Consider the following 50,049-nt stretch of genomic DNA (forward strand, 5'->3'; position numbering starts at 1 on the left):
CACAAAGTAAAGGCACGAATCCCTGTCCATTGCTCCGCCTGTGGATTCTTTTCTTGAACATATAGCATTTCCTTATACGTCTTTCCCTCTTTATTGGTTTGATTGTTAGAAAAAATAACTAAAACAGAATTGGGTTCTTTGTACCCTGTAAGGTAATAAAAGTCGGGATCTTGGTGGTATACATAATCCACATCATTAGCGCGGTTACGAACAGGATTCGCAAAAAAAACAGCCACGCTATTGTTGGGCATTTTGTTACGCAGCGCCTCCCTTCTTTCCTTATGAAATTGGGAAGACAAATAATCGGTTGGTGTACCATTTTGAGCCATCGAAAAATAGGCGGAAAAAATTGTAATAATTATTGACAGTTTTAAAGACATGTATTTGTTTTTAGATTGAGAACAAAAAGATGCTACCCAAATTTCTACTTATTGGTTTTCAGTTCGTTTTCTTATATTCTAGTCCGGGACCATCGCAGTTTTTCCAACTGCTGGATAAAACAGAATTAGGAAGAATAGTAAGCTCTTCTTTATTGTTACCATAGCAACTTCCTATAAGCTCACTGTTTGTTTTATAAGTTAATTCAAGAAAAGACTCTTCTTGTATTTTTGTGATGATATAGGTTCCAGATATTTCCGTTTTAGTTCCATTCCTAGTTCTGGATTTGGTAAAACTTCCATCGGTATTGAAAAAATAATATTCTTGCCATTCCATTGCTGCTCCAGTGGTTTCACCGTTAGGAATATTACCTGACATTTGGTACAATTCCCATTTTCCTTGATAATCTGTTGTAACTGCTTTTATATTATCATTAGAACAGGAACAAAAAAGGACTAGCAAAGCACAAAAAATAATTGATTTTTTCATTTTTTTTAGAATTTAGATATACTAATAGATTCTTTTTTATGCTAAAGGTTGCTTCCCTTTAGCATTTTTAAATGTATTTATCGCTTCTCATACATTTTTTACAAATCTTAGCCCGTATTTAGTTCCGATTGATGTCTAAATTGATTAAGCATAAGTTCTTCAAAAATTAATGGTATTATCTTTTTAATGTAAAATGTCCTGTAAAAGTCCTGTTTTGACCCTTAAAATTTACGCTAAACCAATAGTCATCTGCTTTCATTTTTGCACTGTTATAAGTACCATTCCAGCCACTATCCATAGTTGAAAACTGATTTAATAATTTACCATACCTGTCAAAAATAGAGATTTGGGCATTTGGATATTTACTTATCCCTTTAATTTGCCAAAAATCATTTAGACCATCATCATTTGGTGTGAAAAATTTGGGATAATCCAATACTGTTACTTCTGACAAATCTTGACCACAACCATCCTTATCTCTTACATAGACAATATAAGATCCTCCTGAAATATTTTTAAACAAATTATTGTCTTGAAAATTTATCCCATCAATTGAATATTCAAAATTACCATCTCCAGAAGCAATAATTTCAATAAAATTATTACCCAATTCATCATAATTAACATTAACGATACTTGGTAGTACTGATCTCTTTAAATTAAATGAAAACGAATTGAAACAAACTAAACCATTAGTGCTATTACTAACCTTAATTGTATAGTTTCCTTCATCTGTAAGCTGCACTTCATTTGCAATTGAGATAATCCTGTCATCTTGAAATTTCCATTCATATGACTCATAATTACTATTAATTGCTAAAGGCAAATACGATTCTAAGTTACATATAGAGTAATTTTTTTTCAAATTAATTTCAGGCAATTGATTTACTCCCAAATCAAAACTAGTCTCAGAAAAACACAGGGGATTTATGCTGTTTTCCACTCTGACAGATAGAGTTTGAAAATTAGAAATCGTATTTTTAAAAGATATCGGTAACGGACTTTGTAATACTTGACCGTCCTTATCCATATACAAAATTTTCAAGCCTGATTGATTTCCTATTAGCTGAGATTCAATATTAGATGTGTCAAAATAGCCGAAGCCATTACCTTCATCACAGGCATATAAATTACTTGGCTTGTTTATTTTTGGTTTACTTGAGGTTTCTAAAACTAAGTTTGCTTCTGTATAACAGCTTGTAATTTGATTCGTAAGTCGTACTACTATAGTTTGATTGTATGGAGTTGAGTTTGTAAATGGATTAGGTAAAGGACTTGATAAATTATTTCCCATAATATCATAATAAGAAACAGTAACTCCTGTTTGATTACCTATTGCATTACTTTCAATTGTAGAAGTGTCAAAATATTCTGATATACCATCATTATCATCGTCACAACCTACCAAAACATTTAAGCTATTAACTACTGGCAAATGATTAACAATTAAATTGATGTCTTTTTCTACCAGACAACCATTCTGTGAATTGATTATTTTTGCTCTGATGTAATCTTTATTTGCAATTATATTACTATAATTTGAAGACAAAGGAATGGTTAATTGGTTATCGCTGCTGTCAAAATATGTAATCTGGATATTAGATTGATTTTTAATGAGAATTGCATCAATTGTACTTAGATCAAAAAAAGCAAAACCATCAGTATTATCATCACAAACATTAATGTCTTCAATTCCATTCCAAACAGGTGAATTCAATACTATTATACTAAAATCGGTCACTGCATAACATTTTGATTTTAATTTATTTTGAACTCTTACAAAAATACTTTGATTAAGATTTTCCACTTCGAACGAATTTGGTAAAGCTGCATTATTCCTGTCGGCATCATTAAATGATAAATGGTAACTAATTTCATAATCAGATTGAGCCAAACCGTCTAACACCTCTGTATCTTTTAATGCATGGAAATTAAAATTATTATCCGCTTCACAAATTTCAATAGTAGCTGGTTTTTTAATAATCGGAGGTATAACAATATCAACTGTTTTGACAATTGTATTAGTTGTAATTCCTTTTGTATATGTCGCACTTATAGTAAAAGTACCTGTATGCGAAAATAAATGTGTTGGTCGGACTTGATTGGATTCATTTAAAGTTGCTGCTGTCACATCGCCAAAATTCCAAATTACTGAATCCACCGAATTATTTAAAGAAAATGAACTTTCCATACTACAACCACAGCCGTTATCAAAAATGATTTCAGAAGGTAAATCAATATTTACTGTTTTATTCTCATATATATAGGTGATTTCATCGTCTCTTGGGTTCTCCGTCCTACCATAATAAAGAATATCTAAATCGTTGTCATTGTCAAAATCTCCAAAATCAACACCTCCACTGTAACAAATCGGAAACCCTTTATACACCTCTGAAAAAGTATCGTTTTTGTTGTTCAAATAAAATTTTGTAACTCTATAAGACAGCCCCGAACCAAAATTGACCAAATCTAAAAAGCCATCATTATTAAAATCACCTAATTTCAATTGTGATAAGAAGCCTCCTGAATTCTCTAGCACTAATGAATTACTAAAATTCATATTTCCTTTATTAAGATAAAAAAAAAGTTTACTGTTGCTATCTCCACTCATTAAATTAAATTCTGTGCTTCCTGTAAACACTAAATCAGGAAGTCCATCCTTATTAATGTCTCCTACATCCATACTAACATAACTCAATTGTGGAAGAGAAAAACTTGTTTTTTGAAATTTAAAATTCCCTAAATTTTTATAGATTGCAAATTCGCGTTCTGTTTTTGTTGAGGAAGCAATAATTACGTCTTTCAAACCATCCCCATCAAAATCTGCCCAATTCCCTCTATTGAATTGCATATTTGCTCTTTCACCAGTAATTGAATATAAATTTATGTTTTCAACTTTGGTAAAAGTTTCATTTCCATTATTTTTAAAAATTCCCAAATCAAATATATCATTGGCATTTATTCCTTGATAAAACACATCTAATAAACCATCATTATCAATATCAACCCACTGAACTGAACCGTCTTTTATTTTTGGAATTGAGTTAGAAATTTCTACAAATTCGCAACCATTATCAATATTCTTATAGATTTTTGTAATATTATTTTCTGCAAATCCACTTACAGTTCCATTATATAATAAATCCAAAGTTCCATCATTATTAAAATCTCCCCAGGAAAGATCCCCATAAATTGCTCTAGGAATGTTTTTTATAGCGCTTTCAGTAAATGTTTTATCACCATTGTTTTTGTATAATATTGCATTTCTGAAATCGCCATTAACACCAAAATCAACTCCCGTGACAAAAATATCCAGTAAACCATCTTTATTATAATCTACAAAAGAGGCAAATCCATTATACCCTCCTTTTAAGTTATCTGAAGCACTAACTTTTTCAAAATTTTGAGAGCTTACAAAAATTGAGTAAAAAAGAAATAGATAAATAAAAATAGTTTTCTGCATATTTTTAAATTTAATACTACTGTTAACTGGTTTATTATTTAGCAATTCGCTCTTCATACATTTTTAGCAACTGCGTCACCGTATTCCAATTCCTGATGCTTGCAGTAAGATTTAGTTTTTTCTCAATGTATTTTTGATCCAATCTTGTTTTTCCAGCGCCAACGGCATACTTAATAAAAACCCTGTTCCCGTCTATTTGAGCTTCATCTGGTTTAAACTGACTAATTTTTAAATCATTGATGTTTTCTGACCGTAATTCTTTCGAAACAAAAGCCACATATATCTTTTTGATGTCCAAATCTTTCTCTTTCAAAAAAGGATTATTCGAAAAACACTTTTGTAAATCTTCAATTCCAATTACAATTGTTGGAACGTCATGACCAAAGGCTTTAAAAATCTCTTGTTTGATGATAAAACCAACTTTGGCGGCATTCTCCTCCTCAGTATCTACAAAAACATTACCGGACTGGATATAGGTTTCTACATTGGCGAAACCAATTTTCTCCAAAGTCGTTTTCAATAAATCCATTTTCATCATATTATGTCCAGAAACATTAATACCACGAAGAAGTGCAAGATGCGTTGTCATTTTTTAGTTTTTTGTAATTGTTCCAAAGATATTGTGTTTAATGTAGAATTCACAATTTTATTAAAACAGAAAATACTCCTTTACTTTTCAGTAAATAAAAATCCGAAAGCAATAACACTCCCGGATTCCTAAACTGGTATTTTATCTAGTAGTTAAATCTGAACTTTAACCACTACTTTTTTAACTCTCGAACTTTCCCCGGCCTGAACGCAAGGCCTGTGTAAATCATCTGGGAAAAATACCGTAAACATTCCTGTTTCTAGTCTTAAATATGCCGTTTCACCCTCATAAAAAGTATAGTCTTTGTCTAAATCACTAGTTAACACTTTTTGATCTTTTTTGGTGGTCACTCCCATCAATTCGGTTCCTTCAATCACATATTGAATGTCGATATACTTGGTATGGCCTTCAAGTATACAATCCTTAATTTCCTTTGTATCGTAATCCTGAACAATGGCGAATACCGCTTTATTATCAATTTCATAAGTCCCCGGTTCTATTTGAAACAAATCTGTATTTTTTATAAATTCAAATCCTTTGGCTAATCTTTCGGTCAGATTTGCATAAAGACTGTAATTTTCAATTTTATCAATTATCATCGTTTGTTATTAATTGTTTAAATCTGTTATTTTTGTTTTTGCAAAAATGTAAAAAATTAGAATATTGTTTGAAAAATAAGCTCTTTAAATTTTGTGCGATATTAGAACTTTTGTTATTTATTTTCCTCTAATAATTGAAGTGTGTGATTTAAAACCTCAGTATTAGACCAGTCATGATGGCCCGTAATAATACATTTTGGTTTTTTGAATTTTTCTTGGACTCTTTTTATCGTCTTTGGCCATTCCTGAAGGTTGGCTTCTCCAACATATTCTAAATCTTTAGCATCAATACTTTTTACTAAACAACCACCATATAGAATTTTTTGTTTGTCAAACCAAACCACAATATTATCTTTTGTATGCCCTTCACCGCCATAAAAGGTTTCAAACTTAAAACCACCTATATTGAAAACAGTATCTTTATCCATCAGGAATTCGGCTCTTGGTCGTTCATTTTTTATCGAAATTGCATCTGTCAACTTAGTTGTATAAGTTTTAATTCCGTGTTGCTTGTAAAAATCAAGTCCTGATGTTCTGTCTTCATGAGAATGAGTTGCCAGTGCTAGAACAACTTTTTTATGATGTTTTAACTCAATACTATCCAATAACAATTGATACGGGAAATCATCCCAAGGGGAATCAAAAAGAATGACGCCAGCTTGAGTAACCACATACATTCCGTTAGCGTCTTGCTTTTTTGTACCAAACATTTTATAACTAGTGTACACATAAAAATTGTTCGATATTGGACTTATTTTTAGTTCGTTTACAACCGTTTGCCCGAAAGAAAATGTAGTATTAATTATTACCAAACAGCTTATTAGCAAGATGTACTTTCTCATTTTAAAGTATTGTTTTTTCTTGTTTTTTTATTTCAAATATACTCTTTTTTCTTACATCACTTTCAATCGATCCCGTTTCCAAATTCCCAAACAAAAAACTATCTTCGCTTTTTAAATAGTAAATCCGTTTTAATCTGCGTTTTTACTTTTGCAAATCCTAATCATCCGCGTCCAAAAAAGCAAAATGAACAACCTCCTACTTACTCCCATTGAATACTTAAAAGGCGTTGGTCCCAGTCGGGGCGAATTGCTACGCAAGGAATTGGGGATTCATAAGTACAAGGATTTAATCAATTTTTACCCCAACCGATACATTGACCGAACTCGTTATTACAAAATCAACGAGCTGCAAAACAATGTTGCCGAGGTACAGATAATTGGAAAAATTATCAATGTCAAAACGGTAGAATTTGGTAAAGGACGAAAACGCCTTGTAGCTACCTTTGTAGATGATACGGGACAAATGGAACTAGTTTGGTTTCAAGGACACAAATGGGTTCGGGAATCTTTAAAAATAAATGAAGTGAGCGTGATTTTTGGAAAATGCACTTCCTTTAACGGCATTTACAATATGTCGCATCCTGAAATCGAGCTGCTGAGCGAACACGAACAAAGTTTGCGCTCTGCCATGCAACCTGTGTATCCTTCGACAGAGACCTTGACTAATCGCGGAATTTCAAATCGTACGATTAACAAAATAATGCAACAGCTTTTTCTGGAAACGCATACTTTGTTTACCGAAACGCTACCTGATTATCTAATTACAGAGCTGAAACTAATCTCTAAAAAAGATGCTTTAATCAACATTCACTTTCCTAAAAGTACAGAAGCTTTGGCGAAAGCCAAATTCCGGTTGGTCTTTGAGGAGTTGTTCTTTATTCAGCTACAACTTATTACCAAAAATCTAGTTCAGAAACACAAAATAAAAGGACATCCGTTTACAAAGGTGGGTGAAAATTTCAATGATTTTTACCAAAACCATTTGCCTTTTCAACTCACAGGAGCACAAAAAAGGGTAATAAAAGAAATACGCACAGACATGGGTACCAATGCCCAAATGAATCGTTTGTTGCAGGGGGATGTAGGTTCTGGGAAAACAATCGTGGCTTTTATGAGCATGTTGCTGGCACTAGATAATGGCTTTCAGGCCTGCTTGATGGCACCTACTGAAATCCTAGCAAACCAGCATTTTATTGGGTTATCAGAACTAGCTAATGAGCTAAATATAAACATAAAAATACTTACAGGCTCAAGTAAAACTGCAGCTAGACGAATCATACACGAAGAACTCGAAAATGGAACTTTACAAATCCTTATTGGGACACATGCCTTGTTAGAAGACAAGGTGAAATTCCAGAATTTAGGACTGGCAGTTATTGACGAGCAACACCGTTTTGGTGTAGAGCAACGTTCTAAGTTATGGAAGAAAAATGAGATTCCTCCTCACGTTTTGGTAATGACGGCAACGCCTATTCCTAGAACTTTGGCGATGAGTTTGTACGGCGACCTTGATATTTCCGTGATTGACGAATTACCTCCAGGACGAAAACCCATTCAAACGGTACATCGTTTTGATTCCAACCGACTCAAAGTTTGGAAATTCATACGCGATGAGATTGCCCTTGGGCGCCAAATTTACATTGTATATCCGTTGATCCAAGAATCGGCGAAAATGGATTTCAAAGATCTAATGGACGGTCACGAGAGCATTTCCCGTGATTTCCCGCTACCGCAGTATTCCATTTCCATCCTGCACGGAAAGATGAAACCCGCAGATAAGGATGCGGAAATGAAACGCTTTAGCGAAGGAAAAACTAATATCATGGTGGCAACAACTGTAATTGAAGTTGGTGTAAATGTTCCTAATGCTTCGGTAATGATTATTGAAAGTGCCGAACGTTTTGGACTCTCGCAGCTCCACCAATTGCGCGGTCGTGTGGGTCGTGGTGCTGATCAGAGTTATTGTATCCTGATGACGAGCCACAAATTAAGTTCGGACAGTAAAACCCGAATGGAAACGATGGTAAGTACTAATGATGGTTTTGAAATTGCTGAAGTCGACCTCAAACTTCGAGGCCCTGGAAACCTTATGGGAACCCAGCAAAGCGGCGTTCTGAATCTTCAGATTGCAGATATTGTGCGTGACAGAGAAATTTTGGCCCTAGCCAGAAACCATGCCTCAAAAATACTTAAAGAGGATGCACCATTGCAAAAACCGGAACATGCTAGCCTAAGAGCAGTATATATCGAGTTGACCAAAAAGAAAAATATTTGGAATTATATTAGTTAGTTTTTCACCACTTCTCATTAAAAATCATTATTTACGAGCTTTCGTAACAGTTATCCGCTATTGCATAAAAAAATAGTAAATTGCCCATAGCACATATTCGCTTACTTAATTTTAAGCTTGAGATCTCTCTCTGTTGTAATTCTCTACAGCTACAAGTCTCTATCAAATCAGAAATAAATTAAGGTTCCATTAAATAGTTTTAATTGAGTTCAATTAAAGTTTCACCACACAATACCCAATTAACATACCTCCATAAACTATAACTATTTAACAATTTAAATAGTAATAAAACACTGAAAAGCGCACTAAACACAGTAATCATTAAAAAATAAACTAATAATGATTTCGTCACAAAAGTGAATATTTCATTTTTTGCGAAAATACTTTTTTAAATAAAAAACAATATTTAACGAACGTTCGCTTGTTTTATTAAAATAATTGTTATAGAATTGTACTATAAATCTATAAGCAACATGGAAGACACATTTTTAAGACAATCGAAAATTAACTTTTCAAAAGAAGTTAATAATTACTATCCAGAAATTCTAACTGATGAGGCACTAGCATTTATCACTGCACTACATGAAAAATTCAATACCGAAAGACTGGAACTGCTAGCAAGCAGAATTATAAAGCAATCCATTTTTGACAGCGGAAAGTTTCCGGAATTTCCAAAAGAAACTGAAGACCTACGAAATGGCAATTGGACAGCAGCTCCAATCCCTCAAGATTTGCAAGACAGACGTGTAGAGATCACCGGACCAGTAGATCGTAAAATGATCATCAATGCATTAAATTCAGGTGCTAAAACATTCATGGCTGACTTAGAAGACAGCACTGCTCCTTCTTGGAAAAATACCATAACAGGACAACAAAATTTAATTGACGCCAATAAAAAGACCATTTCGTTAATTGATGCACAGCGTAGTAAATCATACACACTAAACAAAGAGACGGCTGTTTTATTAGTAAGACCAAGAGGTTTGCATCTAGACGAAAGACACCTTTTAATAAACAATGAAGAAACCTCAGGAAGTTTAGTTGACTTTGGTTTGTATGTTTTTCATAATACGCAAACATTGATACAAAACGGAACTGCACCTTATTTTTACTTACCAAAATTAGAGCATTATTTAGAAGCTCGCTGGTGGAATAAAGTATTTGAATTTGCAGAAGACTATTTAGAAGTACCAAAAGGAACTTTTAAAGCAACTGTTTTAATTGAAACAATAACCGCAAGTTTTCAGCTAGATGAAATAATTTTTGAACTGAAAGATCATATTGTTGGTTTGAATTGTGGTCGTTGGGATTATATATTTTCTTACATCAAAAAATTTAGAAATCATCCCAATTTTGTAGTTCCAAATCGCGATCAAGTAACCATGACTTCACCATTCATGGATGCTTATTCCAAGTTGGTTATTCAACGTTGCCACAAAAGAGGCATTCTTGCAATAGGCGGAATGGCAGCACAAGTTCCGATAAAAAATAATGAAGAAGCGAATGCTGCAGCTTTAGAAAAAGTTAGGAAAGATAAGGAACGTGAAGTTTTAAACGGACACGATGGCACATGGGTTGCTCATCCTGCATTAGTAGCAGTTGCAATGGCTGAGTTTGATAAACACATGCCAACAGCAAACCAATTACATATAACTCGTGACGATGTAATCATAACAGAAAAAGATTTGGTAGAAATGCCTAAAGGAACTGTGACAGAAGCAGGAATTAGAAAAAATATAAATGTGGGTATTTTGTATATCGAATCTTGGTTAAGAGGGCATGGTGCTGTTGCTCTTTATAATTTAATGGAAGATGCCGCAACTGCCGAAATTTCAAGAACACAAGTTTGGCAATGGTTAAAAAACGAAGTGAAACTTGAAGACGGACGAAAATTTAAAATGGAATTATATAAGGAATTACTAAATGATGAAGTAGCGAAAATCACTGCTGAAATTGGAGAAGAAAACATAGAGAAAAGCAAGTTTAAATTAGCTATTTCGCTTTTTGACGAACTGGTTATCTCTGAAGAATTTGAAGAATTTTTAACACTACCCGCTTACAAATACATATAAAAAAACAATCCTGCGATTGCGGTCACAATCAACAGGATCTAATTATTAACAAAAAATAACCTAACACAAAATTATGAAAAATTTAGCACAAAGTAATTATAGTTCTGCTTTGCAGACTGTAAAAGATTTAAAAGCGAAGTACGGAACTACTTGGAATGCCATTAATCCTGAAAGTGCAGCAAGAATGGTCACTCAAAATCGTTTTAAAACGGGCTTGGATATCGCTAAATATACAGCAGCGATCATGAGAAAAGACATGGACGAATATGACGAAAATGCTTCTAATTATACACAGTCGCTAGGTTCTTGGCATGGCTTTGTTGCGCAACAAAATATCATCGCTATAAAAAAGCATCATAAAACAACAAACAAAAGATACATATACTTATCAGGTTGGATGGTTGCTGCATTACGTTCAGAATTTGGTCCATTACCAGATCAATCAATGCATGAAAAAACTGCTGTTCCAGCATTAATTAAAGAAATTTATGATTTCTTACGTCAAGCAGATGCTATTGAGTTAAATGATTTATTTAGAAGACTTGAAAAAGGAGAAGATGTTCAAGACCAAATCGATAATTTCGAAACTCATATCGTTCCTATTATTGCTGATATTGATGCAGGTTTTGGGAATGAAGAGGCTACCTACTTGCTAACTAAAAAAATGATTGAAGCTGGAGCTTGTGCTATTCAAATTGAAAATCAAGTTTCGGATGCAAAGCAATGTGGACATCAAGATGGAAAAGTAACAGTCCCTCATGAAGATTTTATTGCTAAATTGAATGCTATTCGCTATGCGTTTTTAGAATTAGGAGTTGATGACGGAATTATTGTTGCAAGAACGGATTCAGAAGGCGCAAGTCTTACGCAAAAATTACCCGTAAGTACAGAACCAGGAGATTTAGCTTCTCAATATTTAGCTTTTGTAGAAGCCGAAGAAATAGCTATAAGTGATGCTAAAGAGGATGATGTGCTTCTTAAAAGAGACGGTAAATTAGTGCGTCCAGTAAGATTGTCAAACGGTTTATATAAATTTAAAGATGGTTCTAATATCGACAGAGTAGTATTAGATTGTATTACTAGTTTACAAAACGGAGCAGATTTGTTATGGATTGAAACGGATACGCCAAATGTTAAGCAAATTGCTCAAATGGTAAATAGAGTTAAAGCAGTTGTGCCTAATGCTAAATTGGTTTATAATAACTCTCCATCTTTCAACTGGACATTAAACTTCCGTAATCAAGTGTATGAAGAAATGCTTGCAGAAGGAGATAATATGACAGGTTATGATAGAAATAATTTAATGGATGCGCAATATGATGATTCTGAATTATGTCATCGTGCAGATGATAAAATCAGGACTTTCCAGGCAGATGGATCAAGAGAAGCTGGGATTTTCCATCACTTAATTACCTTACCTACATATCATACTACAGCACTTCATATGAATGATTTAACCGAAGGTTATTTTGGAGAAGAAGGAATGTTGGCTTATGTTAAAGGGGTTCAAAGACAAGAAATTCGCAAAGGTGTTGCATGTGTAAAACATCAAAGAATGGCAGGATCAAATCTTGGTGATGACCATAAAACATTCTTTGCTGGAGACAAAGCTTTAAAAGCTGATGGAGCAAAAAATACAAGTAGTCAGTTTGAAAGTAAAAAAAATACTACAGAACGAGAACTAGTATTAGAAAAATAATATTTATTCTATTTAAATGTAAAGGCAACATGTACGCATGTTGCCTTTTTAAATTTAGTTAATTAAACAATTCTTAAATCACTACTTGCAGATATGTTTACAACAGCAGACCTTTGGGATGAGCACGAAACACTTCTTAGTTGTGTGGATCCTATTTTTAATCATTTTGGTAACAAAAAGATGTTTTCAGGAAAAATTACGACCATAAAGTTATTTGAAGACAACTCATTAGTTCGAAAGCAATTAGAATCTGACGGAAAAGATAAAGTGCTTGTAATTGATGGCGGTGCCTCTTTGCGTTGCGCATTAATAGGCGATCAATTAGCTGCTTTGGCAATACAGAATAATTGGGAAGGAATTATTGTGAATGGTTGTATTCGCGATAGTTATGTCATTAACCCAATGAATATTGGTATCAAAGCGTTGAACACTTCTCCTGTCAAAAGTGTGAAGCGTAATTTAGGAGAGATCAATATTCCAGTTAAATTTGGAGGGATTACTTTTATTCCAGAGGATTACATCTATGCAGATGGCGACGGAATATTGGTAAGCAAAAATAATTTATTAAAATAAAAATCAAATGAAAGCTAGAAAATTACTGATGATTCCTGGTCCTATAGAATTTGAACCAGAAGTTTTGCAAGCAATGGGAATACCTACAACGAGTCATGTAGCTCCAGATTTTATTGAAATTTTCGGAAAGAGCCTTGAGTTAATGAGAGAAGTATGGAAGTCTCCAAAAGGCCAACCATTTATCGTTGCCGGAACGGGTACTCTAGCTATGGATATGGCTGCCGCTAATCTCATCGAGCAAGGCGATAATGTATTGGTAATTTCTTCAGGTTATTTTGGTAAACGCTTTAAAGACATTTTAGACCGTTATGGCGCAAATACGACACTATTGGAAGCTCCTTTAGGTGAAACTGTACCTCTTGAAATCATAGAAAATGAACTAAAACATAAGCAATATAAAGCTCTGACTATTACCCATGTAGATACTTCTACGGGAATAATAGTAGATCCGAAACCTATAGCCCAATTAGCTAAAAAATATAATACTTTAAGTATTTTAGATGGTGTATGCTCGGTTGCGGGTGAAGAGCTAAATCAGGACGAATGGGAGCTCGATATTGTTTTAACAGCATCTCAAAAAGCAATTGGTGTACCTCCAGGACTTGCGCTATTGATGGTCTCAGAAAAAGCGATGCAAGTTTGGGAGAACAGAAAAACGCTAGTGTCTAATTATTACGCAGATTGGAGCAATTGGTTACCTATAATGCGAGCTTATGAAGAAAGAAGACCTTCGTATTTCGGGACACCAGCAGTTAATTTAATTGTAGCTTTAGAAACTAGCTTGAAAATTATATGTAAAGAAGGTATCGAAAAAAGGGTGAAGAGACATCAAAGTTTAGCAAAAGCATTTAGAGCCGCAATAGCTTCCTTGAACCTAACTATATTACCTAAAACAACTGAAATAGCTGCCAATACCTTAACAGCAGTTTACTATCCTGAAGGGATAGACGGAGCCGCATTAAGTTCTAAAATGGTGGATAGTAATGTAATTATAGCAGGAGGATTACTGCCAGAAATAAAAACGACTTATTTTAGAATAGGCCATATGGGTTCGGTTTCTCCTAATGATCTTTTGGCTGTATTAGGAGCTTTGGAACGTGCTTTATCAGAATTAGGACAGCCATTAGAAGTTGGAAAAAGTTTGCAGACTTTTCAAAATGAACTCTTAAAAGCTCATTAATAAGCTATGCGCACCTAAATTAGTAATAGGCTATTTTTAAAAATAATCAACCGCATGAATCTCTTTTCGTGCGATTTTCGTTCGTGATAATTTTTTTATTTAGAAAATAATATACAGTTACAAAAATGATGCGTTAGAACATGGCTCTCCGGAAGTGACTCATTAAAGGATCCGTTCGGTAGCAGCGTAAAGTCTGTGTATTATGTAATTTCGATTTATGGTAGTTGTAATGCCGTTCTTAGTGGGATTTCAACTTATAACAATCTCAATAATCCTTGAAATATTATGATAAATGATCTAAATATTGATAAATAGGAATATTTAGATCATTTTATTTATTGTAAACGCTCATTTATATTTTTTTTAATTTTTTTTTAACTTTCCCATTAAACCTTTATCAATTTTTGAGGTCTAATATGTGTGTTGTTTATTCATGATGTTCGCCAATGTTTAGCCTGTAAACTATTTTTAATATTCAGAAAACATGCTACTAATGCGTCACAATAGTAATAAAAATAACTTTAAGCCCTATATTCTAAAAATACTTGTACGTACAAACGTTAAATAAAAACTAAGGTGTACTATATTCCGATAGTAAATCTTAAATTTGTTTTTTAACATAAAATTATAACGAACTAATCCTACTTTACCCAATAGCTATGAAAATAAAATACTTCCTATACACTTTATTAATTATTGGCTTCGGTGCATTTATTACCTACAGGATTATAGAAAACACCACCGGCAATTCTAAAGATAAAGACCAAAAAAAGGCGGCCATGGTTGTAAGCGGAATTGTGGTTCAACCGCAAACTTTTGATAATAATCTTTCCCTTTCAGGATCTATTGAGGCCAATGAGCAAGTAGAAATACGTTCTGAAGTATCTGGAATTGTAGAAAGTATTAATTTTCAAGAAGGAAGTAATGTTGGTAAAGGACAATTACTTTTTAAAGTTAACGATACCGAATTAAGAGCGCAGTTGAGTCAAGCGAATACCAAAGAAAGCTTAGCATCAGAAAACGAAAGAAGAGCCAAACTTTTACTACAAAAGGAAGCTATCAGTCAAGAAGAATATGATGTGGCTCGAGCCGAACATGCCTCGACACGAGCACAAAGCCAATTGATAAAAGCACAAATTGCAAAAACGGCGGTACGAGCACCATTTTCGGGAAGAATAGGTTTGCGATCCATTTCAGTGGGAACTTATATTACACCTACCATTTCTGTAGCTAACTTGGTGAACATTGGTAAGCTAAAAATCACTTTTTCGATTCCAGAGAAATATGCTACTCAAGTAACAAACAATACAACGATACGCTTTACAGTAGGGGGATCTACTAAGACTTATACTGCGAAAATATATGCCATTGAACCTACCGTCGAAATTGCTACCCGAACTTTGCAAGTGCGTGCCATTGCTCTAAATAAAGACGGAAAACTTTTGCCAGGAACTTTTGCAAATGTGGAGTTGCCACTAGATGTTATTAAAGATGCTATCGTTGTCCCTAGCCAAGCGGTAATTCCGGTTCAAAACGGGAAAAAAGTATTCATTTCTGATATGGGAAAAGCGAAAGAAGTGATGGTTGAAAGCGCCACAAGAACTGACGCCTCATTATTAATTTTGTCTGGATTAAAAGCTGGTGACACCGTAATTACAAGTGGTATAATGTCCTTAAAAAATGATGCTTCAGTAAAAGTAACTGTCGCTAAAAAATAATAGTTGAGAGTATATACTCTTAAAATTCAATCCCGTTGCTTCTAGGGAGTAAAAAACAAATTAAAATAATGAGTTTATCAACTTTAAGTATAAAGAGACCCGTATTTACTATCGTAATGAACCTCTCCATCGTGCTATTTGGAATAATTGGTTATAGTTTTCTGGGAGTTAGGGAATTCCCTTCTATTGACCCAGCTCAAATTTCAATTCGAACCAGTTATGCCGGAGCAAATGCAGATATTATTGAGTCGCAAATCACCGAGCCTATAGAAAAAGCGATCAATTCGATTGAAGGAATTCGAAATATTACCTCTACAAGTACCCAAGGAAGCAGCAGTATCACCGTTGAATTTAATTTAGATAAAGATCTTGAAACTGCAGCCAATGACGTTCGGGATAAAGTATCTCAGGCAGTAAGAAATTTACCAGAAGATATTGATTCCCCTCCAGTTGTTTCTAAAGCGGATGCTGACAGTCGTGCCATTATTTCGATGACGGTGCAAAGCGATTCCAGAAACCCATTAGAATTAAGCGACTATGCCGAAAATGTTATCGCCCAAAGATTAGAAACAATCCCTGGTGTCAGCGGAGTTCAAATTTGGGGACAACAAAGATATGCCATGCGCTTGTGGATTGATCCTATCAAATTAGCCTCTTACGGATGTTCCGTTGCCGAAGTTAGGGATGCCCTAGACCAACAAAACGTAGAATTACCTTCTGGAAAAATAACGGGAGACAATACCGAATTAACGGTAAAAACAGTTGGAAATCTAGCTAAAGCTGAAGAATTTAATAACATTATCATTCGTTCCGAAGGGGGAAAAACAGTACTATTTAGCGATATCGGTACGGCAGTTTTAGGGCCTGAAAATTTGGAAACAAAGATGACGCAATCGGGCTTGCCTCTAGTAGGTGTGGCAATTGTTCCTCTTCCTGGTGCTAACTATTTGGATATTTCCAAAGAATTCTACAAAGAATATGATAAATTAAAAAAGGATTTACCCGCAGACATCAAATTGAATATTGTTATAGACAGCACTATTTTTGTAAAAAAATCAGTTATTGAAGTAGCCGAAACTTTACTGATTTCAATAATTTTAGTAATACTGATCATTTACTTATTCTTTAGAGATTGGGCCATTGCCATGAGACCCTTAATTGATATTCCAGTTTCGCTGATCGCAACTTTCTTTATCATGTATCTTTTTGGTTTCTCCATAAATGTCTTGACTTTATTAGCAATTGTTCTCGCAACAGGTTTAGTCGTCGATGATGGAATTGTCGTCACGGAAAATATTTTCAAAAAAGTGGAAGAAGGTATGTCACCAATTGAAGCAGCCATAAAAGGTTCAAATGAAATCTTTTTTGCTGTAATCTCGATTTCCATTACTTTGGCTGCCGTATTTTTACCGGTGATTTTCCTCGAAGGATTTGTAGGGCGGCTATTTCGGGAATTTGGAGTCGTCATAGGGGCCGCAGTTTTAATTTCGGCTTTTGTCTCGCTGACTTTAACGCCTATGTTGAATGCTTATTTGATGAAAGGCGGAGAACAAAAAAAATCAAAGTTTTATATTTATTCCGAACCCTTTTACCAAAGATTGAATAGCGGTTATGCCAATGCATTGAGTACTTTCATGAAACGAAAATGGATCAGTTTCCCAATTCTTATTGCTTGTTTTGGATTAATTTATGTGTTTTTTAATCTGTTACAAAAAGAAACCGCACCATACGATGACCGTAGTGCGATTGTAATGAGAATGACTACTCCTGAAGGATCAACTTACGAATATACGGATCGTTTTATGCAGGAATTATCACAATTAGTAGATGATTCGATTCCAGAAAAAAAGGTAGCTTTAGTAATTACATCTCCTGGTTGGGGCTCCTCATCCGTAAATAGTGGAATGATTCGAATGGCACTCACGGAAACAGGAGAAAGAGAAAAATCTCAAAAAGAAATCGCTGAGAAATTAAACAGATTAACAAAAAAATACCCGGAAATTAAAACTTCTGTTATCGAAGAACCTACCATTGCAGTAAACAGACGTGGAGGGTTGCCAATTGAATACATCATTCAGGCTCCAAATTTCGAACAATTGCAAGAAAAAATCCCACAGTTTATGGATGAGGCTGCCAAAAATCCCACATTTTCAGTAACTGACGTAAATCTAAAATTTAACAAGCCTGAAATCAATGTTAGTATTGATCGTGAAAAAGCTAAAAGTTTAGGAATATCGGTTATGGATATTGCACAAACCCTGCAACTTTCGTTAAGTGGGCAACGTTTTGGTTATTTTATGCGTAATGGAAAACAATATCAAGTTATTGGCCAATTTGAACAAGAAGATCGCTCTAAACCTTTGGACTTAACTTCTATGTATGTCAAAAATAATATTGGGAATTTAATTCAAATGGATAATGTAGTTAACATTGAAGAACAAAGCAATCCGCCCCAATTATATCATAATAACCGATACATGTCAGCCACTGTAACTGCTGGACTAGCTCCTGGTAAAAGTATCAGTGATGGGATTGATGCCATGAATGAAATCAAAGCGAAAGTGCTTAACGATACTTTTACGACCGATTTAGGTGGAGAATCTAGAGATTTTGTGGAGAGCAGTTCGAATACTTCGTTCGCTTTTGGGTTAGCTATACTATTAATATTTTTGATTCTGGCGGCACAATTTGAAAGTTTTATCGATCCGTTAATCATTATTTTAACAGTACCGATGGCAGTTGCAGGAGCTTTATTTTCGCTTTGGTTATTTGACCAAACCTGGAATATTTTCAGCCAAATCGGAACAGTAATGCTGATTGGATTAGTGACGAAGAATGGAATTTTGATAGTCGAGTTTGCCAATAAATTACGAGAACAAGGAAAGCCAAAATTAGAGGCCATTTTAGAAGCTTCTGAATCCAGACTTCGACCTATTTTAATGACGAGTTTAGCTATTTCATTAGGGGCTTTACCGATTGCCTTGTCTTTAGGAGAAGCCTCCACTAGTAGAATTGGGATGGGAGTTGTCATTGTTGGTGGAACAATTTTCTCTTTAATTCTAACTTTATTTGTAATTCCAGCCATGTATTTAATGTGGTCCAAAGCAAGAAAACATTATCCGGAATTTGATCACATTGAAGAATATGAAAAAGAAAGTAAATAATATAATGACATCAAAAATCATAATAAAAAGTTTGGTTTTATTTTTCTTTTGCATCCTAAAAATGGATGCTCAAGAGATTTTAACTCCAGAAGAAGCGATAAAAATCGCCTTAGAAAATAATTTTGAAATTAAAATTGCCGCTAACAATTTAACAATAGATCAAACTAATGTTGCAATTGGAAATGCAGGTATGTTACCTTCATTAACCGCTAGTGTAGTTGATAATAATAGTATTCAAAACAGTTCGCAAACACTTCAATCTGGTGGTTCAAACCAGTTAGATAATGCCAAAAACAATAGTTTAACCTACGGAGTTGGTTTAAACTGGACTATTTTTGATGGTTTCATGATGTTTGCAAAACTAGATCAGTTAAAGGAATTACAAAAATTAGGGGAAGCCCAATTAAAACTAACCATAATCACAAAAGTCAGCGATGTAAACTCCACTTATTTTTATCTGGTGCAGCAACAACAACAATTAGCGGCTTTAGATACAACCATTGTTATATCAAATCAGCGATTGGCATTGGCACAAAATCGTTTCACAATTGGAAAAGCATCAAAATTAGAAGTTTTGAATGCCCAAGTTGATTTAAACACGGATAAAGTCGCGCTTTTAAGACAAAAGGAATTATATCAAAACACTAAAATTTTGTTGAATCAAATCTTAGCGCGTGATACTAAAACTGACTTTATTGTTTTAGAGGAACTGACTTTAGATGAGCAACTTAACCTTTCGGAATTAAGCGCTTTGGCAGCGAAGCAAAACCCACAATTAGAATCGCAAATAATAAATAAAAGGGTGGCCGAATTGCAATTAAAACAAATAAAAGCGGGCAGATATCCTGTGATCAGCGTCAATACCGCCTACAATATTGGGGAAACACAATCGAGTCTTGGCTTTGTGACACAATCAAATTCAAAGGGTTTTAGTTATGGCTTTAGAGCTTCCTTAAATTTATTTGATGGTTTAGCACAAAATAGAAATGAGAAGATTGCGAAAATTCAAATTGAGAATTCAACATTAGCAATAGAACAGCAGAATATTTCTTTAAATTCGTTGCTAGCGACTTCGTATCAAACCTATTTGACCAATTTACAATTGATTGAGTTGGAAGAAACTAATGAAGCTATTGCAAAGCAAAATTTGGATATTACTTTAGATAAATTTCGTATCGGAACTATAACTACCTTAGAGTTTAGAACCGCTCAATTGAATTATGTTAATGCAAAAGTGCGGTATAGCGATGCTCAATTTCAAGCAAAACTATCCGAAATTGCGCTGAAAGAATTAGCGGGGAATATTAATTTTTAAAATACATTTGTAGAAATATTTTACCCTAAATGATATCATACAACCCAAAGAACTGGATTACCTTTATTTTTCGTTTTCACAAAGCTGACACATTTCGACAACTCATCCCGCTGATGATTTTTATAGGAGCCTATTCAGCAGGGGTCGCCTATCTTGAACTTGAATATTGGGATTTACCCCAAGATAGTCATGTGAAGAACATTTCTATTATGCACGGCATGTTAGGGTTTGTTATTTCCCTCTTGCTTGTTTTTAGAACCAATACCGCTTACGACCGCTGGTGGGAAGGACGAAAAATATGGGGCAGTTTAGTAAATAACAGTCGGAATTTAGCCATTAAGCTATCAGCTATTTTAAGTGAGGAATCAGATCGCGCTTTTTTTAGAAAAATAATACCAAGCTACGCCTCTATCTTAAATAAACATTTGAAAGACGAAGAAACCAGTAAACAGCTTTTTGAAGATATCATCATAGAACACCACAAGCACAGACCAAATCAAGTGGCTAAAATATTATTTCATAAGATAAATGACCTTTATAACTCCAAGAAAATCACGGGAGACCAATTGATTATTTTAAACCATGAAATACAGTCTTTAACAGACATTTGTGGTGCTTGCGAACGAATAAAAAACACCCCTATCCCCTATTCTTACAGCGGTTTTATCAAGAAATTCATCTTCTTTTACGTAATGACATTACCTTTTGGTTATGTATTCAATTTAGGTTATTATGTGATTCCAGTTGTGGTTTTTATCTTTTATGTTCTGGGGAGTTTAGAACTGATAGCCGAGGAAATAGAAGATCCTTTTGGCAATGACGCCAATGATTTACCTACCAAAAAAATAGCCGAAAACATCAAAAGACATGTCGAGGAATTGCTTTAAAAGAAAACGCTTTTACCTTTCTTTTTATCAGCGTAAGCGCTACTATGCTGCTGTATCTTTGATGCACAAGTTTTTGACAAACTTGTCTCAGCAGCTTTTCCATAAGTTTATATATTGCAATTATAAGATTAGGGTAATCTATAAATAAACAATAGTATACAACTAATGAAGCTTCGGGATCGGAAGGTTAAGATTGGAGCCTTTATTGCCATTCGTTTTTTTATTCGTACTTTCGTTAGGCAGAAAACACTCGTTTTCACAATTTGCAAACGGAAGAGAAGCATAAACCTTGTGCGTAATTCTTTAAAAAAAATAGAAAAACTATTTAGAACATATTCAAAATCAAATAAACATGAGTAGAGGATTTGTTAACGAAGATGATCAAGAAGAAATACCTTTTGTGCCACCCAGAGCCGACTTACCCGCAGCGGTAACCAATTACGTTACACAGTTTGGTCTGGATGCACTTTTAGACGAAAAGCAGAAACTCATAAATGAGAAAGAGCAAATAGACATTACCAACGAAAAGGAGAAACGAATTACGACGAATTATATAAACGCAAAATTAAAATTGTTAAACGAACGAATTCTTACAGCGGTAGTAATAGATCTAAGTAAGCAACCACAAAATGAAGTGCGGTTTGGGTCTTTTATAACCCTTAAAATTGGAGACGACACCAGGCTTCAAAGGTATCAAATTGTGGGAGTTGACGAAGCAGATATTTCTAAAGGAAAAATCTCATTTATTTCTCCAATAGCAAGAATATTAACAGACAAGAAACTGGGAGACAAAGCGGTATTGAAATTAGTAAATGCAGAGAGAGTCTTTGAAATTATGGAAATTAGCCACTAAGCCTTCTGATAATAAGGCATTAAAACGTATTTAATAGTGTGATATACATTTGCCATACAAATACATCAAATACCAGACGGGAAGGCCATCTCCTAAAAAAATCTTAAAAGAGCAGCAAAGAGACAAACTCAAAGTTGAGCTCATTTCTGCTATCTTTGTTTTTAAAAACATTTTACAGTACTATAAACTAGCAACCTAGATGGTTGAAATATATTACAAAAATAATAATGTGAAAAAAAATAAATCAGTTGCTGAAATCGACTTTGTACCAGACAATATATCATCTAACATGATAAATGAAGAATTAGATGACCTTACAGTTATAGCCGACTATTTACAATACAACTTTAACAGATTAGAAGTAGAACAAAATAAGATCTTTAAAATCCTGACAATAATTACGGTCTGCATTTCATTGCCTACATTGATCGTTGGCAGATATGGTATAAATTTTAAATATATGCCTGAACTGCAATTGACATTTGGTTTCCACTTGTAATCCTGTTTTTACTACTTAGTTTTACAGTGCCATTAGTTTATTTTAAAAAAACGAAATGGTTCTAATATTATTTCAAAACGAAATGAACACCCTTTATGCTCGCTTGTGTCAAGCTTAATACCTCTTTAATTAAAAAATGATAAACGATTCCATGAAAAAAATAATCAAGGTCTTATTATTCAGCTTACTAGGATTAGTAATTCTTATATGCATTTTGTTTGGCTACACAGATCGAACTATCGATGATTTGCAATCAAAATATGCTACGATTCCTTCCCAATTTGTAGCGCTTGACGGTATGAATGTTCATTACCGTGACGAAGGAGATGCTCTTGACTCGTTGCCTATTGTATTGATTCATGGCACGGCTTCGAGTTTACATACCTTTGATACTTGGGCAAGCAGTTTGAAAAAAAATAAAAGAGTGCTTAGAATGGATTTACCAGCATTTGGCTTAACTGGGCCTTTTCCAGATCGGAATTATTCTATAGACCACTATGTCAATTTCTTAGAAGATTTTTTAGCTGTTAGAGGAATAAAGCATTGCATCCTTGCTGGAAATTCGTTAGGGGGACAAATTGCATGGCGCTTTACGCTCAAAAAACCAGCAATGGTCGCGAAATTGATACTGATTGATGCTGCAGGTTACCCTAAGGAATCTACAAGTGAACCTATTGCCTTCAAAATGGCAAAAATACCAGTAATCAATAAAATATTATCCTTTATTACACCTCGGTTTGTAGTAAAGTTCAGTGTGGAGAATGTATATGCCGACAAAAGTAAAATCACCGAATCCCTTATTGACCGTTATTTTGATCTAACATTGCGAGCAGGAAACAGACAGGCATTTGTTGATAGAATGAACGTAGCCTATGACACTGGCTACCTAAAGAAAATCAATGGTATCCAACAAAAAACATTGGTGCTTTGGGGAGAAAAAGACGCCCTAATTACAACTGCTAGTGCCCAGCGTTTTCATGATGACTTACCAAATGATACTCTAGTGATATTAAAAAATTCTGGACATGTACCAATGGAAGAAAACCCTACAGAAAGTTTGAGAGCAGTTTTAAGTTTTATTGAACAGTAACATTATAAAAGTAAGGCACGATTACTACTTGACTGAATTTAACGATAACGATCTCTAAAAAGTCTTTTGCTTGCGCGCTATTTGCAGTTTAGTTCGTCTTTTCTGTACTTTCGGTTTTGTTTAGCAAGTAAAGATTAAAAAAAACTTAATTTAGACCTCAAGCAGTTCTTATATCGCAACCTAATGATAAAACAAATAAAGTGAACCTATTGAAAAAACTTGAAACGGAAAGATTAATTCTTAAGCCCACAACCTTAGCCGATGCTGAATTTATTAGAAACCTATTTCTCAGTCCAAAATGGATTGAATTTATTGGTGACCGCAAATTAAAGACTATCGAAGAAGTCGAAAACTATATTGAAACTAAATTCACCCCTCAATTCGAAAGATTGGGTTATGGGAATTACACTATAATCAGAAAATCCGATGGAGAAAAGATTGGTTCTTGTGGTCTTTACGATCGTGAAGGTGTAAATGGAATTGATATTGGTTTTGCTTTGCTTCCAGATTTTGAAAAGAAAGGCTACGGATTTGAAAGCGTAAATCACCTTAAAGAAATCGCTCTAACTGATTTTAAACTAACTCAACTTAGCGGAATAACTTCTACCAAAAATAAAGCATCACAGGCCTTACTAATGAAAATCGGACTTCAATTTGAGAAAAAAATTATACTCCCTAATGAAACCGAGGAAATACTATTGTATACCTTAATTCAGGAGGAGAGTCATCTACATGACATAAACCGCACGATTCTGGTTTAAGAATGAGGGGTCCAATTTTTATTAGCTTAATATTGATTTCAATATTTTGTAGTTTATAATCTTTATCTTAGCATAAATGCTGAATAAGCCAATCATTTAAACAAATATTTGAAATGCAAACGATATTAGGAGCAAACGGAATAATTGGCGAGGAGCTAGCCAAAGAATTGCGGAACAACTATAGCCAGAAAATTAGATTGGTGGGACGAAATCCACAAAAAACACATGCTGATGATTTGCTTTTTAAAGCCGATTTGCTTCATGCTGAAAGTGTTAATAAAGCACTTGAAAATACCCAGATTGCCTATTTAACAGTGGGACTACCTTATGATTCTGAAATATGGCTTAGGGATTGGGTCATCATAATGAAAAATGTGATTACAGCATGTAAACAAAACAACTGCAAACTAGTATATTTTGACAATACCTATGCCTACGCCCAAGATAGTAAAATCCAAACAGAAGAAACGCCTCTAACATCCGAAGGAAAAAAAGGAAGAGGAAAAAGAATGGCCGCGGAACTTTTGCTAAAAGCCATTGAAAGCCAAGAAATAGAAGCGGTAATATGTAGGGCTCCCGAATTTTACGGTCCAGGAAAAACCAAAGGACTCACTAATTCCCTTATTTTCGAAAATTTAAAAAAAGGTAAAAACCCCAAAGTATTCCTAAAAGACAACGTCTTACGAACACTTATATTTACCCCTGATGCCAGTAAAGCTATGGCATTAATAGGAAATACTCCAAGAGCTTATGGGCAAACTTGGCACTTGCCCTGTGATGACAATAGGTTAACCTACAAGCAATTTATTGGTAAAATTGGGGCTCAATTGGGACGAAATATAAAATATGATGTATTAAGTTGGTGGGTCTTAAAAATAGGTTCCTTCTTTGACAAGAACCTTAAAGAAACGCAGGAATTACTACCTCGTTATGCTATTGATAATATCTTTGAATCCACAAAGTTCAGAGATAATTTCCCTAACTTTAAGGTAACCAGCTACGAGCAAGGAATTAGAATAATTATAGATGATTATAAGATAAAGTAACCTGCCAAGTGCACCTACGCTTAATTTTATCCTATACGAATTATTGACCGAGACTGCCTCTCGCCTAATTTTATATATGGAATGGCATTTAAACTAATTTAAAAAACATACTATGAATTATCTTTTTGGAATCATTATTTTGACCACTCTAATGAACCGTCAGATCCTTTTCGATTTTAATAAAAATGCAGATATTCAAGGTTGGAAAATTGTAGATGATGCAGTTATGGGTGGAATATCATCGGGTAGCTTTAAATTAAGTCCTGACGGCCATGGCGTATTTGAAGGAGCAGTCTCATTAGAAAACAATGGCGGCTTCTCTTTGGTTCGTTACCCATTTGACAAAATGAAAACAAATAAGGACAGCAAAATCATCATAAAACTCAAAGGAGATGGAAAGAAGTATCAATTGCGAATAAAAGACAACTCAAGTAATTACTATTGGTACATAAGTTCCTTCGCTACTTCAGGCGATTGGCAAGAAATAGAAATCCCTTTACAGGATATGTACCCGTCTTTCAGGGGAAGAAAAATGGACTTACCTAACTTTTCTAAGAATTATATTGAAGAAATCGCTTTTTTAATAGGGAATAAAAAGGCTGAAAAATTTAAGCTCATAATCGATAAAATAGAGCTAAATTAAAAAATCAATGTTAGGCTTAAAATAGCATTATTGTTATGCAGAACAAAAGGCTTACTATTATCACGCTCACTGTTGCAATGATGTTGCTAGTACCATTAATAGCGATGCAATTTACTGTTGAAGTAAATTGGACTGTTTCTGACTTTGTTGTCGCAGGAGTTCTACTATTGACTACAACTTTACTATGTGGGCTCGTTTGGAGGAAAATAAAAAACGTCAACTACCGCATCGCGATCTGTATAATTCTTTTATTCTCACTTCTACTCATTTGGGCAGAACTTGCAGTTGGTATTTTCGAAACAACAATCAGCGGAAATTAATCAGAAAAACAGAAGTAAGATACTATTAATAAAAAAATGGCATCCATCAGAATGCCATTTTTTTATTATAATTTAGTAAAAATAGATGCGTCAAATTCAGATTTAACGATTACGTTTTTAGGTCCTATTTCCTGATTAACTCTATCATAAGAAAGTAATATAGACCCTGCTTTTTGATAATGGTCCCAAGGTTTTAAAAACTGTGGTTCTGTATCATTAAAATTCTGATAGTATGCCCATTGTTTTATTAAATGGTCTTCTTTATCTACATAAAGCCAATATTTATTATCTGGAGTTACACCTACTTCATTAAAGGTAAGCTGCAAAATATCCACCGTTTTTCCATCAGCTAATTGTTCTGATTTCACATAGCTAAGACTCGTCCCAGGATCTTGCAGTTTCCATGGCATAACCAACCAATATGAATCATTAATCCACCAATTCTTAGCTTTTATAAGTAGATTATTGGCTTTTTTCTCCTCTTCAACCAAAACACCGTTCTCATAAACTTTCCCTTTAAGAGTATTGATGTTAACCAAAATAGTTTGGTTTGCAGCTGGATTTTCTACACGAACATCACCAGTCCATTTATCCCAATACAATTTTCTTTTTACAAATTCCCACTGGATAAAATGAGTATTATCGTAATTTTTTATCCCTCCCATAGCAACAAGCATTTCTTTCACAATCTCATTTGCTTTTTCTGCATCTGACTGTGCGGATAATGAATTACTATCAAATATTATTAAAAGGAGAATCAGGACCAATTTAGAGATGCTATTCATAACTATTAAATTTTATTGCTTATTAAAAGACAAATATAGTTACTTTTCATTTCCCTTTAAATTATAAATCTCTTTTCTAAAGCCATATAGTTCTGCCTCTCTTTTTCGAAGCGTCCACTTAATACTAAATTTTTAAAAATTAAAGTAAAAAAAATGTCTCCTGCTTTTTTACAAATCGTATTGAAAACCCAATCAAGGCAGTACTTATACCCAATGAATCTATTTACCATTAAGGTATCTCAATTACGTAGGAATCTGCTTAAAGTTTTATAAATTTGGAACAGCTACAGAATTAGCAAAAAACTGAATTTAAACAAACAAAAACATAATGAAATCTTTCAGCAAACAGTTATCCTTTCGTTGGTCAGATCTTGACCCTAATTTTCATGTGCGCCATAGCGCCTATTACGATTTTGGAGCGCAACACCGTATCGAAATTTTGGAAAGCCTCGGCTTAACCATGAAAGCATTGCAAATCAATCACTTTGGACCTATACTCTTTAGGGAAGAATGTGTATTCAGAAAAGAAATCAAACTTTCAGATGCTATCTTTATGCACACTAAAGTCTCCAAACTAAAAGCTGACGGTTCACGCTGGTCAATTGTACACGAATTCCTGAATGAAGCTAACGTACTGCATGCTACTATTACTGTTGATGGAGCCTGGATGGACACTAAATTACGTAAACTGTGTGATCCAGTTCCTGAAATTGCATTAGCAGCTTTCGCTGCTATGCCAAAAAGTGAAGATTTTATCCAACTTTAAGCACTTTTATTACTGGAGTTTACAGATAACAACAGACATTAAAAAAAGGCTGGTCTATCACTGATAGCCAGCCTTTTTTAGGTTTTAACAGGAATTGCTATTTACGCACATATTCAATTCTTTTTACTGCTATTTTTTAAGTTGGTTTAATATCCAAAACTTAGTTTTTTTTTGAATTTTATACGTAAATTTGAGTAGTTAGCCCCATTTAAAAAGTTCTCTCAGGAATTAATAATAAAATCGTTTTGATACAACGACAAAACGAACGATTATCGAAATTATACTAACCCTAAAAACAGCAACTATGGAAATTACAACTCAGTTTGTACAAGCGGAGCCAAATGCTACAGCAGACAATTTAGTGTTCGGAAAATTGGAAAATTTAGCAAAACACTATAATTGGATTATTCGCGCAAATGTTATTTTTAAAGAGGAAAAAAAATCCGATGGTAAAGGAAAAATTTGTGATGTTATCTTAAGTTGTCCTGGTCCCCAAATATTTGCCTCTTCCAATGAGCAAACTTTCGAAATTGCCGTTGCTGAAACCATTCGAGATTTAGAGGTACAGCTGAAAAAACGCAAAAGTGAAATGAAACCATTTTAAGCTCTTTATAAAATTTAGGCTGCAACCTATATTTGTCTTACATTCTTAAAAAGAATATTTTCAGAATCTATATCCTTATGACAGCTGAACTTGAATTAGAGCTAGCTAGTTATCTGATTCTGCCAAAAAAAACAATAGCACATTTAACTTAGTCACTCCTTTTAGTTTGTTATAGTCTTTATTAATAGAAGCTGCAGCCCTAAAAGTTGCAGCTTTTTTTCGTACATTTATTCTCGTTTTTTCTGCTAAGCACTGGTGTACCATGATTAAAAGTAACAGCGAGAATTCCTAATTAAAAATGCGGCAATCCCATAAAAAATAGATTTGGCAAATAGAACGGCACAACACATATTAAGCACATCAGCAAACCTGCTTGGTTTTTGCTTATTCATTATTACCTCGCTACACATTGGTAATAAATCTAATAGTAGCTATATTGATGAGTTTACCGCTATAGTTGCACTATTGCTCACTATTTCATCTGTGTTCTCGTTTTTTTCAATACGAACGCCAGACGCTAAGAAAGAGCAGCAACTTGAACAAATTGCCGACAAGTTCTTTATTGTCTCTTTATTAGGTATTTTTGCCATTATACTTTTCATCATAATTACATACTGGGATAAATAGGAATATACCTAGTATAACATCTAAAATTCAGATTCACAAAGACAACTGTTTTTTTAGCACACGCCATTTTATTGTTATCTTTAATTATGGAAACAATTAATCATATTCTAAGACTTTTAGCAGGCATTGGTTTATTCCTTTTTGCCATATTCTTACTAGAGGACTCTTTAAAAAACCTTTCCGGTAGAAATTTTAAGCTCTTCCTACAAAAAATCACTAAAAATAAGGTTGGTGCCGCAGCTGGAGGAGCAATAGTTACCGGCATTCTGCAGAGCAGTTCCATGGTTTCTTTTATGGTCTTGGCATTTGTAGGGGCTGGTGTTTTTACCATGAGGAACGCCATGGCTATCGTTTTGGGAGCAAATTTAGGGACTACGCTCGATAGCTGGTTAGTGGCCACACTTGGTTTTAATGTAGATATAGAAGTTATTGCCTATCCAGCAGTATGCTTAGGAGGCCTATTGCTTATCCTATTCAGTAACCGAAAAACCGCGAAGTACATTGCATTTTTCCTTTTCGGCTTTGGCTTATTGTTTATTGGTCTTGGTTTTATGAAAACAGCAATGGAAGCTCAGGTTAAAATTTTTGATTTTTCTCAATATGCCGAAATGCCGCTAATGGTTTTCCTGCTCATCGGGTTTATTATAACTTTGATTGTTCAATCTAGTTCCGTTACCATGGCTCTCAGCCTTAGCGCACTCCATGTTGGTGTTATTAGTCTTCCCATAGCCGCCGCTATTATCCTGGGATCTCAAACCGGCACCACAATTAAAATAATTTTAGCTGCCATAGGTGGAAATGCATCTAAAAAACGCATCGTACTGGGGAATGTTCTTTTTAATGTATTTGTCACCATTTTTGCCTTCCTTTTATTAAAACCCATTCTATTTCTTATAACAGATGTACTTAATATTAAAGACAGTCTTATTGCCCTAGTCGCTTTTTCTACTTTTATTAATCTATGTGCGATCTCCATTTTCTTGCCCATGCTCGATTCTTTTACTGGTTTTTTAGAACGATTTTTCAAGAATTCCGATAGTTCTAGCACTGCTTTCATTAGCCATGCTTCCTTTGCAGAGTCCGTAACTGCCTTGGATTTATTTAGACGGGAAACCAATTATTTTATTCATAACTCAATGATTTTTAACCTCGAATTATTCAAGATTGATACCTATCAGCTTCGCGAAAACTCGGCTTTTAAAAGCATAAACGAAAAGAATAGATTTTACTTTAAAACCAAAGAAGAAAAATATGATTTCCTAAAATTGTTGCAAGGCGAATTACAAGCCTTTTATCTCGAATTAAGACCTAAATTAAGGACCGAACAGTATTCTGAAATTAACCAATTGATCTCTGCAGTGCGAAATTCAATGCATTCTGTAAAGAGTGTCAAGGATATAGGAAGTAATATTGCAGACTTACGGCATTCTTCGAAAGAAATTAAGTACAATTTTTTCATCCATCATAAAAAGGAAATTGAAATATTATATGGGCAACTAAATGCATTTGTAGCACAAGAAAAAGCGCCATCTTTCAAAAATATCCAGGCTGTTTATGATTCTATTGAGACCAACTACACTTCGGCGTTAAATAACTTTTATAGCGAAGCACAAAATGCTCCTATCGAAGACATCGATATCACAACGGTAATCAATTTTAACAGGGAACTATTTACCTCAAATAAGGCGATGCTGATGGCTGTTAAAGACTTCGTATTGCAGGAAAAACAAGCAGAGGGTTTTAATGAAATTCCCATGTATAAAACTTAAATAATATCATGAAGTTTTGGCTGAATTAGTGCTTTAAACTTTATAAAAAAGGAGGATTTCCGAAGAGCTAAATCCAATAATTTTGAAACATAAACTACTGATTTTATAAAACATTTCCGATTTAAATTTCCATCTTTGTAGTTAGCTTAATTTGCAATTTGATTTTTTTTCCATAAAAATAAACACATTTGAAAACGGTATTAAAAAAGAGTTTAAAAATTTTCCAATGGACATTAGGAATAATCACTGCGTTATTGCTACTGTTGCTAATACTTATTCAAATACCAGCTGTTCAAAATCTAGCCAAAGATAAAGCGGTTAGTTACCTTGAAGAAAAAATTCAAACGAAAGTTAGAGTTGACACACTTGAAATAGAATTTCCAAAAAAAATTATTTTAAAGGGAGTTTATTTTGAAGACCAAAAAAAGCAAATGCTTTTGTCTGGTAAAGAATTAGCTGTAGACATTAGTTTACTGAAGTTAATGAATAATACTGTTGAAATAAACTCAATAGACCTGCAGGGCGTTACATTAAATTTAAGTAGGAATTCACATGCTGTTTTTAATTTTGATTACATCTTAAAAGCCTTTTCTTCGCCCGCAGACACGACAAAAGCACCGATGGTCATTTCTCTAGACAAAATTAATCTGGACCAAACTACATTTAAACTTAAAGATGATTTTTCTAAAATTGATTTTTCCCTGAATCTGAAGCATTTAGATACCAGAATCAGAACTTTTGATTTAGAGCAAATGGACTTTGAGGTTCCTAAGGTTACCATTACAGGTTTGAAGTTAAAATTAAAACAAGGTATAGCCACAAACTCAGTCGATACAGATACTACTCCAGCTACAATCTATAAGTTTCAACTGGGTGAAATTGACTTATCCAAGGCAGATATTGACTACGAGGACAAAAAAACAAAGTTGACCACTTCGCTATCGCTTAAAAAATTAGGGGTGAAGTTTGACAAAACGGATGTTTACAACCGGTTTATACTAATCGATAAAGTTACGCTCTCTAATGCCACAGGAAAACTGGCTTTTGGCAAATTAGAGAGGATTAAAAACGAATTGGCTTCAAATGAGCCTAATAATTGGGAAATAAAAGTCAGAGAATCCAAAATCAAGGGAGTCGATTTTGCCTATGATGATCAAAATGTAGTCCCTCTTCAAAAAGGACTTGATTACAACCATATTAAACTTTCGTCACTGCGTTTTGACGCCGAAAATATGCGTTACAGTCCTATTGGTATTTCAGGGAATATCAATTCATTAAAATTATCAGAGCAGAGCGGCTTAGAAATTCAGTCTTTTAAAACTGATTTTTTCTATGGTAAAAAGAATGCTTTCCTGAAAAAACTATATATAAAAACACCACACAGTTTAATAAAGGACGAACTTCTCATTGGTTATCCTTCAATTGAAGCACTGGCTAGAGATTATGGGCAATTGAGCATTAATGCTTCATTGCAAAAAAGTGAAATAGGATTTAGGGACATTTTGCTTTTCATGCCTGATCTATCAAACAAAAAGCCTTTTAGCACTAATCCAGACGCAGTCCTTCTGTTAAACAGTAAAGTGATAGGTAAGTTGAATGACTTACAAATTCCGAAATTTGAAATCAGTGGAATAGGAAAAACAAAAATAGTATCTAGTGGAACTATAAAAGGCTTGCCAGATGTCAACAAGGCTTATTTTAATTTGAATATCGCAAATTTTGAAACCAGTGCAAAAGATATTGCCGCATTTGTACCAAAAGAAACTATCCCAAATACAATTCAGCTACCCGCTTTATTTAACGTGAAAGGAAACTTCAAAGGAACCATAAATAATTTCGCAACTGATTTAGTGCTGGGGAGCAGTTTTGGTAAAGCCAAAATTAATGCGCTATACGACCAAAGTAGAAAACAAAATGAAAAATACGATGCCAAAGCAGAATTAGAAAATTTTGATTTGGGAAAATTGATTAAAAATAATTCGATAGGCAAAATCAGTTTAAAGGCCTCTATAAAAGGAACTGGCTTAGATCCAAAAACGGCAAACAGTTCGGTAAAAGGAACGATTTCTAAAATCAATTACAACAAATATACCTATCAGAATTTAGACCTTGATGGAACGATAAACAAAGGACTTTTTAAAGCAAATGCTTCCGCTACCGATCCAAATCTAACTTTTGATTTAGTAACCAGCGGAAGCTTCAAGGATAAGTATCCTGCCGGTAAAATCAATTTAAATATTGACATTGCTGATCTAGAAAAATTGAATTTACATGCTGGACCAATGAAAATAAGAGGTATTGTAGATGCGGATATTCAATCAGCCGATATGGATTATTTAAATGGAAAGTTTAACATAATCAATCTTACGGTCGCTGATGATAAAGAGCAGTTTGTTACAGACTCGATTACATTAATTGCAACTTCTACGGTCGATCAAAATACCTTGGATTTCAAATCTCCATTTATGACTGCAAGCATAAATGGGAAATACAAGCTTTCTAAAATTGCTGCAGCCTTGTCTAATTCTATTTCTGAATATTATACTGCTGAGCCACATTCGAATACAAAAAAATCTAAAAAACAAGAATTGGAATTCAAAATTGCCATTTCAGACAGTCCTCTTTTAGTAAAATTAATACCTGATTTAAAAAGTTTAGAACCCATAGCTATTTCTGGAAGGTACAATACTATAAATGATTCTATTGTTTTGAATGCTGCGATCCCTAAAATTATTTACGGAGGAAACACATTAACAAATGCTGTTTTAAAAATAGAAACCAAAGACCAAGCTTTACTTTATAGCTTAATGGTTGATGATTTACAAAACGATCAATTTCAATTGCCCTATACTTCCTTAACTGGAAAAGTGCAAAACAATACTGCCGATTATATCTTGCAATTAAAAGACTTAAATGACAAAGAGAAGTATTTAATTACTGGTACGCTTGAAGCAAAGAAAGGCAATAACGAGATTCATTTTGATCCTAAAAATTTATTACTCAATTACGAATCATGGAAAATTGCTGCTGATAATGTAATCCGTTTTGGAGCAAAAGGCATTTACGCTGATAATGTTGAGTTAAGCAAAGATGGCAGTAGCATTGCACTTCAATCAGAATCTGAAAAAGCAAATGCGCCACTAGCGATTAATTTCAAAGATTTCAAAATTGAAACGCTGAGCAGTCTAGCTGAGAAAAGCGATTTTACCATTAGCGGAAATACTAATGGAACTGTTTTATTAAAAAATATAAATCAAACTGCTGTTTTTACATCTAATCTTACCATTGACAATTTTGCATTTAAGAAAGACACGGTTGGAACTATTAATATCCAAGTAGATAATAATATTGCCAACAACTACAATGCAAAGATTGTCATAACGGGTCAAGACAACCAAGTAAATTTAGACGGAACTTACAAAACAGGAAATGGAGCTATGGACTTCAACTTAGATATTGTAAAATTAAACCTAAAAAGCATTCAAGGATTTACATTGGGTAACCTGCAGGAAAGCACTGGTTTCTTTAACGGAAAATTCAAAATAACAGGAACGGTTGACCAACCTAAAATGAATGGGGATTTGAAGTTGAATGAAATAGGATTTAAGGTAACACAACTCAACGCAACATTCAAATCCATGAATGATGCCGTTTCATTTACAAATGATGCCATTGTATTTGATCGTTTTACCATTAAAGATGAGAAAAACAACGATTTAGTTATCAATGGAAAAATCAACAGTTCCAATTTCAATAATTTTGGTTTTGATCTAAGCTTGGATGCAGATAATTTCCAAGCCTTAAATTCAAAAGAAAAAGACAATGATTTATTCTATGGTGAAGTGTATTTAGACAATCATTTACGAATAAAAGGAGACCTCAATAACCCTATTGTTGATGGAAGTATAAAAGTAAATAAAGGCACTAAACTGACTATCGTTATGCCGCAATCAGATCCTTCAATAGCGGATCGAGAGGGAATTGTAGAATTTATTGATCAGGACAATCCATCCCTAGTTGAAACCATTGCTGTAGATGAAAATTTAAGCAAAACTGAAGTAAAAGGAATCAATGCATCTGTAAATATTGAAGTCGATAAAGAAGCTGAGTTATCAATTGTAATTGATAAAGCCAATGGTGATTTTTTAAAATTAAAAGGAGAAGCTCAGCTAAATGGTGGAATTGACCCTTCTGGAAAAACGACTTTAACAGGAAGATATGAGTTGAAAGAAGGAGCTTACGAAATGAATTTTAATTTTATCAAACGAAAATTTGACATTAAAAGTGGTAGCTATATCCTCTGGACAGGGGAACCTACACAAGCTGATATTAACATTACCGCTGTATATAAAAATGAAGCTGCTCCTATTGACCTTGTTGATGATCAGCTAGGAAGTATTTCTGCTGACGTGAGAAATACCTACAAACAAAAAATTCCTTTTGAAACTGAATTGAAAATGAAAGGCGAATTGATGAAACCGAGCATTTCCTTTGATATCATTCTACCTGATGGAAATAATAGTGTGTCAACCGAAATCATCAATACCACGCAAGCGAAATTAAGCCAACTGCGCCAGCAACCAGACGAACTTAACAAGCAAGTATTTGCGTTGCTATTGCTGAATCGTTTTATAGGTGAAAATCCTTTTGCTAGTGAAGCAGGTGGCAGCTCAATTAATTCAATAGCGAGACAAAGTGCAAGTAAAATTCTATCGCAACAATTAAACAATCTAGCTGGGAATTTAATTAGCGGTGTGGAACTTAATTTTGATTTAGATTCGACTGAAGATTATACTACGGGACAATTAGAAAACAAAACTGATTTGAATGTAGGGATTTCTAAAAAATTACTCAACGACCGATTGAAAGTGACTGTAGGAAGCAGTTTTGGGCTAGAAGGACCACAACAAACCAACGAAGAAACAAACACTATTGCAGGTGATGTTTCTGTAGAGTACCAACTCTCTAAAGACGGTCGCTACAAGTTAAAAGCATACCGTTTAAACAAATATCAAGTCGCACTTCAAGGACAAGTAGTAGAAACCGGAATTGCTTTTATTATTACTTTAGATTACAATCATTTTAAAGAATTATTTCAAAAAAGCAAAACTCCAAAAGAGAAAAACAAAAAGAAATAATGAATCGCACCTATAGCATGATGAAAAACAAAGCACCACTACTCTATTTTCTATTCGTCATCCTGTTTTTGGCTGGATGCAGTGGTACGAATAAAATTCCCAAAGACGAACTACTTTATACGGGAGCAAAAATTAAAATTGAAGGAAACGAGCCTTCAAAAAAAGAGCGCAAAGCTCTGAAAACAGAATTAGAACCTCTAATAAGACCAAAACCTAACTCTTCTTTCTTAGGATTGAGACCCAAACTGTTTTTTTATAATTTGGCGGGACAGCCCAAAAAAGAAAAAGGTTTTAGATACTGGTTGCGAACAAAAGTGGGCGAACCTCCAGTATTGTACAGCAAAGTAGATTTAGAATACAACAAAAGTGTTTTACAAAACTACAGCGAAAATAACGGGTATTTCAATACAAAAACTATCGCTGACTCTACTCGATCGGGTAAAAAAGCGAAGGTGACTTATACCGTAACTCCTAACAAACGCTATTTTATTCGAGAAGTAAAATTCCCACAAGATTCATCAGCTATAGCTTCCATAGTGCGCAAAACTAAAAGACGCAGTTTATTAAAAACAGGAGAACCGTATAGTCTTGAAGTCATAAAAACAGAAAGAGAGCGAATTGATGCACGACTAAAAGAAAAAGGATTTTATTACTTCAATCCTGATTACCTATTAGTACAAGTAGACAGTACGGTGGCTGACCATCAAGTAGATCTGATTGTCAAACTAAAAACCGATTCTCCAAAACTGTCAAAATTGCAATACAAGATCAATAATGTAGTGGTATATCCTAATTATTCAATTAATTCTGATAACGTCTCTACTAGCTCTGATTCAATAGTAAAATATAAAGATTTCACGATTATAGATTCTGAAAATCTATTTAAACCCAGCATTTTTGACCGTGCGCTTTACTTTAAAAAAGGGGATTATTACAATCGTACTAATCACAACTTATCTCTAAATAGATTAGTAAACTTAGGTACTTTCAAGTTTGTAAAAAATCAATTTAAAGTAGCTGACACCATCGGTAATTATCTGGACGCGTATTATTATCTGACTCCTCTACCCAAAAAATCAATACGTGTAGAAGTTTTAGCCAAAACCAATTCTGCAAATTATACAGGGACAGAACTAAATCTAAACTGGAGCAATCGCAATGTATTTAAAGGAGCTGAGCAGCTTACTATATCAGCCTTTGGCGGAGTGGAAGTCCAGGTTTCAGGACAAAATAATGGTTTTAATGTCTACCGCGTGGGAACCGAAGCTAGTTTAATTTGGCCACGATTAATAGCGCCATTTAAATTTGAATCGTCCAGTGGTTTTGTGCCAAAGACAAAAGCGACGCTAGGATATGAGTTTCAAAACAGAACCAAACTGTACTCCTTACAGACATTCAAAGGTTCTTTTGGCTATTTATGGAAAGAAAACGAACGCAAGGAACACTTGTTGAATGTTACTGAAATCACCTTTGCTAGTCCGCAAAATGTGACTCCATTGTATCAGGAGCAAATTGCTGCAAATGCATCATTGGAGAAGGTCATCGAAAAACAATTGATTTTTGGTCCTACCTACTCCTACACTTTCACGAATACAATGCAAAAAAGGAAAAAACACACGTTCTATTATAAAGGAAGTATTGACTTAGCAGGAAATGTAACAGGATTAGTTTCTGGTGCTAATATAAAATCAGCAGATACAGTCAAAGTATTTAATGTCCCTTTCAGTCAATTTATAAAAATAGAAAATGAATTCAGGCATTACTTAAAATTAACTGAAGATTCTCAACTCGCTAGTCGAATCATTGTGGGCGCAGGATTTGCTTATGGAAATTCAAATGAAATGCCGTTTATTAAACAGTTTTTTAATGGTGGAACCAATAGTATTAGAGCCTTTAGAGCACGATCAATAGGTCCGGGAAGTTTTGATGGATCAACGGATGCCAATACCTTTTTACCGGATCAATCTGGTGATTTAAAACTAGAATTTAACACAGAGTATAGAGCTAAAATTTATGGACTCGTAAAAGGCGCTTTGTTTCTGGATGCCGGAAATATCTGGCTACTAAAAGAGAATCCAGATAAACCTGGTGCTAAATTCTCTAAGGATTTCATCAACGAAATTGCGGTGGGTGTTGGAGCTGGACTTCGATTTGACTTTTCATTTTTGGTACTCAGGACAGATCTTGCATTTCCTATTAGGAAACCCTATTTACCCGATGGAAATAGATGGGTACTTGACAAAGTAAGTTTAGGAAACAGTTCTTGGCGAAATGATAATCTGGTTTTTAATCTGGCAATTGGCTATCCATTTTAATCATTTTGAGATAAATACCTATTTATTTTTATCTAAACAGGAAAAAACAACAGCGTTATTAATTATCAAATAATCATTTAAAGTTAATTTTCTGTAATTAAAATTTCATATTTATAAATTTTAGCCATTGTTCGTTGCTAAATTCAATTATATTTGTCTAAAAAACAAGCTTACTATGGAAGAGTGCATTTCGGTTTTTGACATGCTTAAAATTGGTATTGGACCATCAAGTTCTCACACTTTAGGACCTTGGCGTGCAGCCGAACGATTCCTAGAAGAAATGAGGGATGAAAATGTAATTGCCACCGTTACTCGAATCAAAACTGATTTATACGGTTCTTTGTCGTTGACGGGAATAGGTCATGCCACTGATTTAGCTGTTATGTTAGGTTTAAGCGGTCAGGACCCAGAGTACATTCCTGTAGATGATATTGATGGAATCATAAAATCCATCAAAGACAACAACCAAATCATTTTAGGGAATGAATTTACCATTCCTTTTGACATTCAAAAAGACATCGTTTTCAATAAACAATTTTTGCCGTTTCATTCAAACGGAATGACCTTTACGGCCTATGCAGCTGATGAGGAACTGTATACGGAGACCTACTACTCCATTGGAGGTGGATTTGTAGTAAAAGAAGAGCGTATCAACGCCAAAAAGAAAATAGAAATAAAATGCGCATTCCCATTCCCAACTGATAAAGCAGTTGATCTTTTAAAATATTGCGAAACCGAAAATAAGAAGATATCAGAGATCGTTTATGAGAACGAGAAATCCATGCGCACTGAGGAAGTCATAGATCATGAATTAATGCGCATCTGGAACACCATGCTTGAATGTATGTATATTGGTTGTCACACTGAGGGAATTCTTCCTGGTGGACTAAATGTACGTCGTAGAGCATTTGATATGCATCAAAATTTAATAGGATTATCTAATTATAGCGACCCACAAACTTGGCTCGAAGAAATCAGATTAACTGAGGTCAAATTCCGTCAAATCTTGAAATGGGTAAGTTGTTTTGCCCTAGCGGTAAATGAAGTCAATGCGGCTTTAGGGCGCATCGTAACTGCCCCAACAAACGGGAGTGCCGGAGTGATTCCATCTGTATTGATGTATTATTTAGTCATTGAAAACCATGATGCAGGTCCAAAAGAGATCAAACAATTTTTACTAGTTGCTGGAGAAATAGGCAGCATATTCAAAAAAGGCTCTACCATTTCAGCTGCAATGGGAGGCTGTCAGGCCGAAATAGGCGTTTCCTCTTCTATGGCTGCTGCGGCATTATGTGAATTGATGGGAGGAACACCGGCTCAGGTCTTAATGGCCGCCGAGATTGCCATGGAGCATCACCTGGGATTAACCTGCGACCCTATTGGTGGATTAGTGCAAATTCCTTGTATCGAAAGAAACACAATGGGCGCAATCAAAGCGATAAATGCCGCCGAATTAGCCCTAGAAACCGACCCGAAAAACGCAAAAGTCCCTTTAGATAAAGTCGTAAATACCATGTGGGAAACCGCTAAGGACATGAACAACAAGTACAAAGAAACTTCAGAGGGTGGACTTGCTGTTGCAGTCAACATGGCTGATTGTTAACACTAGAGTAACTAAAAAACACCTATAAAATAAAGCCTACTAATCGACATACAAGTTGTTGAATAGTAGGCTTTATTTTATATGAAAATGCTATTTTCTCTTTTCTATACTCTTTTCTCTATCTTCGACACTCTCTTTCCTCTTCATTCTTTCCTTATGGCGTGCCCCGCTTACACAAAAGTTACAGCCGGGTCAGGCTGTACGTTACAATCTTTTATTGCACTGCGTACACAAAAGGATTTCCACTGCCATCCTTCACGCAGTCAATATCTACAAGATTCTCTTTTCACATTTAAGACGAAAATAAACAATACAACTCCACAAAGATTAGAGTCATTTAAAATTCAAAATTTTCCATTGGCAATTATGTACGGCAATCAAAATCCCTTAGATCAAAATCCGACAATCTTAAATCAAAATTTCTTTTCGCACTTCTCAGTCATGCCCTTCCACTTTTCACTATTCAGCAAACAGCATTCGAAACAAAAAATATAGTACATTCAAAATCAATAAATTATAATGAAGTTATTTAAAATAAAGTAGTATTTTAGTTCTTTCATATACGCCTTATGCAAATAATTGTAAAAAAGATATGGCATCGTGATGCAGATCGAATCGGACTTTTTTTTAAGTACGATAGTGCAACTATTTCCCAATTAAGACAATTGGGAGGTATATATAGCCAATCACTCCGTTGTTGGTATTTTGATTACAATGCTGAAAATTACAAGCTCATCAGCCAAAACTTTGAAGATTTGGTTATTGATAATCCAAAAAAGTCTAAAACGCAAACGCTGGCCGGCCTTACCATAAGCCGTGACCTTCCAGCCATAGCTAAAAGCGAACTTCAGTTAGATTTGGCCCCAGTGCTGAATAACCCTGAACATATAACGAAAACAAATTCGTTAGCACCAAATATGCGTTTAGAATTATTACCTAATTTAGGTAAGTATTGGGTTTTCAAAATGCGGTATTACCAGATTATCAGCAGACAATTACTAGCTACAAAAGGAGTCTATTGGAATGCCAATTATAAAGTTTATATGGTGTTAAGGAATTTAGGTACAAAAGAGCAAGTAGAAAAAATACTTGGTGTATCTCCTTTTTTTCCTGAAAATGATTATCATAAAAATGAAACGGTCTTCACATCTGAATCAATTATAATAAAACCACATCCTGAAGACTCAAAATGGATGGAAGTGTATATGCCCCCTTTTCTTGTATTGCGAGAAAAATTAAAACGTTTCTCTATGGCGCGTTATAGCACAATCAAAGATTGTTACTTACTTCCAGCAGCACCTAGTGTATATGACGCCATGGGAATGCAATTTGAGCCACATAAAGTACTGCTGAGCAATCAGCTACCAAGAGGCTATTTGATGAAACAAAACCTGCCTAACAGAAAGCAACTCGATTTAAGCAAAACCAAAGCGCAACTATTCAATCAAGTTCCTGATGCAGCCCAGGACTATATTTCGTTAATGGTAGACACTATATTGGCGCTTAATTACAGTAGTTCAACAATGCGTACTTATACAAGTTCCTTTTTAAAATTCCTGCGTGATCATCAGTTTAGAGATCCAAAAACGATCTCACAAAAAGAAATCATAAAATACTTAGCATCTCTTATGGAGCGCGGATTATCAGCATCATCTGGACATAGTATGGTCAATGCATTATTGTTTTACTACCAACAAATCGAGCAACAAAAAGGCTTTGAACTTAAACTACCACGGCCAAAGAGTGAAAAAAAATTACCCGCTGTATTAACCATGGAAGAATGTCTACAAATTTTTAGAGCCGTTGACAACCCAAAACATAAATTATTGTTGTTAATAGGCTATGGTGCGGGCTTACGAGTAAGTGAGATTGTAACGTTAGAATGGCGGGACATCTTATTTTCGGAGTTTAAAATTCATATTAAAAATGCCAAAGGAAAGAAAGACCGCATGGTAATGCTGCCCTACTCTATTGTGAGTTCACTGGAGCTTTATAAGAAATTATACGAACCCAATAAATACGTTTTTGAAGGGCAATATGCAGGAGAGCCATACAGTGCGGGAAGCGCACAATCAGTAATGCGACAAGCATTAAAAAAATCTGGTTTGTCTAAAAAAGCTACTGTGCATACCTTACGCCATAGTTTTGCAACGCATTTATTAGAAAATGGAACAGATATTAGATACATTCAAAAATTCCTAGGTCATGCTAGTATTAAAACTACCACGATATACACACATGTTTCAAAAATGGCTACTGATAAGATTGTAAGTCCACTAGATCGTTTAGTAGATGAAAATAACAAGAAAAAACTGAATGATTAATAAAAAACATCCCAAAAGATGTATATATTTGATGTTATATACAAGTTAGCTTACATATTATGAAAATAGCAGTAACAATCATATTATCAATAATTTCACAACTTTGCTTGGGTCAAAATTGTATTTGTAAAACTCGACCAGAATTGAATGAAATTATTTCTTGTGAAAAAACTATTTTTAAAAATGGAGCTAAAATATATCGAGAATTTAATTGCGACTCTTCTTGGGTTATATTTGAAAGCGAAAGCAAGAAAAAGAAAATACTTTTTTCATTAGATAAAGACTTAATCGAATTAACTGGGAGATTAGGATTTGCTAATTGGATAGAATATAAAAATTCTTTTATAGTAGAATATCATAATGTTTCTGGATGTTGTGAACCTTATGAATTCAAATTGTTTGATAAAACTAGCGGAAAAAAAATAGCAGAACTCGGCAGAGAAATATTCCACAGTGAAAATCAGAATTATCCTTACTTTGTAACTATTGACCACAAGAACTCAAATTTTCTATCTTTTTTAGATTTAAACACAAACAAAATTTTTAAAATAGATTTACCTAAAGACAGAATTGAAAAGACAATGAATATAACAAATGGAGTTTTCTCAGAAACTTTATTTGAAAATGGTGAAATTAAAAATGGAGTTTTTGAAATTAAATACAAGTATAAAGAAAATAGAAAAGACGAAAAATGGTTATTTGGAAAAATCACTGTTGACTTAAAAAAATACGTAAGCTAACCGCCATTTTGAGCTAGCTGGAATTTAGTGGAATTATCGTTTCGCATCAAGTTTTCGTTAAGCCGAAAATTGAGCGTTTACGAACTTCCAGCCATCTCAAAGTGGCATAACGTTGGCGGTAATGCAAAAAAAAATCAGCAGAAATGAAAATTAAGTCAATATTTATTTTACTATTATTTACAAGTTGCAATCCATTGTTTTGTTCTTGGCAAAACGGTTATGACGAAATAAATTATGAGCCATCTAAAAGTGAAGTAATTGGAAAATATGAATTAAGCGAAAAGTCTAAATCATATTTAGACGAAGATTATTATAGTTGGCCTCTAAAACTTGAAATATCTGAAAACAATCAATTTAAATTTCTTTTTGAGAATAACCCTGAAAGTTTAGCTGACAGAATATTTGCCGAAAAAGAAAATGACTCTAAAAGGAATAAAACAGGAAAATGGTTCTACTCGTTTATGAAGAAAGAAAAAATCTGCTATTTTGAGTTAGAGGGAATTTGTGTTGAACCTTTACGAAAAAAAGAAGATAAAATTTCGATAATGATTACAATTGGAGATGGAGATGAGTGCAACGGAATTGTTTATGAAAAAGTGGAATAAATAAAAGCACAACCGCCAACAGCCATTTAGCAATATTGCGAGTTTTGCGGTAAATTCACGTTTACGTTTCGCAAGATTTTTTATCTTTAGCGGAAAATAATCGGTCACGAAGTTCGCAACATCGCTAAGTGGCAAAACGTTAGCGGTAATACACCGCAAAAACCGTGAAAAATAGTAAAAAGCAAAAAAAATGATGAAAAATTATAAATCAAAACTCGGACTTGAATTAATAATTCCACTTATTTTAATTTTTGGTTATTCTCTTTTTGAGCTCATATCAAACAAAGTTTGGATTGGTATTTTTATAATGGTATTGACCATAATTTTTATTCTATACACATTTCTGTCAATAAATTACAAAATCGAAAATGATAACTTAAATGTAAAATGTACAATTCTGATGAATATAAATATTGATATTAAATCCATTAGAAAAATAATAGAAACATATAATCCACTAAGTTCACCTGCGGCATCAATTGATAGACTGGAAATATTTTACAACAAATTTGACAGCATATTAATTTCACCAAAGCTTAAAAAAGAATTTATCCAAAATCTTTTAGAGATTAATCCGAACATTGAAATTATTTACAGAAAATAGAAACAATAAAAAAAGCAAAAAAAGAAATTGTAAATATAGAACCAACCAAAAACAGAACAGTAATTATAAATAAGTACTACCGCTAACAGCTGTTTTGAGCTAGCTGGAGTTTAGTGGAATTACCGTTTCGCATCAAGTTTTCGTTAAACCGAAAATTGAGCGGTTACGAACTTCCAGCCATCTCAAAGCAGCAAAACGTTATGTGTAACTCTAAAAAACCAAAAATGAAAAAAATCATATTATTCATAATTATTTTTATTTCGTTTCAATCATTTTCTCAAACAATAAAAGAGCAGTTAAAACAAATAATTACAATTGATGATGCTAAAAAATTAGCGACAGAAAATCCAAATCTTGAAGCAGAACTTTTAAACATACATCCCGAAATTGAAACTGATGATTTTGCAACTAAATTAGCTGATGTGAAAACAGGCGAAATATTCTCAGATTTAGATTTTACCTACAAAATACTTTTTGAAACAAATATAAATGCTTTTCGTGTTAGTTATATTTTTCTTGATGCAAGTAAAATTTCACTCGCAGAAATTGAAAAATTAAGAACTGAAATCTTGGAGGAATATAAAAATGGAATTTCATTTTCGAATTTAGCTAATAAATACACAATGGACAATAGTAAAGATGGTGATTTAGGTTGGTTTGCTGAAGGAATGATGGTTCCAGATTTTGAAACAGAAGTGAAAAATCACAAACAAAATGATATTTTTAAAGTAGATATTGCGAATGAAAAATGGTATTACATTGTTTTGAAAACATTTAACGACAAACCAATAAGAGAATTCACGGTACTGAAAATAAAGAGCAACACATAACCGCCATTTTGAGCTAGCTGGAATTTAGTGGAATTACCGTTTCGCATCACGTTTTCTTTGAGCCGAAAACCGAGCGTTTACGAACTTCCAGCCATCTCAAAGTGGCATAACGTTATGCGTCATTTTACCCAAACGAAACAAAAATTCTTAATGGAAATTATAAATACCGAAAATGGAAATTTCAGTCTAAATGCAGAAATGGTTATTAATGCGAATAAAGAGTTTGCAGAAGTAAATAGTTTTGACATAGATAAAACTACAAACGATATGGGAAATGGATACGAATGGATTTATTTCAAAAATATCAAGATTGGTAGTCTCTACTTTTTCTTAAACGTATGTTTTTTTCAGAACAAAACTAAAATGATTAATTTCTCTTTTTCTGAATCTCAAATAAAAAATCCAAGTTGGGATAATTGGAATGAAAACGAAGAGAAAACTAATCAAAGAAATTTTGAAGAATGGTTAAACAAATCAATTGGAAGTAAGCGAAAATTTAATTGGGGTGATATTTCCTCAAATTATGATTTAAAAGGTGCAGGAACAAGTGTTACGATAAATTATCAATAAAAAAACGACCGCATAACAGCAGTTACACAATACACAAGGATTTAGTGGAATTAACGTTTCGCATCGTATTTTCGTTAAGCCGAAAATACTCGAATTCCGCATCCTTGTGCATCGTGTAGCTGCGAAACGTTGGTCGCAATGTTACCGTAGAATAAACAGAAAATAGAAAATATGAATAAAATTAGAATTTCAATTTTGCTTTTGACAATTTCACTTTTTGTAGGTTGTGATTTTGTAAAAGATAGTTTTACCTTTAAAGATAAGACAAAAGAATTTGTGGAAACCTTAATGAAAAAGGACTATGATAAATGTGTTTCCCAAATGGCTTTGGAAAGTGAAATTGGTAAAAACACAAATATTGACACTTTAAAATTGGGATTGGAGCAATTCCGAGGATTAGTAGAACGAAACTTTGGAGATAAGTTTGAGTATTCACTTATGAAATCTGAAAAAAAGCGTTCAACAATTGAAAGTGAAAACACACCACCAAATACTACACTTGCATTAATTGAATTTACAAATGAAAAAGAATTTGGTGTTTTTCAAGTTTTATTTGATGACAATTCAAAAAAGATAATTAACATAAAAACACTTGATGTAAAAGAACCTATACCGAATATGGTTATCTTTTGGCTATTCGGTTTTTTGCCATTATCAATTTTACTTTTCAATATTTATGCAATTAGAGAAATTAAGAAAAGTACATTGTCAAAAAAATGGTTGAAATATTTAGCAATAATATTTTTCAATTTACCGACAATTACATATTCTGCTGTCGAAGGTCTTTCGTATAAATTAGTGCATTTTCAATTTTTTGGTATCGGTTTTAGTTTTATGGGTTTTCTTGGTTCGGTATGGACTTTTGGAATTCCATTAGGTGGAATTTACTGGCTATGGAAACTGAAACAACACAAATTTGATGAAGAATTTAATGCGGAAAAAGAGGAACTTTCAATAACAGCTGAATAAAAAACACAGCCACCAACAGCCATTTTGAGCTAGCTGGAATTTAGTGGAATTACCGTTTCGCATCAAGTTTTCGTTAAGCCGAAAATTAAGCGTTTACGAACTTCCAGCCATCTCAAAGCAGCAAAACGTTGTGCGTAACCACATAAAAACGAAATGTAACAGAAAATTATGAGTTTAAAATTAGATTTATTACTAACTAGAGATAGTGTAAATATTAGCGACGACATTAATGCTCCTAATGAAAAAAGAATTTCAATTTCTGAAAACGCAACTTTAGAAGAACTTACTAAAACAATAATCATAAACAAATATTTGCCCTCAATTCAAAATGGAAAAGCAAGTTGGGTACTAAACTTCGGAAATAAACCAATTGCCATTATTGCAGAAGAATGGAAAGAAGCGAAATTTTTGGTAAATAAAGATAAATTTATTTATGAATTCACTAAACCTGAACCAAAAGTAGGTTTTTATTTGAATTATTTAGCCCAAAAAGATCCAACAGAAATATTTGATACGTTAATTAAAAAGTTAAAATAGCGACTACGCACAACACACGTTTGTGACTATTGCGGAATTTAGTGGAATTATCGTTTTAATTCGTATTTTCGTTTATCCGAAAATGCTCGTCTTCGGAGTCCGCAACATCCACAAGCGCGAGAACGTTATAGGCAATGCGGAGTGTGACAAATCCTGAAATAGGTTGACTAAAAATTAAAAACAAGATACCATTTAGCATATCCGACAAAATGCAAATCGAAGAGATAAACTTTAGTGTTTCAAACCTCTTTTCAAGAGAAGCCGTGAAAGAAATAAAGAATCCTGACGGAACCTGTAACAGGTATACTGAAACTACTGGTACTTTGGGTTATCCGGTAACCCAAGTAGAAAGTGGCGTTGCTTGTTCAGACACTAGTGGTGGTGGTTCTAGTGGTGGCATGACTGATGGTGATTCTACTTCTGGAAGGACAACATCTGGAGGCTCTACTGGGAGCCTAGGGGGTAATGGAGACGGTGCAGATGATGGTTTTGGTAGTGGTTCTTATGGTGGTGGTTTCACAACACCTTTAGCTGAGAAAGAAGACACAGACTCCATGGCATCTGAATTGCGAATTAAATTTTCTTTGTCTGGTCAAGCGTATTTATGGTTAAAAAACAACGCTTATACTGTTTTAATGATTAATGAGTTCCTTGATGATAATCAAAACTCAATGCAGGCTGAAAACTTTGCCAAGCAGATGCTAAATCAAATGATCAACAATCCCGGATTAATTTTCGATGTAGAAGCTTCCTTCAAATCACCTTTTAATATTGACAAATCAACCATTACAGATGCAACACCGGAAGGGAAAAAATTCAATACAGTTTACAAATCATTAACAGAATCACCCGAGTTTAAAAGACTATTTCTGGATGTGTTTGATGGTACACAGACTCGCTTTAATGTGAAGTTTGTAATTGGTGATATTACAAATGGAGCAAATGGAAATACTGACACTAATTTGTCTAACCCAACATTAAATATAATTACAATAAGCCCTGCTTTCTTGGATAGGTCAAACAAAATGGAAATAGGGAAAACCATTTTACATGAGTGCATACATGCTTACTTGAATGCGAAAATGGTTGACCCTACTATAGGAACGAGCATACCAAACCTTAATAATATGGAGTTTTGTGATGTTGTAAACCAAAAATATAGTGATTTTTCGCCTGGGCAAAACCAACATAATTTTATTTATAATTTTATGTTACCTACAATGGTTAGAGTACTTTCAGAAGTAAAAGAGAAATTGGTTAGTGCTGAAGACAATACAACAATGAATGCTTTAAAAATGAGCATTCCTATTGGTAGTCCCTTAACATCATTTGATTGGGGAGGCTTTATACATAACTTGTCATTAATTGGATTGCAAAATTGTTCGTTTTTTCAAAAGGAAATTGGTACATTTAATAGCTTCGGAGCACCAATCACTATAATTAATCAAACGTTAATGGATGCCTACAATCAATACAATAATTTTGGTCATCTTTATTTACATCCTTAAATTTAAAAATATGAGAATTTATTTGTTACTGCTTCTATTGATTCCATTTACTAATTTTTCACAGGATTTAGAAAAAATAAAGATGGCCGACACAATATATATCTACTTTAAAAGAGATAAAAATCAATATAGTTTACAAAATAACAGTATTAACCTCAATAATTTAAATTACTACTATACTTTTGAATATGCTGGAAAATATCGAAATTATATGACATTTATGCATCATTACAGCTTATCTCCAAAAGAAAAGAGAGAAAAAAGATCATTTTTAAAAAAGAATAAAGATTATATTATAACCCATGATTTTTTAACAAAATACGATTTAGCAGAAGCTACAGATTTAATTGGTCATAAAAAAAGGGTGTATTTAATGGATTATGATGATATATGTTGGTTTTCAATAAAGCTGGTAGAAGTAAAAGTTATGGGGACTTGGCCTCAAAGTATTGAATAACCCCGATGCCCAAAATAGAATAGATTTTTTAAAAGACCAATCGATTCAACACAATGCAGGAATACCAACCACGTTATGGACTTGGGAGGAATATTATGGTTGGCTTTCCTTAGGGGGTTTAGAGCAATCCCCAAGCTTTATAAAGAAATACCCTAAGGGGTCTGATGGAGAAACAGTATTTAAAGATTATTTAAATCGTGGAGAATTGAGTTTAAACAAAGAGTTTTAATAAAAGAACAACACATGAAAAATTTACTTTTATTTTTAGTTTTAACCGTTAATATTATTCATTCTCAGGACAAAAGAGCAGTTTATATAATATTTGAAGATCAAATAGGAATGTCTAAAACTATATATCCTCCAGATAAAGATCTAACTTTATCTCAAGTAAGGTATAACTTTGAATGTTTTAAAAAATCAGAATATGACGGTCCACTTGTGTTTTTTAATAATTTACTCGTTGTTGAAAAACCAAAATTTAAAATTGTTGACATTCCTATAATTTACAAATGCAAATCATTCCTTAAAAAACTTTATGCAAACAAAGTGCCAGTATATAATTGTGATTCATTAATGCAATATACCTTGGGCGAAGCTGTGGATCTGATTTATAAAAGTTATAAAATTTACATTATTGATTTAACAGAAAGTAAAGGCAATAAATTATATATTAGAGAGGTAGTCATGTCAAATCAATTAGGTGAATAATTTTCTTAAATAATTATAGTTTTTATTCTAGATACAAAAAACCTCTTGCAACAACCATTTTGAGCTAGCTGGAGTTTAGTGGAATTATCGGTTCGCATCAAGTTTTCGTTAAGCCGAAAA

42 protein-coding genes are annotated in these 50,049 nt (G+C 33.8%); 35 read left to right on the forward strand and 7 right to left on the reverse strand.

What is annotated here, in order from left to right:
• The 6 genes from HJ01_RS14955 to bla form a co-directional block, all read right to left on the reverse strand.
• Positions 1 to 380, reverse strand: a 380-nt coding sequence (locus HJ01_RS14955) for an aminopeptidase P N-terminal domain-containing protein (RefSeq protein ID WP_040474029.1), incomplete at its 3' end; no start/stop codon positions are given.
• Positions 381 to 438: 58 nt separating this feature from the next.
• Positions 439 to 867: a hypothetical protein gene (locus HJ01_RS14960; protein WP_007139322.1), complete on the reverse strand. Its 429-nt coding sequence runs from the start codon at positions 865 to 867 to the stop codon at positions 439 to 441.
• Between the two features lie 175 nt (positions 868 to 1,042).
• Positions 1,043 to 4,330 carry an FG-GAP-like repeat-containing protein gene (locus HJ01_RS17215; RefSeq protein WP_007139323.1) on the reverse strand — a complete coding sequence of 1,096 codons (3,288 nt, stop codon included), beginning with the start codon at positions 4,328 to 4,330 and terminating at the stop codon, positions 1,043 to 1,045.
• A gap of 34 nt (positions 4,331 to 4,364) precedes the next feature.
• Positions 4,365 to 4,919, reverse strand: a complete 555-nt coding sequence (locus HJ01_RS14970) for a DUF1697 domain-containing protein (protein WP_007139324.1) — start codon at positions 4,917 to 4,919, stop codon at positions 4,365 to 4,367.
• Positions 4,920 to 5,071: 152 nt separating this feature from the next.
• Positions 5,072 to 5,518, reverse strand: a complete 447-nt coding sequence (locus tag HJ01_RS14975; RefSeq protein ID WP_007139325.1) for a YhcH/YjgK/YiaL family protein — start codon at positions 5,516 to 5,518, stop codon at positions 5,072 to 5,074.
• Positions 5,519 to 5,631: 113 nt separating this feature from the next.
• A complete protein-coding gene (gene bla / locus HJ01_RS14980; RefSeq protein WP_040474030.1) occupies positions 5,632 to 6,360 on the reverse strand; it encodes a BlaB/IND/MUS family subclass B1 metallo-beta-lactamase in 729 nt (242 codons plus the stop codon).
• Positions 6,361 to 6,544: 184 nt separating this feature from the next.
• On the opposite strand from bla, the gene recG reads away from it, so the two are divergent.
• From recG to HJ01_RS15060, 16 genes are all read left to right on the forward strand, one after another.
• Positions 6,545 to 8,650, forward strand: coding sequence for an ATP-dependent DNA helicase RecG (gene recG, locus HJ01_RS14985; protein WP_007139327.1), 2,106 nt, complete (start codon positions 6,545 to 6,547; stop codon positions 8,648 to 8,650).
• Between the two features lie 473 nt (positions 8,651 to 9,123).
• Positions 9,124 to 10,722, forward strand: coding sequence for a malate synthase A (gene aceB / locus HJ01_RS14990; protein ID WP_007139328.1), 1,599 nt, complete (start codon positions 9,124 to 9,126; stop codon positions 10,720 to 10,722).
• A gap of 73 nt (positions 10,723 to 10,795) precedes the next feature.
• Complete coding sequence (locus tag HJ01_RS14995) at positions 10,796 to 12,421, forward strand: isocitrate lyase (RefSeq protein WP_007139329.1); 1,626 nt, start codon at positions 10,796 to 10,798, stop codon at positions 12,419 to 12,421.
• Positions 12,422 to 12,514: 93 nt separating this feature from the next.
• Complete coding sequence (gene rraA, locus HJ01_RS15000; protein WP_007139330.1) at positions 12,515 to 12,994, forward strand: ribonuclease E activity regulator RraA; 480 nt, start codon at positions 12,515 to 12,517, stop codon at positions 12,992 to 12,994.
• 7 nt (positions 12,995 to 13,001) lie between these two features.
• On the forward strand, positions 13,002 to 14,174 hold the full coding sequence (locus tag HJ01_RS15005) for a pyridoxal-phosphate-dependent aminotransferase family protein (protein ID WP_007139331.1): 1,173 nt from the start codon (positions 13,002 to 13,004) through the stop codon (positions 14,172 to 14,174).
• Positions 14,175 to 14,833: 659 nt separating this feature from the next.
• Positions 14,834 to 15,892, forward strand: coding sequence for an efflux RND transporter periplasmic adaptor subunit (locus HJ01_RS15010; RefSeq protein ID WP_007139332.1), 1,059 nt, complete (start codon positions 14,834 to 14,836; stop codon positions 15,890 to 15,892).
• Between the two features lie 68 nt (positions 15,893 to 15,960).
• Positions 15,961 to 19,056 (forward strand): efflux RND transporter permease subunit, encoded by a 3,096-nt coding sequence (locus tag HJ01_RS15015; RefSeq protein WP_040474031.1) that lies wholly within the window; start codon positions 15,961 to 15,963, stop codon positions 19,054 to 19,056.
• A gap of 4 nt (positions 19,057 to 19,060) precedes the next feature.
• Positions 19,061 to 20,371: a TolC family protein gene (locus HJ01_RS15020; RefSeq protein ID WP_007139334.1), complete on the forward strand. Its 1,311-nt coding sequence runs from the start codon at positions 19,061 to 19,063 to the stop codon at positions 20,369 to 20,371.
• A 29-nt stretch (positions 20,372 to 20,400) separates the two neighbouring features.
• Entirely contained in the window at positions 20,401 to 21,258 is an 858-nt protein-coding gene (locus tag HJ01_RS15025; protein ID WP_040474032.1) for a bestrophin family protein, read from the forward strand.
• Positions 21,259 to 21,610: 352 nt separating this feature from the next.
• Positions 21,611 to 22,111 (forward strand): GreA/GreB family elongation factor, encoded by a 501-nt coding sequence (locus tag HJ01_RS15030; protein WP_007139336.1) that lies wholly within the window; start codon positions 21,611 to 21,613, stop codon positions 22,109 to 22,111.
• Positions 22,112 to 22,340: 229 nt separating this feature from the next.
• Positions 22,341 to 22,610 (forward strand): CorA family divalent cation transporter, encoded by a 270-nt coding sequence (locus HJ01_RS15035; protein WP_157999926.1) that lies wholly within the window; start codon positions 22,341 to 22,343, stop codon positions 22,608 to 22,610.
• Between the two features lie 151 nt (positions 22,611 to 22,761).
• Positions 22,762 to 23,700: an alpha/beta fold hydrolase gene (locus HJ01_RS15040; RefSeq protein ID WP_040474040.1), complete on the forward strand. Its 939-nt coding sequence runs from the start codon at positions 22,762 to 22,764 to the stop codon at positions 23,698 to 23,700.
• Between the two features lie 200 nt (positions 23,701 to 23,900).
• Positions 23,901 to 24,461, forward strand: coding sequence for a GNAT family N-acetyltransferase (locus tag HJ01_RS15045; protein ID WP_316928996.1), 561 nt, complete (start codon positions 23,901 to 23,903; stop codon positions 24,459 to 24,461).
• A gap of 113 nt (positions 24,462 to 24,574) precedes the next feature.
• A complete protein-coding gene (locus HJ01_RS15050) occupies positions 24,575 to 25,507 on the forward strand; it encodes an NAD-dependent epimerase/dehydratase family protein (RefSeq protein WP_007139340.1) in 933 nt (310 codons plus the stop codon).
• A gap of 112 nt (positions 25,508 to 25,619) precedes the next feature.
• Entirely contained in the window at positions 25,620 to 26,150 is a 531-nt protein-coding gene (locus HJ01_RS15055; protein ID WP_007139341.1) for a CIA30 family protein, read from the forward strand.
• A 35-nt stretch (positions 26,151 to 26,185) separates the two neighbouring features.
• Positions 26,186 to 26,470 carry a hypothetical protein gene (locus HJ01_RS15060; RefSeq protein WP_202946665.1) on the forward strand — a complete coding sequence of 95 codons (285 nt, stop codon included), beginning with the start codon at positions 26,186 to 26,188 and terminating at the stop codon, positions 26,468 to 26,470.
• Between the two features lie 65 nt (positions 26,471 to 26,535).
• On the opposite strand, the gene HJ01_RS15065 is transcribed toward HJ01_RS15060, so the two are convergent.
• On the reverse strand, positions 26,536 to 27,255 hold the full coding sequence (locus tag HJ01_RS15065) for a hypothetical protein (protein ID WP_007139343.1): 720 nt from the start codon (positions 27,253 to 27,255) through the stop codon (positions 26,536 to 26,538).
• A 328-nt stretch (positions 27,256 to 27,583) separates the two neighbouring features.
• On the opposite strand from HJ01_RS15065, the gene HJ01_RS15070 reads away from it, so the two are divergent.
• The 19 genes from HJ01_RS15070 (at position 27,584) to HJ01_RS15155 (ending at position 49,929) form a co-directional block, all read left to right on the forward strand.
• Entirely contained in the window at positions 27,584 to 28,021 is a 438-nt protein-coding gene (locus HJ01_RS15070; protein WP_007139345.1) for an acyl-CoA thioesterase, read from the forward strand.
• A gap of 304 nt (positions 28,022 to 28,325) precedes the next feature.
• The gene (locus HJ01_RS15075) at positions 28,326 to 28,625 is read left to right on the forward strand and encodes an HPF/RaiA family ribosome-associated protein (RefSeq protein WP_007139346.1); all 300 of its coding nucleotides are present in this window, start codon (positions 28,326 to 28,328) and stop codon (positions 28,623 to 28,625) included.
• A gap of 324 nt (positions 28,626 to 28,949) precedes the next feature.
• Positions 28,950 to 29,252 (forward strand): hypothetical protein, encoded by a 303-nt coding sequence (locus HJ01_RS17390; protein WP_007139348.1) that lies wholly within the window; start codon positions 28,950 to 28,952, stop codon positions 29,250 to 29,252.
• 86 nt (positions 29,253 to 29,338) lie between these two features.
• Entirely contained in the window at positions 29,339 to 31,021 is a 1,683-nt protein-coding gene (locus tag HJ01_RS15080; RefSeq protein ID WP_007139349.1) for a Na/Pi cotransporter family protein, read from the forward strand.
• 188 nt (positions 31,022 to 31,209) lie between these two features.
• The gene (locus HJ01_RS15085) at positions 31,210 to 36,159 is read left to right on the forward strand and encodes a translocation/assembly module TamB domain-containing protein (protein ID WP_007139350.1); all 4,950 of its coding nucleotides are present in this window, start codon (positions 31,210 to 31,212) and stop codon (positions 36,157 to 36,159) included.
• A complete protein-coding gene (locus tag HJ01_RS15090; RefSeq protein ID WP_007139351.1) occupies positions 36,159 to 38,474 on the forward strand; it encodes a BamA/TamA family outer membrane protein in 2,316 nt (771 codons plus the stop codon). Before HJ01_RS15085 ends, HJ01_RS15090 begins: the two co-directional genes overlap by 1 nt.
• Before the next feature lie 175 nt (positions 38,475 to 38,649).
• Complete coding sequence (locus HJ01_RS15095) at positions 38,650 to 40,077, forward strand: L-serine ammonia-lyase (RefSeq protein ID WP_040474034.1); 1,428 nt, start codon at positions 38,650 to 38,652, stop codon at positions 40,075 to 40,077.
• 569 nt (positions 40,078 to 40,646) lie between these two features.
• The gene (locus tag HJ01_RS15100) at positions 40,647 to 42,401 is read left to right on the forward strand and encodes a tyrosine-type recombinase/integrase (RefSeq protein ID WP_007139354.1); all 1,755 of its coding nucleotides are present in this window, start codon (positions 40,647 to 40,649) and stop codon (positions 42,399 to 42,401) included.
• Positions 42,402 to 42,544: 143 nt separating this feature from the next.
• Positions 42,545 to 43,141: a hypothetical protein gene (locus HJ01_RS15105; protein ID WP_007139355.1), complete on the forward strand. Its 597-nt coding sequence runs from the start codon at positions 42,545 to 42,547 to the stop codon at positions 43,139 to 43,141.
• Between the two features lie 143 nt (positions 43,142 to 43,284).
• Positions 43,285 to 43,746 (forward strand): hypothetical protein, encoded by a 462-nt coding sequence (locus HJ01_RS15110; protein ID WP_007139356.1) that lies wholly within the window; start codon positions 43,285 to 43,287, stop codon positions 43,744 to 43,746.
• A gap of 190 nt (positions 43,747 to 43,936) precedes the next feature.
• Positions 43,937 to 44,350 (forward strand): PH domain-containing protein, encoded by a 414-nt coding sequence (locus tag HJ01_RS15115; protein ID WP_007139357.1) that lies wholly within the window; start codon positions 43,937 to 43,939, stop codon positions 44,348 to 44,350.
• Between the two features lie 224 nt (positions 44,351 to 44,574).
• Entirely contained in the window at positions 44,575 to 45,180 is a 606-nt protein-coding gene (locus tag HJ01_RS15120; RefSeq protein ID WP_050855245.1) for a peptidylprolyl isomerase, read from the forward strand.
• 150 nt (positions 45,181 to 45,330) lie between these two features.
• Complete coding sequence (locus HJ01_RS15125) at positions 45,331 to 45,750, forward strand: hypothetical protein (protein ID WP_007139359.1); 420 nt, start codon at positions 45,331 to 45,333, stop codon at positions 45,748 to 45,750.
• 171 nt (positions 45,751 to 45,921) lie between these two features.
• Positions 45,922 to 46,719, forward strand: coding sequence for a hypothetical protein (locus tag HJ01_RS15130; protein WP_007139360.1), 798 nt, complete (start codon positions 45,922 to 45,924; stop codon positions 46,717 to 46,719).
• Positions 46,720 to 46,887: 168 nt separating this feature from the next.
• Positions 46,888 to 47,256 (forward strand): hypothetical protein, encoded by a 369-nt coding sequence (locus tag HJ01_RS15135; RefSeq protein WP_007139361.1) that lies wholly within the window; start codon positions 46,888 to 46,890, stop codon positions 47,254 to 47,256.
• A gap of 209 nt (positions 47,257 to 47,465) precedes the next feature.
• Positions 47,466 to 48,764: a hypothetical protein gene (locus HJ01_RS15140; RefSeq protein ID WP_007139362.1), complete on the forward strand. Its 1,299-nt coding sequence runs from the start codon at positions 47,466 to 47,468 to the stop codon at positions 48,762 to 48,764.
• A 10-nt stretch (positions 48,765 to 48,774) separates the two neighbouring features.
• Positions 48,775 to 49,221 carry a hypothetical protein gene (locus HJ01_RS15145; RefSeq protein ID WP_040474038.1) on the forward strand — a complete coding sequence of 149 codons (447 nt, stop codon included), beginning with the start codon at positions 48,775 to 48,777 and terminating at the stop codon, positions 49,219 to 49,221.
• The gene (locus HJ01_RS15150) at positions 49,214 to 49,450 is read left to right on the forward strand and encodes a hypothetical protein (protein ID WP_007139364.1); all 237 of its coding nucleotides are present in this window, start codon (positions 49,214 to 49,216) and stop codon (positions 49,448 to 49,450) included. The genes HJ01_RS15145 and HJ01_RS15150 overlap by 8 nt, the downstream gene beginning before the upstream one ends.
• Before the next feature lie 14 nt (positions 49,451 to 49,464).
• Positions 49,465 to 49,929, forward strand: coding sequence for a hypothetical protein (locus HJ01_RS15155; protein ID WP_007139365.1), 465 nt, complete (start codon positions 49,465 to 49,467; stop codon positions 49,927 to 49,929).
• Positions 49,930 to 50,049: the final 120 nt, after the last annotated feature.

Source organism: Flavobacterium frigoris PS1 (genome assembly GCF_000252125.1).
In the GTDB taxonomy this organism is placed as follows: domain Bacteria; phylum Bacteroidota; class Bacteroidia; order Flavobacteriales; family Flavobacteriaceae; genus Flavobacterium; species Flavobacterium frigoris_A.

Excerpts from the sequence above, each read along its gene's own strand:
- HJ01_RS14960 (WP_007139322.1), bottom strand. The coding sequence starts at position 867 with ATGAAAAAATCAATTATTTTTTGTGCTTTGCTAGTCCTTTTTTGTTCC.
- HJ01_RS17215 (WP_007139323.1), bottom strand. The coding sequence starts at position 4,330 with ATGCAGAAAACTATTTTTATTTATCTATTTCTTTTTTACTCAATTTTT.
- HJ01_RS14970 (WP_007139324.1), bottom strand. The coding sequence starts at position 4,919 with ATGACAACGCATCTTGCACTTCTTCGTGGTATTAATGTTTCTGGACAT.
- HJ01_RS14975 (WP_007139325.1), bottom strand. The coding sequence starts at position 5,518 with ATGATAATTGATAAAATTGAAAATTACAGTCTTTATGCAAATCTGACC.
- bla (WP_040474030.1), bottom strand. The coding sequence starts at position 6,360 with ATGAGAAAGTACATCTTGCTAATAAGCTGTTTGGTAATAATTAATACT.
- recG (WP_007139327.1), top strand. The coding sequence starts at position 6,545 with ATGAACAACCTCCTACTTACTCCCATTGAATACTTAAAAGGCGTTGGT.
- aceB (WP_007139328.1), top strand. The coding sequence starts at position 9,124 with ATGGAAGACACATTTTTAAGACAATCGAAAATTAACTTTTCAAAAGAA.
- HJ01_RS14995 (WP_007139329.1), top strand. The coding sequence starts at position 10,796 with ATGAAAAATTTAGCACAAAGTAATTATAGTTCTGCTTTGCAGACTGTA.
- rraA (WP_007139330.1), top strand. The coding sequence starts at position 12,515 with ATGTTTACAACAGCAGACCTTTGGGATGAGCACGAAACACTTCTTAGT.
- HJ01_RS15005 (WP_007139331.1), top strand. The coding sequence starts at position 13,002 with ATGAAAGCTAGAAAATTACTGATGATTCCTGGTCCTATAGAATTTGAA.
- HJ01_RS15010 (WP_007139332.1), top strand. The coding sequence starts at position 14,834 with ATGAAAATAAAATACTTCCTATACACTTTATTAATTATTGGCTTCGGT.
- HJ01_RS15015 (WP_040474031.1), top strand. The coding sequence starts at position 15,961 with ATGAGTTTATCAACTTTAAGTATAAAGAGACCCGTATTTACTATCGTA.
- HJ01_RS15020 (WP_007139334.1), top strand. The coding sequence starts at position 19,061 with ATGACATCAAAAATCATAATAAAAAGTTTGGTTTTATTTTTCTTTTGC.
- HJ01_RS15025 (WP_040474032.1), top strand. The coding sequence starts at position 20,401 with ATGATATCATACAACCCAAAGAACTGGATTACCTTTATTTTTCGTTTT.
- HJ01_RS15030 (WP_007139336.1), top strand. The coding sequence starts at position 21,611 with ATGAGTAGAGGATTTGTTAACGAAGATGATCAAGAAGAAATACCTTTT.
- HJ01_RS15040 (WP_040474040.1), top strand. The coding sequence starts at position 22,762 with ATGAAAAAAATAATCAAGGTCTTATTATTCAGCTTACTAGGATTAGTA.
- HJ01_RS15050 (WP_007139340.1), top strand. The coding sequence starts at position 24,575 with ATGCAAACGATATTAGGAGCAAACGGAATAATTGGCGAGGAGCTAGCC.
- HJ01_RS15055 (WP_007139341.1), top strand. The coding sequence starts at position 25,620 with ATGAATTATCTTTTTGGAATCATTATTTTGACCACTCTAATGAACCGT.
- HJ01_RS15060 (WP_202946665.1), top strand. The coding sequence starts at position 26,186 with ATGCAGAACAAAAGGCTTACTATTATCACGCTCACTGTTGCAATGATG.
- HJ01_RS15065 (WP_007139343.1), bottom strand. The coding sequence starts at position 27,255 with ATGAATAGCATCTCTAAATTGGTCCTGATTCTCCTTTTAATAATATTT.
- HJ01_RS15070 (WP_007139345.1), top strand. The coding sequence starts at position 27,584 with ATGAAATCTTTCAGCAAACAGTTATCCTTTCGTTGGTCAGATCTTGAC.
- HJ01_RS15075 (WP_007139346.1), top strand. The coding sequence starts at position 28,326 with ATGGAAATTACAACTCAGTTTGTACAAGCGGAGCCAAATGCTACAGCA.
- HJ01_RS15080 (WP_007139349.1), top strand. The coding sequence starts at position 29,339 with ATGGAAACAATTAATCATATTCTAAGACTTTTAGCAGGCATTGGTTTA.
- HJ01_RS15090 (WP_007139351.1), top strand. The coding sequence starts at position 36,159 with ATGAATCGCACCTATAGCATGATGAAAAACAAAGCACCACTACTCTAT.
- HJ01_RS15095 (WP_040474034.1), top strand. The coding sequence starts at position 38,650 with ATGGAAGAGTGCATTTCGGTTTTTGACATGCTTAAAATTGGTATTGGA.
- HJ01_RS15100 (WP_007139354.1), top strand. The coding sequence starts at position 40,647 with ATGCAAATAATTGTAAAAAAGATATGGCATCGTGATGCAGATCGAATC.
- HJ01_RS15110 (WP_007139356.1), top strand. The coding sequence starts at position 43,285 with ATGAAAATTAAGTCAATATTTATTTTACTATTATTTACAAGTTGCAAT.
- HJ01_RS15115 (WP_007139357.1), top strand. The coding sequence starts at position 43,937 with ATGATGAAAAATTATAAATCAAAACTCGGACTTGAATTAATAATTCCA.
- HJ01_RS15120 (WP_050855245.1), top strand. The coding sequence starts at position 44,575 with ATGAAAAAAATCATATTATTCATAATTATTTTTATTTCGTTTCAATCA.
- HJ01_RS15125 (WP_007139359.1), top strand. The coding sequence starts at position 45,331 with ATGGAAATTATAAATACCGAAAATGGAAATTTCAGTCTAAATGCAGAA.
- HJ01_RS15130 (WP_007139360.1), top strand. The coding sequence starts at position 45,922 with ATGAATAAAATTAGAATTTCAATTTTGCTTTTGACAATTTCACTTTTT.
- HJ01_RS15135 (WP_007139361.1), top strand. The coding sequence starts at position 46,888 with ATGAGTTTAAAATTAGATTTATTACTAACTAGAGATAGTGTAAATATT.
- HJ01_RS15140 (WP_007139362.1), top strand. The coding sequence starts at position 47,466 with ATGCAAATCGAAGAGATAAACTTTAGTGTTTCAAACCTCTTTTCAAGA.
- HJ01_RS15145 (WP_040474038.1), top strand. The coding sequence starts at position 48,775 with ATGAGAATTTATTTGTTACTGCTTCTATTGATTCCATTTACTAATTTT.
- HJ01_RS15155 (WP_007139365.1), top strand. The coding sequence starts at position 49,465 with ATGAAAAATTTACTTTTATTTTTAGTTTTAACCGTTAATATTATTCAT.